General features: G+C 28.3%; 49 protein-coding genes (1 of these 49 running past the window's edge). 22 read left to right on the top strand and 27 right to left on the bottom strand.

The features are described 5' to 3' along the window. The 3 genes from I0K12_RS06155 to I0K12_RS06145 form a co-directional block, all read left to right on the top strand. On the top strand, nucleotides 1–1,951 hold the 3' portion of the coding sequence (locus I0K12_RS06155) for a DEAD/DEAH box helicase (RefSeq protein ID WP_196886222.1). It extends 848 nt beyond the left edge of the window; only the last 1,951 of its 2,799 coding nucleotides appear in the window; the start codon falls outside the window, past its left edge; the stop codon is at nucleotides 1,949–1,951. A gap of 126 nt (nucleotides 1,952–2,077) precedes the next feature. Then, nucleotides 2,078–3,388: an AAA family ATPase gene (locus I0K12_RS06150; protein WP_196886220.1), complete on the top strand. Its 1,311-nt coding sequence runs from the start codon at nucleotides 2,078–2,080 to the stop codon at nucleotides 3,386–3,388. Continuing rightward, entirely contained in the window at nucleotides 3,389–4,648 is a 1,260-nt protein-coding gene (locus tag I0K12_RS06145) for a tetratricopeptide repeat protein (RefSeq protein WP_196886218.1), read from the top strand. A gap of 221 nt (nucleotides 4,649–4,869) precedes the next feature. Here the strand turns inward: I0K12_RS06145 and I0K12_RS06140 are convergent, their stop codons facing one another. The 3 genes from I0K12_RS06140 to pepT form a co-directional block, all read right to left on the bottom strand. Further along, the gene (locus I0K12_RS06140) at nucleotides 4,870–5,766 is read right to left on the bottom strand and encodes an alpha/beta hydrolase (protein ID WP_196886216.1); all 897 of its coding nucleotides are present in this window, start codon (nucleotides 5,764–5,766) and stop codon (nucleotides 4,870–4,872) included. Between the two features lie 366 nt (nucleotides 5,767–6,132). Then, a complete protein-coding gene (gene lysA / locus I0K12_RS06135) occupies nucleotides 6,133–7,338 on the bottom strand; it encodes a diaminopimelate decarboxylase (protein WP_196886214.1) in 1,206 nt (401 codons plus the stop codon). 12 nt (nucleotides 7,339–7,350) lie between these two features. Next, nucleotides 7,351–8,586: a peptidase T gene (gene pepT / locus I0K12_RS06130; RefSeq protein WP_196886212.1), complete on the bottom strand. Its 1,236-nt coding sequence runs from the start codon at nucleotides 8,584–8,586 to the stop codon at nucleotides 7,351–7,353. Between the two features lie 498 nt (nucleotides 8,587–9,084). Between pepT and hisD the strand changes: the two genes are divergently transcribed. The 6 genes from hisD (at nucleotide 9,085) to I0K12_RS06100 (ending at nucleotide 15,739) form a co-directional block, all read left to right on the top strand. Then, on the top strand, nucleotides 9,085–10,374 hold the full coding sequence (gene hisD, locus I0K12_RS06125; protein WP_196886210.1) for a histidinol dehydrogenase: 1,290 nt from the start codon (nucleotides 9,085–9,087) through the stop codon (nucleotides 10,372–10,374). Nucleotides 10,375–10,438: 64 nt separating this feature from the next. Beyond that, nucleotides 10,439–11,005 carry a YceI family protein gene (locus I0K12_RS06120; RefSeq protein WP_196886208.1) on the top strand — a complete coding sequence of 189 codons (567 nt, stop codon included), beginning with the start codon at nucleotides 10,439–10,441 and terminating at the stop codon, nucleotides 11,003–11,005. Nucleotides 11,006–11,102: 97 nt separating this feature from the next. Further along, on the top strand, nucleotides 11,103–12,194 hold the full coding sequence (locus tag I0K12_RS06115; protein ID WP_196886206.1) for a M14 metallopeptidase family protein: 1,092 nt from the start codon (nucleotides 11,103–11,105) through the stop codon (nucleotides 12,192–12,194). 96 nt (nucleotides 12,195–12,290) lie between these two features. Further along, the gene (locus I0K12_RS06110) at nucleotides 12,291–12,770 is read left to right on the top strand and encodes an Lrp/AsnC family transcriptional regulator (RefSeq protein WP_196886204.1); all 480 of its coding nucleotides are present in this window, start codon (nucleotides 12,291–12,293) and stop codon (nucleotides 12,768–12,770) included. 156 nt (nucleotides 12,771–12,926) lie between these two features. Further along, the gene (locus I0K12_RS06105) at nucleotides 12,927–14,915 is read left to right on the top strand and encodes a thiamine pyrophosphate-dependent enzyme (RefSeq protein ID WP_196886201.1); all 1,989 of its coding nucleotides are present in this window, start codon (nucleotides 12,927–12,929) and stop codon (nucleotides 14,913–14,915) included. A gap of 266 nt (nucleotides 14,916–15,181) precedes the next feature. Then, nucleotides 15,182–15,739 (top strand): Crp/Fnr family transcriptional regulator, encoded by a 558-nt coding sequence (locus tag I0K12_RS06100; RefSeq protein WP_196886199.1) that lies wholly within the window; start codon nucleotides 15,182–15,184, stop codon nucleotides 15,737–15,739. 66 nt (nucleotides 15,740–15,805) lie between these two features. Here I0K12_RS06100 and I0K12_RS06095 read toward each other — a convergent pair whose 3' ends face one another. From I0K12_RS06095 to I0K12_RS06070, 6 genes are read right to left on the bottom strand one after another with little or no spacing between them, the layout of a single operon-like run. Then, complete coding sequence (locus I0K12_RS06095) at nucleotides 15,806–16,663, bottom strand: DUF5777 family beta-barrel protein (RefSeq protein WP_196886197.1); 858 nt, start codon at nucleotides 16,661–16,663, stop codon at nucleotides 15,806–15,808. A 6-nt stretch (nucleotides 16,664–16,669) separates the two neighbouring features. Continuing rightward, complete coding sequence (locus I0K12_RS06090) at nucleotides 16,670–17,050, bottom strand: hypothetical protein (protein WP_196886195.1); 381 nt, start codon at nucleotides 17,048–17,050, stop codon at nucleotides 16,670–16,672. Further along, nucleotides 17,028–17,558, bottom strand: a complete 531-nt coding sequence (locus tag I0K12_RS06085) for a YceI family protein (RefSeq protein WP_196886194.1) — start codon at nucleotides 17,556–17,558, stop codon at nucleotides 17,028–17,030. Before I0K12_RS06085 ends, I0K12_RS06090 begins: the two co-directional genes overlap by 23 nt. Beyond that, nucleotides 17,539–17,904 (bottom strand): hypothetical protein, encoded by a 366-nt coding sequence (locus I0K12_RS06080; RefSeq protein ID WP_196886193.1) that lies wholly within the window; start codon nucleotides 17,902–17,904, stop codon nucleotides 17,539–17,541. Before I0K12_RS06080 ends, I0K12_RS06085 begins: the two co-directional genes overlap by 20 nt. Nucleotides 17,905–17,906: 2 nt before the next feature. Continuing rightward, nucleotides 17,907–19,061, bottom strand: coding sequence for a hypothetical protein (locus I0K12_RS06075; protein WP_196886192.1), 1,155 nt, complete (start codon nucleotides 19,059–19,061; stop codon nucleotides 17,907–17,909). Next, complete coding sequence (locus tag I0K12_RS06070; RefSeq protein ID WP_196886191.1) at nucleotides 19,058–19,471, bottom strand: hypothetical protein; 414 nt, start codon at nucleotides 19,469–19,471, stop codon at nucleotides 19,058–19,060. The genes I0K12_RS06075 and I0K12_RS06070 overlap by 4 nt, the downstream gene beginning before the upstream one ends. A 316-nt stretch (nucleotides 19,472–19,787) precedes the next feature. Between I0K12_RS06070 and I0K12_RS06065 the strand changes: the two genes are divergently transcribed. Then, nucleotides 19,788–20,165, top strand: coding sequence for a hypothetical protein (locus I0K12_RS06065; protein ID WP_196886190.1), 378 nt, complete (start codon nucleotides 19,788–19,790; stop codon nucleotides 20,163–20,165). Nucleotides 20,166–20,181: 16 nt separating this feature from the next. Here the strand turns inward: I0K12_RS06065 and I0K12_RS06060 are convergent, their stop codons facing one another. After that, nucleotides 20,182–20,550: a DUF983 domain-containing protein gene (locus I0K12_RS06060; protein WP_196886189.1), complete on the bottom strand. Its 369-nt coding sequence runs from the start codon at nucleotides 20,548–20,550 to the stop codon at nucleotides 20,182–20,184. 91 nt (nucleotides 20,551–20,641) lie between these two features. On the opposite strand from I0K12_RS06060, the gene I0K12_RS06055 reads away from it, so the two are divergent. The 3 genes from I0K12_RS06055 to I0K12_RS06045 all read left to right on the top strand — a co-directional run bounded on the left by I0K12_RS06055 (nucleotide 20,642) and on the right by I0K12_RS06045 (nucleotide 22,785). Further along, a complete protein-coding gene (locus I0K12_RS06055) occupies nucleotides 20,642–21,514 on the top strand; it encodes an AraC family transcriptional regulator (RefSeq protein WP_196886188.1) in 873 nt (290 codons plus the stop codon). An 81-nt stretch (nucleotides 21,515–21,595) separates the two neighbouring features. Continuing rightward, nucleotides 21,596–22,261: a hypothetical protein gene (locus tag I0K12_RS06050; protein WP_196886187.1), complete on the top strand. Its 666-nt coding sequence runs from the start codon at nucleotides 21,596–21,598 to the stop codon at nucleotides 22,259–22,261. 221 nt (nucleotides 22,262–22,482) lie between these two features. After that, nucleotides 22,483–22,785, top strand: a complete 303-nt coding sequence (locus I0K12_RS06045; protein ID WP_196886185.1) for a DUF3817 domain-containing protein — start codon at nucleotides 22,483–22,485, stop codon at nucleotides 22,783–22,785. 54 nt (nucleotides 22,786–22,839) lie between these two features. Here the strand turns inward: I0K12_RS06045 and I0K12_RS06040 are convergent, their stop codons facing one another. From I0K12_RS06040 to I0K12_RS06030, 3 genes are all read right to left on the bottom strand, one after another. After that, nucleotides 22,840–25,299: a M1 family metallopeptidase gene (locus tag I0K12_RS06040; protein ID WP_196886183.1), complete on the bottom strand. Its 2,460-nt coding sequence runs from the start codon at nucleotides 25,297–25,299 to the stop codon at nucleotides 22,840–22,842. A 109-nt stretch (nucleotides 25,300–25,408) separates the two neighbouring features. After that, complete coding sequence (locus I0K12_RS06035; RefSeq protein ID WP_196886181.1) at nucleotides 25,409–26,122, bottom strand: SDR family oxidoreductase; 714 nt, start codon at nucleotides 26,120–26,122, stop codon at nucleotides 25,409–25,411. Nucleotides 26,123–26,135: 13 nt separating this feature from the next. Next, nucleotides 26,136–27,563, bottom strand: a complete 1,428-nt coding sequence (locus I0K12_RS06030) for an outer membrane protein transport protein (RefSeq protein ID WP_196886179.1) — start codon at nucleotides 27,561–27,563, stop codon at nucleotides 26,136–26,138. Between the two features lie 52 nt (nucleotides 27,564–27,615). On the opposite strand from I0K12_RS06030, the gene I0K12_RS06025 reads away from it, so the two are divergent. Then, nucleotides 27,616–28,695, top strand: coding sequence for a DUF3810 domain-containing protein (locus tag I0K12_RS06025; RefSeq protein WP_196886177.1), 1,080 nt, complete (start codon nucleotides 27,616–27,618; stop codon nucleotides 28,693–28,695). Between the two features lie 102 nt (nucleotides 28,696–28,797). Here the strand turns inward: I0K12_RS06025 and I0K12_RS06020 are convergent, their stop codons facing one another. The 13 genes from I0K12_RS06020 to sucD form a co-directional block, all read right to left on the bottom strand. Then, nucleotides 28,798–29,307 (bottom strand): hypothetical protein, encoded by a 510-nt coding sequence (locus I0K12_RS06020; protein WP_196886175.1) that lies wholly within the window; start codon nucleotides 29,305–29,307, stop codon nucleotides 28,798–28,800. Then, nucleotides 29,297–29,674, bottom strand: a complete 378-nt coding sequence (locus I0K12_RS06015; RefSeq protein WP_196886174.1) for a zinc ribbon domain-containing protein — start codon at nucleotides 29,672–29,674, stop codon at nucleotides 29,297–29,299. The genes I0K12_RS06020 and I0K12_RS06015 overlap by 11 nt, the downstream gene beginning before the upstream one ends. Before the next feature lie 11 nt (nucleotides 29,675–29,685). Next, complete coding sequence (locus I0K12_RS06010; protein ID WP_196886172.1) at nucleotides 29,686–30,477, bottom strand: RDD family protein; 792 nt, start codon at nucleotides 30,475–30,477, stop codon at nucleotides 29,686–29,688. Between the two features lie 590 nt (nucleotides 30,478–31,067). Beyond that, nucleotides 31,068–31,562, bottom strand: coding sequence for a hypothetical protein (locus tag I0K12_RS06005; RefSeq protein WP_196886170.1), 495 nt, complete (start codon nucleotides 31,560–31,562; stop codon nucleotides 31,068–31,070). A 36-nt stretch (nucleotides 31,563–31,598) separates the two neighbouring features. Next, nucleotides 31,599–32,054, bottom strand: coding sequence for a hypothetical protein (locus tag I0K12_RS06000; protein WP_196886169.1), 456 nt, complete (start codon nucleotides 32,052–32,054; stop codon nucleotides 31,599–31,601). A 627-nt stretch (nucleotides 32,055–32,681) separates the two neighbouring features. Next, nucleotides 32,682–33,353, bottom strand: a complete 672-nt coding sequence (locus I0K12_RS05995; RefSeq protein WP_196886167.1) for a DUF4240 domain-containing protein — start codon at nucleotides 33,351–33,353, stop codon at nucleotides 32,682–32,684. 128 nt (nucleotides 33,354–33,481) lie between these two features. Next, nucleotides 33,482–33,841, bottom strand: coding sequence for a hypothetical protein (locus I0K12_RS05990; protein WP_196886166.1), 360 nt, complete (start codon nucleotides 33,839–33,841; stop codon nucleotides 33,482–33,484). Nucleotides 33,842–34,034: 193 nt separating this feature from the next. Beyond that, on the bottom strand, nucleotides 34,035–34,319 hold the full coding sequence (locus I0K12_RS21950; RefSeq protein ID WP_231372713.1) for a hypothetical protein: 285 nt from the start codon (nucleotides 34,317–34,319) through the stop codon (nucleotides 34,035–34,037). Nucleotides 34,320–34,368: 49 nt separating this feature from the next. Then, nucleotides 34,369–35,448, bottom strand: a complete 1,080-nt coding sequence (locus I0K12_RS05985) for a P-loop NTPase fold protein (RefSeq protein ID WP_231372712.1) — start codon at nucleotides 35,446–35,448, stop codon at nucleotides 34,369–34,371. A gap of 221 nt (nucleotides 35,449–35,669) precedes the next feature. Further along, entirely contained in the window at nucleotides 35,670–35,984 is a 315-nt protein-coding gene (locus I0K12_RS05980; RefSeq protein WP_196886165.1) for a hypothetical protein, read from the bottom strand. Nucleotides 35,985–36,615: 631 nt separating this feature from the next. Next, nucleotides 36,616–37,878, bottom strand: a complete 1,263-nt coding sequence (locus I0K12_RS05975; RefSeq protein ID WP_196886164.1) for a hypothetical protein — start codon at nucleotides 37,876–37,878, stop codon at nucleotides 36,616–36,618. Between the two features lie 18 nt (nucleotides 37,879–37,896). Next, nucleotides 37,897–39,333: an aminopeptidase P family protein gene (locus I0K12_RS05970; RefSeq protein WP_196886163.1), complete on the bottom strand. Its 1,437-nt coding sequence runs from the start codon at nucleotides 39,331–39,333 to the stop codon at nucleotides 37,897–37,899. A 138-nt stretch (nucleotides 39,334–39,471) separates the two neighbouring features. Continuing rightward, the gene (gene sucD, locus I0K12_RS05965; RefSeq protein WP_196886162.1) at nucleotides 39,472–40,347 is read right to left on the bottom strand and encodes a succinate--CoA ligase subunit alpha; all 876 of its coding nucleotides are present in this window, start codon (nucleotides 40,345–40,347) and stop codon (nucleotides 39,472–39,474) included. 350 nt (nucleotides 40,348–40,697) lie between these two features. On the opposite strand from sucD, the gene I0K12_RS05960 reads away from it, so the two are divergent. The 8 genes from I0K12_RS05960 to I0K12_RS05925 all read left to right on the top strand — a co-directional run bounded on the left by I0K12_RS05960 (nucleotide 40,698) and on the right by I0K12_RS05925 (nucleotide 54,195). Further along, nucleotides 40,698–41,441, top strand: a complete 744-nt coding sequence (locus I0K12_RS05960; protein ID WP_231372711.1) for a DUF4290 domain-containing protein — start codon at nucleotides 40,698–40,700, stop codon at nucleotides 41,439–41,441. An 11-nt stretch (nucleotides 41,442–41,452) separates the two neighbouring features. Next, on the top strand, nucleotides 41,453–42,760 hold the full coding sequence (gene murA / locus I0K12_RS05955) for a UDP-N-acetylglucosamine 1-carboxyvinyltransferase (protein WP_196886161.1): 1,308 nt from the start codon (nucleotides 41,453–41,455) through the stop codon (nucleotides 42,758–42,760). A 135-nt stretch (nucleotides 42,761–42,895) separates the two neighbouring features. Then, a complete protein-coding gene (locus tag I0K12_RS05950) occupies nucleotides 42,896–43,450 on the top strand; it encodes a nucleotide exchange factor GrpE (protein ID WP_196886159.1) in 555 nt (184 codons plus the stop codon). Between the two features lie 18 nt (nucleotides 43,451–43,468). Further along, nucleotides 43,469–44,611 (top strand): molecular chaperone DnaJ, encoded by a 1,143-nt coding sequence (dnaJ, locus tag I0K12_RS05945; protein ID WP_196886157.1) that lies wholly within the window; start codon nucleotides 43,469–43,471, stop codon nucleotides 44,609–44,611. Nucleotides 44,612–45,089: 478 nt separating this feature from the next. Beyond that, on the top strand, nucleotides 45,090–47,603 hold the full coding sequence (locus I0K12_RS05940) for a T9SS type A sorting domain-containing protein (RefSeq protein WP_196886155.1): 2,514 nt from the start codon (nucleotides 45,090–45,092) through the stop codon (nucleotides 47,601–47,603). Between the two features lie 84 nt (nucleotides 47,604–47,687). After that, nucleotides 47,688–50,486 carry a T9SS type A sorting domain-containing protein gene (locus I0K12_RS05935; protein WP_196886153.1) on the top strand — a complete coding sequence of 933 codons (2,799 nt, stop codon included), beginning with the start codon at nucleotides 47,688–47,690 and terminating at the stop codon, nucleotides 50,484–50,486. Nucleotides 50,487–50,689: 203 nt separating this feature from the next. Continuing rightward, nucleotides 50,690–51,772: a glycine cleavage system aminomethyltransferase GcvT gene (gene gcvT, locus I0K12_RS05930; protein WP_196886151.1), complete on the top strand. Its 1,083-nt coding sequence runs from the start codon at nucleotides 50,690–50,692 to the stop codon at nucleotides 51,770–51,772. 122 nt (nucleotides 51,773–51,894) lie between these two features. Further along, nucleotides 51,895–54,195, top strand: a complete 2,301-nt coding sequence (locus tag I0K12_RS05925) for a T9SS type B sorting domain-containing protein (RefSeq protein ID WP_196886148.1) — start codon at nucleotides 51,895–51,897, stop codon at nucleotides 54,193–54,195. Between the two features lie 81 nt (nucleotides 54,196–54,276). Here the strand turns inward: I0K12_RS05925 and I0K12_RS05920 are convergent, their stop codons facing one another. After that, nucleotides 54,277–57,252 (bottom strand): M16 family metallopeptidase, encoded by a 2,976-nt coding sequence (locus I0K12_RS05920; RefSeq protein ID WP_196886146.1) that lies wholly within the window; start codon nucleotides 57,250–57,252, stop codon nucleotides 54,277–54,279. Nucleotides 57,253–57,671: the final 419 nt, after the last annotated feature.

The following is a 57,671-nucleotide window of genomic DNA, read 5'->3' as shown; positions in this document are numbered from 1 at the left end:
TCCTTTTAATGTAATTTATGGTCCTCCTGGAACAGGAAAGACATATACAATTGGAGCTTTAGCACTTGAACATGTAAGAAATGGAGAAAGCGTTTTAATTGCTTCTCGCACGGATGAAGCTGTAGATGTGGTTGTGGATAAAATTCGAACTCAAATTGGAATTGATCAAATCGTAGTTAGGGCTGGAAAGAAACGAAAATATAAAACTCCTTTTTCTAGATATATTAAGAGTTTATTATCAAGTAAGGATGTACTGTCTTATTTAATTAGACAGCTTAGAATTTCTATTTATAGTCCAGTCTCTTCAAGGATAGAAAAAGATATAGAAGAAAATGAGGAAATTTTAAATTATTACCTAAAAGAAGATTTTAAGTTAAAAGAACAATTTAAAGAACAAATTTCAACAGAATTAGTTAATGGTTTATTTCTAAGTGAAAATGAAAAAGGTATATTTTCTTATTTAAAGAAAAAATATCTTAATTATAAATTTAATAAAGAAGAAGAGCTACAAGGGATATTAGAAAAAATTAATAAGAATGAGTTTTTAATTATAGAAAAGTCTGATCTGATTATTCGATTAAAACTTGTATATCAAATTCATGAAGCTTTTAGAGATTATTGGAATGTATTAAAAGATTTTCGAGATGCCATGAATTTTGAAAATGATACTGGAAAAGCGAAAGTTTATAATGAATTAAATTTTGATGCTGTTTTAAAAGCTTTTCCTATTTGGGCTTTAAATATGTCTAATGTAAAAGAAGTACTTCCTCTAAAAAAAGAAATGTTTGATGTTGTTATTATAGATGAAGCTACGCAATGTGACATAGCAAGTTGTCTTCCATTATTTCAAAGAGCTAAAAGAGTCGTAATAGCTGGAGATACAAATCAACTTCGTCATATTTCTTTTCTATCTAAGAGTATGCAACAAATTCTTCAATCTAAATATAATGTGCATCATTTTCCTGATATATTTCTAAATTATCGTGAGAAGAGTATTTTAGATGTTGGAATTAAATCTATAAAATCTGAAAAGCAACTTACAATGCTTGATGAACATTTTCGTAGTCTTCCAACTATTATAGAATTTAGTAATGAAAAGTTTTATAATAATGATTTACGAATTATGACTAAAAAACCAGATTCTTATCAAAAATCTATTTTTCATATAGAAGCAAATGGAACTCGTGATGAGGTTGGTATTAATTCTGAAGAAATTAAAGAGCTTTTAGAAAATATTAAAGAGACTATAGAAAGAGAAGCTGATGAATATAAAGATTATTCTACTATTGGAGTTCTTTCACCTTTTAAAGATCAAGCAGAAGCATTACATCAGAAAATTCATGAGACATTTACCACGCATGAAATTGAAAAACATAAAATGCGTGTAGGAACTGCTTATTCTTTTCAGGGAGAAGAAAGAGATGAAATGCATCTATCTTTTGCTGTTGATGCTAATTCTCATCATTCTGCTTTTGTTCATCTAAATAAAGAAGCTGTTTTTAATGTTGCAATTACTAGAGCTAAATCTCGCCAGTATATTTATACTTCAATTTCAAAAAACGCATTAAAATCTGAATCTCTATTTTATTTTTATCTAGATTCTATTTCTAGAAATTCACAAACTAATAAAAATATTGGCGATGTTTATGATAATTTTCTAGATGAGGTTATTGAAACTTTGAAAGGTAAAAAAGTTGAACATTTTTGGAAAGGTATTGAAATTGCCGGAATTACTCTGGATTTACTAATTAAATATGATGGTAAATATTTTGGTATTGATTTAATTGGTTATCCTGGAGAATTTGCTCATGATCTTGGTCTGGAACAATATAAAATTTTAGAACGTGCTGAGGTTAAAACAACCATTCTTTCTTATTCTTCTTGGATTTTTGAAAAAGAAAGAACTATTTCTAGACTTCTACAATTTTTATATAAAAATAGTTATAGTTAAAATGGCCTTGAAACACTTAATTATATTATAAAATCTACTTAATAATATTACAAATATTTTATAGCTTCAAGTCCACTTAATACTAGAACAAATTAATATATTTGGCAAAGTTCAAAAAATACATTTATGAATAAAGCAATTGAATCTTTAAGAGAAGCACTTAAGTTTTCTCCAAATAATATTCCGCTTAAATTACATTTGGCTCAAACTCTTTATGATTTTAATTATCTGGATGATGCAGAAATTGAATTTCAGGAACTTATAAAACTTGAAAATAATGAGACACATACTTTAGGTTTGGCTAAAGTTTTTTATGCTAAAAAAGAATTTGGAAAATGTACTGTTATTTTAGAAGACATTTTTCAACCTGATACTAAAAATATTTCCATTTTAGAACTATATACCAAAACACTTATTCAAGAAAATAACCTTGATTACGCCGCTGAGGTTTATAAAATCATTTTAGGTATTGATCGAACTTACTCAGATGAATTTATAGATTCTCATTTACGAGTTAGGGCAGAAGGTCCAACAAATGAAGAAATTTCTGAAGATGTGAATCAAAATCTTTTTATGGAAAAACCTTCTATTAATTTTCATAATGTTGGAGGTTTAGAACATGTAAAAAAAGAGATTGATTTAAAAATTATCAAACCTCTTCAGCATGCTGAATTGTATAAACAATATGGTAAGAAAATCGGTGGAGGAATTTTACTTTATGGTCCTCCTGGTTGTGGAAAGACTTTTATGGCAAAAGCTACAGCTGGAGAAATTAATTCTAAATTCATCAGCGTTGGTCTAAATGATATTTTAGATATGTGGGTTGGTTCTAGCGAAAAAAATCTTCATGAAATATTTGAAACTGCTCGTGGAAATAATCCTTGTGTTTTATTTTTTGATGAAATCGATGCGCTAGGAGCAAGCAGAACAGATATGCGTCAATCTTCTTCTAGACTTTTGATTAATCAATTTTTACAAGAACTTGATGGTGTTGTGAGTAATAATGAAGGGATTTTAGTTGTTGGAGCTACAAACACGCCTTGGCATCTAGATGCTGCTTTTCGTCGTCCAGGAAGATTTGATAGAATCATTTTTATTCCACCACCAGATACGAAAGCTCGTGAAGCAATTTTTAAACTAAAACTTGCAGGAAAACCAATTGAAAATATCGATTATGAAATTTTAGCAAAAAACACCAAAGAATATTCTGGTGCAGATATCGAAGCAGTAATTGATATTGCAATTGAAGAAAAACTGACTCTGGCTATGGAAGAAGGAATTCCAAAACCTATGTCAACAAAAGATTTAAAAAAAGCAATTAAAAAACATAAACCTTCTACAAAAGAATGGTTTGTTACAGCAAGAAATCATGCTTTGTACGCAAATCAATCTGAATTATATGATGAAGTTTTATCTTATTTAAACATAAAAAAATAAATGATTGATACTAATTTAGAAAAAGTTCAAATATTAATTCAGCAGCAAAACTTTGAAAAAGCAAAAGAGATGCTTAGTTCAATTTTAAGTCAAGAACCAACAAATATTGATGCCTTGATTTTTTATGCTCATGTTTTAATGCAAATTGGTGAAACAGAAAAAGCAACACAAGTCATAAATAATTTGATTGAAACTGCTCCAGATTTACCAACTGCTTTTTATTTAAAATGTCAAGTAGAAGCGCAAAAATTAGAATTTGATCAAGCAGAAGCAAGTATTTCGGAAGCAATTAATCTAAATCCAGAAGAAGCGGATTATTTCGCTTATTGGGCAAGTATTAAATTGGTTCGAAAAAAATACGAAGAAGCTCTAAAATTGGCAGATCATGCTTTAAGTTTAGATGCGGAACATATTCTTGCTTTAAATGTTCGTTCGAATGCTTTAACGAAACTAAATCGAAATGTAGAATCTTTTGATACTATCAAAGAAGCTTTAAATGAAGATCCAAATAATTCTTATACGCATTCAAATTATGGATGGAATCTTCTAGAAGCTGGAAAACCAAAAAAAGCTTTAGAACATTTTCGTGAAGCTTTGCGTTTGGATCCTTCAAATGAACATGCAAAGAGTGGAACCATTGAAGCCATGAAAGCAAAATATTTCTTGTACAGAATGTTCTTGAAATATATTTTCGCAATGGGTAAATTGTCTGCTAATCTTCAATGGGTTGTAATTATCGGTTTTTTTATTTTACAAAAAGTAATCGCCAATGTTTCGGTTTCTAATCCAGAAATGGCTCCTTATTTAAATCCGATACTTTATATCATGATTTTCTTTGCAATTTCAACATGGATTTTGACTCCAATAAGCAATTTAGTTTTAAGACTTAATCCTTATGGAAGATATCTTTTAGACAAAGAAGAAATTATGAGTTCTAATTTGGTAGGAGGTAGTTTAATAGTTTTTCTTATTGGTTTGATAGGAAATTTTATAACACCTTTTCCAATTTCAGAAACATTTTTCGCTATCGCTTTTTTTGGATTTTCTATGATGTTACCAATGAGTTCATTTTTAAGCGAAGATAAAAAAGGAATTGTTTTTTATGCAACGATTGCGCTAGCAGCTCTTGGAATTTTCACGATTTACTTAATAAATGAAGTAGGAACGATAAATATTAAAATGTCAACTTACTATATTTATGCGTTTATCGGATATCAATTTTTAGCGAATGCTAGAGTTATAAGAAAAAATAATTATTAATTTTTTAATAAGGGCAAAACCCATTCTTCGATAAATCTCGAAATGGGTCGGGCTATTCGTTACAAGTTTTTATTTTTTGAAAAAGAATTTCTAAGAAATACGTGGGCTTCTAAGGTCGCCTCCGTTTTCAAAGAACTTCTAAATTTTCAAAAAAAGAAAAAGCTTTCCACTACTATCCCTTTTGCAAAAAAAATAAAAAAGGAGCAATATTGCTCCTTTTCTTATGCTGTGATTTTTTCAACTTCAGATTTCTGAGATACTTTATCCAAAAACTTCAAAACTTCATTTAGATAATTCTGTCCTCCAATTTCCCAAACATTTAAATGATTTGCTCCTTTGATTTCTAGAAACTCATTTTGTTCGTTTTTCAAAGTTTCAAAATTTGCTTTACCATATTTCATTTTTATTCTTTTATCTAAATCTCCATGAACAACTAAAATTGGTTTTTCAATTTTTTTACAAGAATCAATAGGCTTCGAAAAATCTGGATTAAAATCAGCAAACTTTCCATATCTCTTTATAAAATATTCTGTAATTGGGTAAACGTCAAAACCTAAATGGAATTCAAAATAATCATGAACAATTTGTCTGAAATTTGAAAAAGTACTTTCTATAACTCCAAATTGAATTCTTTCATCAATTTCCATAGTTTGCAAAGCAACAGCTGCTCCAAGCGATTTTCCCCAGATTCCGATATTTTCTTTGATATTATATTCTTTATCTATAAAATCTAAAAGAAACTGAATATCCTTTTTTTCTTTTACACCATATGTGGAATATTTCCCTTGACTTTCATTGTGCGCTCTTAAATCAAAAGCAATTGTGTTATATCCATTTTGATTTAAAAATTTAACGATGAAATCATAAATCATTCTTCCAGATCCAATTCCGTGTAAAAGAATAATGGTTCCTTTTGTTTCTTTGGAATTAGAATAAGAGATTTTTCCAGTCAGCATCAATCCATCAAAAGAAGTAAAATGAAATTTGTTTTTTTCTTTATTGTTTAAAATATCTTTTTCTGAAATATCAAACATTCGTTCTTGCCCGATAAATCTCGGCATAATGAAATGAAAAAATATTCCAACGAAAACTATGAATAGAATAATTATTTCCAGCATGAAAAAAGTGATTTTGTATTTACTATAATTTACGAAAAATAGAAATGAAATAATAATCTGTTTTCCGTGATTTTCTGGCTTAGGGATTGCAGCGGCATCCTTTTTTGCTTTTCTTCATGAAATTGGTCTAGCAAAAAAGATATAGCGGAAAGCCCGACCTTTTCATGAGTTTCTTAAAACGAAGGAAAAGGGAAGCCCCAAAGATAAAAAGAATTAGAAAATAAAAAATCCTTCTAGTGATAGAAGGATTTTGATGGTTTTATTTAGCTTCGACTTCGCTCAGCTACCTTATATTTTTTGTTGAAACCAAATTAAGAGCAATTTATTAATAAACACAACCCTTAATCCCCTCTCGAGAGGGGAAATTTAGATTTCAATTGAAATTTGATTTCTTAGAATATCTTCGATATTTTCTCTTTTACGAATTAGGTGATCTTTTCCTTTATAAATTAGAACTTCAGCAGGTCTGAATCTTGAATTATAATTCGAGGCCATAGAGAAACAATATGCTCCAGAATTATTGAAACATAAAATATCTCCTTCTCGAATTTCGTTAATTCTGCGATTAGAACCAAAAGTATCTGTTTCACAAATGTACCCAACAACCGAATAATATCTTTCTTTTCCGTTTGGATTTGAAATATTCGAAATATGGTGGTAAGCATCATACATCATCGGACGAATCAGATGATTGAATCCAGAATCAACTCCAGCAAAAACAGTGGAAGTTGTTTGTTTTACAACATTTACTTTTGCTAAGAAATATCCTGCTTCACTTACTAAAAACTTTCCAGGCTCGAACATCAATGTAACGTCTTTACCATATTCTTTACAGAAATTATTGAATTTCTTAGACAGCTCTTTTCCTAATTCTTCTATATCCGTAGAAATATCACCTTCTTTATAAGGAACTTTGAAACCAGAACCAAAATCGATAAATTCAATATCTGGGAATTGTTTTGCAACATCGAATAAAATCTCTGAAGCTTGTAAGAAAACACCGATATCTAAAATATCAGAACCAGTATGCATGTGCACACCGTTGATAATCATATCTGTGTTTTCAACAACTCTTTTGATATGTGGAACTTGGTAAATAGAAATTCCAAATTTTGAATCGATATGACCAACAGAAATTTTAGAATTTCCTCCAGCCATAATATGCGGATTTAGACGAATACAAACTGGAATTGTAGGGTAGTGGTGACCAAACTGTTCTAATACGGATAAATTATCAATATTAATTTGCACACCCATTTTTGCCACTAATTCGATTTCTTCAAGAGAAACTCCATTTGGTGTATAAATAATATCTTCTGGTTTAAATCCAGCTTCTAGTCCCAAAAGTACTTCTTGGTAAGAAACTGTATCTAAACCAGAATTTAAACTTTTGAAAACTTTTAATACACTAACATTTGATAATGCCTTGGTTGCATAATTAATCTTCAGCTTTTTTACACTTGAAAATGCCTTGGTTATGCGTTTATACTGTTTTATAATTTTTTCCGAATCATAAACATATAATGGACTATCGTATTTTTCTGCTAATGCTAGTAAAAGTTCTCTTTTCATTTTAATAAATTATTATTTGTTATATCTTTCAGCTGTAATTTGTGCGATTTCCACAATTACATCTGTTGCTTGTTGAATTGCCTCTGCTGCAACATATTCATATCTACCGTGGAAGTTGTGACCTCCAGCAAAAATATTTGGACAAGGTAAACCTTTGTAAGAAAGTTGCGATCCATCAGTACCACCACGAATTGCTTTAATTAATGGTTTGATATCTAATTTCTTCATTGCTTCTTCTGCGATATCTACGATATGCATTACTGGCTCGATTTTCTCACGCATGTTGAAATATTGATCTTTGATTTCAACTTCAATTAAATCTTTACCTAATTCTGCATTTAAATCGTCAGCGATTTTTTGGAATAAAGCTTTTCTTTCTTCGAAAAGTTTCATGTCGTGATCACGGATGATATATTTTAATTCCGTTTTCTCAACTTCTCCACTCATACCATGTAAATGGAAGAAACCTTCATATCCAGTAGTTTGCTCAGGAACTTCATTAGCTGGTAAAGCAGCGATGAATTTAGCAGCAATCGTCATAGAGTTGATTAATTTTCCTTTAGCGTATCCTGGGTGAACAATTTTACCGTTGATAGTAACTTTTGCTCCAGCAGCGTTAAAGTTTTCATACTCTAATTCTCCTACCTGAGATCCATCCATTGTATAAGCCCACTCTGCGTCGAATTTCTCCACATCAAACATGTGTGCTCCTTTTCCAACTTCTTCATCTGGTGTGAAACAAATTCTGATTTTTCCGTGTTTAATTTCTGGATTTTGGATTAAATATTCCATTGCAGAAACAATCTCTGTAACACCAGCTTTGTCATCAGCTCCTAATAAAGTTGTTCCGTCAGTCGTTATTAAAGTTTGACCTTTATATAATAATAAGTCTTCGAAATACTCTGGTGATAATACGATATTTTCCTCTTCGTTTAAAACGATATCTTTCCCATCATAATTTGGGTGTAATTGAGGTTTTACATTTGTTCCTGTAAAATCTGGACTTGTATCAATATGTGCTACAAAACCAATTGTTGGAACTTCATGATCTACATTTGAAGGAAGTGTTGCCATGATATAACAATTTTCATCAAGCGTTACATCTTCCATTCCAATTTCTTTTAACTCATCAACTAAAATATGAGCTAAATCAAATTGTTTTTGAGTACTTGGAAATTCTGGATTATTTGGGTCAGACTGCGTGTCTACCTTCACGTATTTTATAAATCTGTCAATTATATGTTGCATGTTCTTTTAATTTTGAGCAAAATTAATTAAACAGTGTGAAATAACAATAAACCTCATAAAAAAAAACAAATTGTTAGATATTGTAATTTTTTAATAAAACAGCATATTTGGTATTGTTTTGTATATGTTAAAAAAAACTTAAAAATTTTATTCACAAATAATATTATTGGGTGTTTATTCGATAATTTTCAGTCTTAATAAAAAAGTATATTATCTAACATTTTAACATAAGATACTGAATTTCAATTTAAAAAAACAATCAAAATTATTAAAACATAAGAAAACAGTTTTTTAACAAAAAATATAATAATTCGAGTTGTATTAACTTTTGGTTTTAATATAGAATCTAGAGGGGATAGAACCCTTTTTTCATTAACTATTTTTTAGTATGTTTGTACAAATCCTAAAAACACTTAGATAACTTTCTAAGAAACCCTAAATTTTAACTTATTGTAACGTTTTCAATAATTATTAACAATCACGTTAATCTATACAATTATGGTTACAATTAACAACCCAGCTTTTGATCAGTGGGACGAATTATCAAAAAGACCTCTATTAGATATTAAAAAAACTGAGAAATTAGTTTATCAAATTTTCTCTGATGTTCAAAAAGATGGTGATAGCGCATTAAGGAAATACACAAAATTATTTGATAAAGCTGATATTTCAGATTTAAAAGTAAGTGCAGAAGAAATTAACGATTCTATTGAATTAGTAAGCGATGAATTAAAATCGGCAATTTTATTTGCTAAAAATAATATTAGAAAGTTTCATGTAAACCAACTATTAGAAAAAGATGTCATTGAAACATCTAAAGGAATTCATTGTTGGCAAGAACCAAGAGCTATAGAAAAAGTAGGTTTTTATATTCCGAATCAAAAAGCACCTCTTTTTTCTACGATATTAATGTTAGGAATTCCTGCAATGGAAGCAGGTTGTGAAGACATTATTTTATGTACACCGCCTGATGAAAACGGAAATATTCATCCAGCTATTTTATTTACCGCACATATTGTTGGAATTACTAATATATATAAGGTAGGAGGAATCCAAGCAATTGCAGCCATGTCTTTTGGTACGGAATCAATTCAGAAAGTATTCAAAATATTTGGCCCAGGAAATCAATATGTAGCTGCTGCAAAACATTATGCTTCTTCTTTAGGAGTTGCGATAGATATGCCTACGGGACCCTCAGAGCTTCTTGTAGTAGCTGATGAAAAATCTAGAGCTAATTTTGTTGCTTCAGATTTATTATCTCAATTAGAACATGGCGAGGATAGTCAAGTTGTATGTATTTCTAATAATTTACAAAAACTTGAAGAAATCAAAGAGCAAATAAACATCCAAATTAAAAACATGGATAGAAAAGAGATTATCAAGAAATCTCTGAAACACTCAAAATTTATTTATTTTTCACAAATTAAAGACGAAATCAATTTTATAAACTATTACGCTCCAGAACATATAATATTAAACGTATCTAACGAAGATATTTATACAAGCCATATTACAAATGCAGGAACTGTATTTATAGGAGAATATACTCCAGAAAGCGCAGGTGATTATGCAACTGGTACTAATCATACTTTACCAACGAATGGTTATGCTAAAATGTACAGTGGAATTAGTGTAGACTCTTTTATTAAAAAGATAACGTTCCAAAAAATTAATAAAGAAGGTCTAAAAAACATTGGTCCAGTCATAGAAATTATGGCAGAGGCTGAAGGCTTAAAAGCTCACAAACACGCTGTAGCTATAAGATTGAACACTTTATTTGAAGATTAATAAAAAATATTTTCCATGGTAAATAAATTTGTATACATTTGTAGCAGATATAAATTAACATAACATGAAAAATATTTTTAAAACATTAGTTTTTACATTAGTTTTAATCATCTCTTTTAATGCAAGTGCGCAAAACAAAGAAGTAAGTACTTCAAAAAGTAGCTTACAGTGGGTTGGTCATAAATTAACAGGAAAACATGAAGGAAACATTAATTTAGAATCAGGAAATTTAGAGTTTGATAATTCTAAATTAGTAGGAGGAAGTTTCGTGATTAACATGGAGTCTATCACTTGTACTGATATGAATGGAGAATATGGAGATAAATTAGTAGGTCACTTAAAAAATGATGATTTCTTCTCAACTGATAAATTTAAAACTGCTTCATTTGAAATTACTGAAGTTCGTGAAATTAAAAATAACTCATACGAAGTAACTGGAAATTTAATCATTAAAGGAATTTCTAGACCAAATACTTTTACTATGAATGTTACTCCAACTTCTGCGATGGCTAACATTAAAGTGGATAGAACTAAATATGGAATCAAATATAAGTCTAAGAGCTTTTTCGATAATTTAGGAGATAAATTTATCTATGACGAATTTGATGTTATTGTAAACTTGAAGTTTTAATATTTAACAAAAAATACATTATTATACAAAAAGAGGATGTTTTTAACATCCTCTTTTTTTTATTTGTAAATTTGTAAAAAATTAATGTCATAGAATAATGAATTGGGATTTACAGAATTTAGAAAAGAATTATTTAAAAAAATATAAAGAAAATTCAATTGAAGGTTTATATATAAGACAAGAAGAAATCTTACCATTGATAAAAAATCTTTCAACAGAAATCTTCAAAATTGAAAATATTGGAAAGTCATTTGAAGAAAGAGATATTTATAAAGTATCATTTGGTACAGGTTCTAAAAAAGTATTGATTTGGTCTCAAATGCACGGAAATGAAAGTACAGGAACGAAAGCTCTTTTTGATTTTTATAATTTTATTTCTAATCCTGGAAATCTAGTAGAATTAAGAGATCAACTTCTTGAGAATTGTACATTTGAAACTATTCCAATGTTAAATCCTGATGGGGCTGAAGTATACACTAGAGTTAATGCTCAAAATATAGACCTAAATCGTGATGCAGTAAATTTAAAAGGTTCAGAAAGTAAAATACTAAGAACAGTTTTAGATAATTTTAATCCAAAGTTTTGTTTTAATCTTCATGATCAAAGAACAATTTTTAATGTAGAAGGAACAGAAAATCCTGCTACTATTTCCTTTTTAGCACCATCTATTGATGAGAGTCGAAAATTGACTGAAGGAAGAAAAGAAACAATGAGTGTTATTGTTTCGATGAATGAATTTTTACAAAAAATAATCCCTAATCATGTTGGTCGATATACAGATGAATTCTACCCAACAGCTACTGGAGATAACTTCCAAAAGTTAGGTCATAATACTATTTTAATCGAAGCTGGGCACTTCCCAGAGGATTATTCTAGAGAAAAAACACGTGAATTCAACTTTTATAGCCTTGTAATTGGGTGTATGGACATAGCAATTTCAGAAATATTCAATAATTTTGAAAAATATTTTACTATTCCAAATAATGATGATAAGTTTCTAGATGTAATTTATGAAAATGCAAAATTAAACACTGAAGATGAGATTATTCATAAAGAAATAGGTGTTTTATTTACGTATAATGTAAAAAAATCTAAATTAATTAAAAATCAAAAAATTATTGAATTATCAAATAATCATCAAAAAATGGCTCACAAAAGGATAAACTTACAAGGAAAAATTATTTTTTAACAAAAAAATGAATTATTTGTAATTTTTTTAGCGTTTATTCTCTAATTTTTTAATTAAATTTGTCGTGACATTATATTATAATATTAATAATTCATTATGAAGAAGTATATTTTAGATGAAATCGATCATCAAATTCTTGATATATTGATTGAGAATGCGAGAACTCCATTTACTGACATTGCAAAGAAGTTAGTTGTATCAGCAGGAACTATTCACGTTCGTGTGAAAAAAATGGAAGAGGAAGGAATTATTATGGGTTCTACATTAACTCTAGATTATGAGAAAATGGGATATTCATTTATCGCTCATATCGGTGTTTACATTGATAAAACATCAAAATCTAAAGAAGTTATTGCAGCTTTAAGAAAAATTCCTAATGTAACGATTGCTTATATTACTGCAGGTAAATACAATATTTTCTGTAAAATTAGAGCAAAAGATACAAATCACGCGAAAAATATCATTTTCCAAATTGATGATATCGATGGTGTGATCAGAACAGAAACAATGATTTCTTTAGAAGAAAGTATTAACGACAAGAAAAGATTAATGCACTCAATTTTTAGAGAAATTTAATCAATTTCTTATTGAAATCTTTTTTCTATTGAAGAATAAAAAAACCTTATCAAAAAATGATAAGGTTTTTTTATTTTATATAATAATTTGCATATTTTTGAAATTAGTTAAATATTTAAAATTATTATCAAATTAACCAAAAACGAACACAATTAAATGAAATATAATCGTCAAAATTTATCAGATGATTTATTAATATCACTATATAAATCTCTTCTTAAACCTAGATTAATTGAAGAAAAAATGCTAATTCTTCTACGTCAAGGTAAAATTTCTAAATGGTTTTCTGGAATAGGACAAGAAGCTATATCAGTAGGGATCACTTCTGTTTTACATAATGATGAATATATACTCCCAATGCACAGAAATCTTGGGGTATTTACCACTAGAAACATACCTTTACATAGACTTTTTTCTCAATGGCAAGGAAAAGCAAATGGGTTTACAAAAGGTAGAGATCGATCATTTCACTTTGGTACACAAGAATTTAATATTGTTGGAATGATTTCTCATCTTGGTCCACAACTTGGAGTTGCTGACGGAATTGCTCTTGGAAATTTATTAAAGAAAAATAAAAAAGTTACTGCTGTATTTTCTGGTGAAGGTGGAACTAGTGAAGGAGATTTTCATGAGGCACTTAATGTTGCTTCAGTTTGGAATCTACCAGTTTTATTTTGTATTGAAAATAATGGTTATGGACTTTCAACACCAACTTCTCAACAATTTAAATGTGAGAATATTGCAGATAAAGGAGTTGGTTATGGAATGGAAAGCCATATTATTGATGGAAATAATATTTTAGAAGTTTATTCAAAAATTTCTGAAATTGTTGAAGATGTTAGAGAAAACCCTAGACCAATTTTATTAGAATTCAAAACCTTCAGAATGCGTGGGCATGAAGAAGCGAGTGGAACAAAATATGTTCCTAAAGAATTAATGGAAGAATGGGGTAAAAAAGATCCAATCGATAATTTCTTAAAATTCTTATTAGATGAAAATATCTTGACTGAAGAACAAGATTCTACATTTAATAAAGAATTTAAAAAAGAAATCAATGAGAATTTAAACATCGCTTTTTCAGAAGAACCAATTGAAGCGTGCTTAGAAGAAGAGTTAAATGATGTTTTCAAATCTTTTGATTATAATTCTGTTGAAGTAAAACCTAATGATTCAAAAAAATCAAAAGTTCGTTTTGTAGATGCAATTTCAAATTCTTTGAATCAATCTATGGAAAAGCATGATGATTTAGTGATCATGGGACAAGATATTGCTGATTATGGAGGTGTGTTTAAAATTACCGATGGATTTTTAGAAAAATATGGTAAAGAAAGAGTTAGAAATACACCAATCTGTGAATCATCAATTGTTGAAGCTTCTTATGGTTTATCAGTAAATGGTATGAAAGCTGTAATGGAAATGCAATTTTCTGATTTTGTTACTTCAGGATTTAATCCAATAGTTAATTTATTAGCTAAATCAAATTATAGATGGGGACAAAATGCTGATGTAGTATTAAGAATGCCATGTGGAGCAGGAGTAGGAGCCGGTCCATTTCACAGTCAAACAAACGAAGCTTGGTTTACAAAAACTCCTGGTTTAAAAGTTGTTTATCCAGCATTTCCTTATGACGCAAAAGGACTTTTAGCAACTTCAATTGAAGATCCAAATCCAGTGTTATTCTTTGAACATAAAGCTTTATATCGTTCAGTTTATCAAGAAGTGCCTGAAGAATATTACACATTACCATTTGGTAAGGCTGCTAAAATTAAAGAAGGAACAGACATTACAATTATTTCATACGGTGCAGGAGTTCATTGGGCATTAGATTCAGATTCTATTAAACATAATAATATCTCTGTGGATTTAATAGATTTAAGAACTTTACAACCATTAGATGAAAATACAATTTATGAATCTGTTAAGAAAACAGGTAAAGTTATCATTTTACATGAAGATACTATGTTCGGAGGTATAGGTTCAGATCTTTCTGCTATGATAACTGAAAATTGTTTTGTATTTTTAGATGCACCTGTGAAAAGAGTTACAAGTATTGAAACACCAATTCCTTTTACAACGAATTTAGAAAATCAATATTTGCCTAAAAATAGATTAGAGGAAGAGATTGAGAAATTATTGAATTATTAAATATCTCAATATAAACTAAATTTATAATATAGTTTTTATTTATAGAAACTTATCAGAGTAGTTGAATTTGACCTAGAAATTATATAGCTTAGCTAGGTCAAATTCTTTAAATAGGTGATGAGAAGTAGAATTTATCAAAATAGCAGAAAGAAATAATTGACTATAAGCCATGAAATTCTATTTAACATAATATATATTATAGAACAATAATAATTTAAGGTATTTAACAGTAATTTTAATTAAACCAAAAACAAATCATATATCTAATGGATATTATTGAATGTATTAGTAATTACAGAAAAATTAGCGAGGAAGCTAAAAATGAAATAGAACGAAAAATTAAAATTCAGAAATTACAAAAAGGAACTGTTTTACATAAAGAAGGTTTAGTTGCTAACCGATTATTTTATTTAAGATCAGGTATGGCAAGAACTTTTTTTTATAAAAAAGGAAAAGATATTACCTATTGGATTTATCCAGAACATTCATTCTTGACAGCATGGTCAAGTTATATCAAGCAAATACCTTCAACTGAAAATATAGAAATAATCGAAGATGCTGAATTAGTTTCTTTAACGTATGATGAATGGCAAGAATTGTATACTAAATTTCCTGAATTAGAATCTTTTAGTAGAATTTTAATTGAAGAAATTTTTGCATCTCTTGATATCTTTTACCAAGGGTATTATATTTTAACTGCTAAAGAAAAATATGATTTACTTTTAGAATATTATCCAGATTTTGTATTGAAAACTAATTTAGGATATATTGCTTCTATGTTGGGTATTTCTCAAGAAACCTTAAGTAGAATTAGATCTAAATAAAAAAAGCCAGATTGTTAAAATCTGGCTTTTTCACTTATTCTATGAAATTTATATAATTCAAACAAATTAGAAAACTCTAACTATATTAAATCCGAAAAATATATCACCTTTTGTCCAATCACCTTCAGCATTTGAGATAAATCCTGGTTCGTTTGTAGATTGTGCATTGGTAAATAATAATTGAAAAATATGTCCACCTGTTTCAATATCAGCTCCAATAGTTAATGGATTTTTGAATATTGAATTTTTATGTCGATTAAAATTATAAACATAATCAACATTAATGGACATTCTTTTACTGATTCTAATTCTTCCTCCAGTTCCTAAAGCAAATTGATCATGCTGTTGAAATGGTTCATAAACTAGATTTTGTCTAACATAAGTTGGAGCTAATTCTAAAGAAATAAAATTATTTAATCTTCTTGATATTAAAACTTGAGAAGCATAACTCATTCTGTCTTTGAATTCCAACAATGGGTATCTTTCTTTTTTTAATTCTGTATTGATATTTGCTGTTCCATATAAAACAATATTTAATGGAAACTTATTTGTTTGCTCTAACATTCTTAATTTTAAAGATCCTGCATAAGTTTTTTTAACAGATTCTCTACTCACTCCAATTTGAACTCCATCAAATAATCCATAAACTAATTGAATTTTTGTGTTCGCATTATCAAATCCAAAAAATGTTTCAAATCCATCTTCTAAACTTCCAAATCTATGAGATACATATAAGTATAAATCTTTTTTTGCAGCAACTTTCGTAGATTGTAAATTTCCAATCTTCATTGCTTTGAATGCTGGATAATTAAAAGTTGATTCCGTATCTTTTGTTTCACTTTCCAATTCATCTAATAAATCAGATTGTGCATTTATATTTGTAATTATAAAAAATAATAATATTCCTAAATATTTATATTTCATCATTCGTTATTTCAAAAGTATTGCTTTATCTATTTTTGTTTCCTCCAAAATTTCATCAAAGCCCACTACTCTACCTTTTATTCGTAAGTTTTGATTCAATTTTAAATTTTCTGTTTTTTGCGTTGAATCTAATAACACAAAAATTTGTTCATTTAAAACCAAACTTGAATTTTCAATTTTGGTTAAAACTCCTTTTAGGTCTACTATTTTATCATTAAAAGTTTCTTGATCTTCTGAAAGAAAATCAGAACAATTACCTACATAATGAGATTCTAAATTTTCTATTTTATCATGATCTTTATATAAAACATGATTAAAAACTACTATAGAAGCAATTATTATGATTAATAGAAACCCAATTACTTTAATTTTTCGGTTTAAGAACATAATCAAAGTCTATTTTTATTTCTTTTGCTATTTTATTTCTAACTATTTCAGGTATTTTAATATCAAAATCTTGTGGTTTTACATTAAAAGCTCCTTTGATTGAAACATTATTACCTTTATTAAAATCAATTTTAGTTTTAACTTTTTGACTTTTTCCTTTAATAATTAAATCTCCAATTATAAACTGAGCATCATTTTCAGTTATAATTTTTCCTTTAAATTTAGCTTTAGGAAATTTATCGGAATCCATATAATTTTCATTGAAATGCTCTTCCATTAAGGCAATTTCAAAATGAAATGATTTTACAAAAATTAATGCTGCAATTTCATCAGTAGCTTCGTTATATAAAACAGTAGTATTTTTATTTTCAGCTTGAACTGGTTCAAATGCTTCTACAGAAGCTTTGAAATTTGTTACTCCATTTTTAGTAATGTATTTTTGTCCGAAAGTAATTGTAGTAATTAAACCAAAAACAATTACTGAAATTTTATTCTTTAATATATCCATCGTCTTTCCATTTTTGCATTAAATCTCTTTTTGATTGACTCATTAAGCCATCAGGTGGCATTGGGTTAGATAAATCATTAATTCTATCAATCATATTTCCATTTTCTGTAGAAAATCTAACATTTTCATAAGTTGATAAATCTAAACCTTGACTTGGTGCAGGCCCTCCATGACATGTGATACAATTATTAAACATGATATTTTGAATATCTTGGTTATACGTAACTTCTCTATCTATAGGAGGATTTGTTCCTGTTTCTTCTTCTTCAATAATTGCTTTACTACAACTTTGAAGAGTAAATAAAATTGTTAATATTGAAATATTAAGTATTAAGCTTTTTTTCATTTTTAGTTTGGAGTTGAAATATTATTAATTGTAACATCTACGACACTTTCCGGAGCAACTACAATTTCTTTACTAGGATTAACTAAATCACCTTGGCTAATAAAACCGTCATTATTCTTATCAAGAATAGCAGTTACATAATAAGTTCCTGGATGTAAATATGTAAATGAGAAAACATTTTCACCAATTGATAATTCTGGAAATTGTGTTATGGTGTTAAAATTTTCTTCACTTGAAAAATATCCGTTTTCATCTGTCAAAGGAGCATATGATAAATTCATAAACACAGTAGATTCAGCATATTGAGGTTCTCTTTCAATATTCACATTAAGAATACTCAAATATGAGTGATCTGAAATAATAAATGGATCACCAGATTCTTGAGCTAGTTGTACTAAATCATAATTTGTTTCTTCCGTATAAGAAAGAAAAGTTGAAGTTTTTACTGTTCCATCTTCTGAAGGTGCAAACCAATCTGGATTTACATTCTCTTCATAATTCCATTCAATAACATCTTGAGGAAATTGATTTTCTGAAGCAGCATAATCTGCTAGTTCATTAGTTGCTCTCTCTCCAACAAAAGTCATATGTCTTGTTGCCATTCGATCACCAAGTTTACTAGTGTATGCATTAAAGTTTAAATCATTTCCTTTGAATTTTAATTCAATAGACATAATTTTTTCACCACCTTTTGCATCAACAAACCTATAATAATTTCCATCAGAAGTATTAACAGAGTCCATTACAAAATAACTTGTTCTATAAATTCCACTCAAAACTCCACCATTTCTAGCCATCAAGGTTTTTTTACCTTTATACTTTGAAATAAAAAATGAAGTAAACAAATTCCCCATACTTCCACCTTCAAAAATACCATGTATATGAGATGGAGAAATTGGTCTATAATCGAATGCGAACCAATCATAATCATCACTAATTACTCTATTTTTTCCAATCCAATGTCCTTTCATTTGCTCTAGAAATTCTAGACCAATATTATTTCCCTCAATATCAACTGGTATAATTTCTTTGTCAACAACTTCTTCTTCCTTATCAGGATTTTCAACTTGTTGTAAAATATTTCTTACATCATCTTCACAACTACTAATTGCGAAAGGTAGAAATAACATTAAACCATATAATTTAATTTTCTTCATTTTACTGAATCTAGTCTCACCCATAATTCACTGTTTTTTTTATTAAAAATTAATTCCTCTACTAATAATGTATCATTGTGGATAAATGAAATTTTAATTTTTTCTTGGTTTGTCAATTTTGTTTCACCTGATGTTCCATCAATCAATACATCTTTTTTTGTTTTTACTAAGTCTTTAAATTTGTATTTTATTTGTCCATTTTTATTATTTATTTTAGTTGTACCATCATCATATTCAATAACTCGAACATTTATTTTGTCATCATTTTCTTCAATTTTGTATATTGCTTCATGGAAATAATCCTTTACTTTCCATGTTGTGTTTTGAAATTTATTTTCCTTTGCACAAGAAAGAAGTATTACTCCTAGTAATAAATGACAACAATTCTTTAAATGTTTCGTATTTTTCATATAGACAAAACTATCGTATGAAGGGCATCTTTTTTTTGACCTATATCAAAAAATGAGTATTTGTTAGAAAATCTGAGTTTTTTCGTTAAAAAATGAAGTAATATTATCAGTTTGACTCTTTGAAATGCATTTTAATACTAAAAACAGACACTACTTAACATAATAATCAATATTTTAGAGTGATTTTAAAGTGCCCTTTTATTATTTATATTGAAAATAAGATGAATTTTATTTATAAAATATTCAAAATAATAACGGTTAATTCTAAACCGTTTATTATTTTTGTACAATAAACAATAACCAAATTTTACTAATCGTGGAAAATTATAAATTTATTCAAATTGTTAAAAATTTAAGAAAAAAAATAGAATCGGGAAGTTTTGAAATTCCTACAATTATTGAAGAATTACAGAAAGCAAGAATATGTGCGATTGAGGAAAAGAATCCAAGATTAGTTAAAGTTATTCGATTAACATTTGAACATTTAGAAAATTATCAAGGATTTTTTATTAGTATTCCAGAAGATACTTTTGAGGAAGATGAAGAAAATGCAGAAGTAACTTATCCAACAGAAAATCAAGTTGAAAGTTTATTGTATTTACTTTCTCTAATGTTAGATCCTCTTCATAAAAGAAACGCATTAGAAATTAAAGATTATATTGACGCATTAAATGATTATGCAGAGAATAATTAAAATAAAAAAAGGATGTCTAAGCAGACATCCTTTTTTTAGGTTTAAAAATATAAGCCCAAATCACCCTTGATATTCTATAATTAAATACTGTCATAGATAATAAAACTACTGCAATAATTATCATGATTCTAAAATCTAGCTTTTCTTCGAAAAACATACTACTTATAACATAAGTTGCTATTCCTTCTGCAACCGAAACACCATAACTCACATACATAGCTCCATAAAAGAATCCTGGTTCTCTTTCGAATTTATGATTACAACTAGGACAAAAATCATGCATTTGAGGAAATTTAAATTTTAGTAAACTTCCCTTTACTTTGAACATTTTACCTTTCTGACAATTAGGACAAACTCCTTTTGCAATATTTACTATATCTGACATCGATTATTTTTTTTCAAAATTCATCATTTTTTTGAAAATATAGTTTACTTTTATACTCATATGTTAGGACAAAAAGGACATTAGAGTATAAATGGATAAATTACCAATATTTTCGATACAACAATTTAACTGTAGAAAGTTTAATAGTGATTTTTATATAAATGATTTGAATTCGCATCTTTCTGGTCATGATTTTATAAGTAAACCACATAAACATAATTTTTATCTGACAGTTATATTTACAAATGGTACTGGAGTTCATGAAATTGATTTTAAAAAATATGATGTAAAAAAAGGATCTATCTTTTTTTTAAGTCCAGGGCAAATTCATCATTGGAATCTTTCTCAGGATATTGATGGTTACATTTTTTTTCACACAAAAGATTTTTATAATTTATATTTCAATACTAAACGAATTGAAGATTACCCTTTTTATAATTCATTTTTAAATACTCCTTCCTACTCTATTAAAGAGGAAGATTTGGATCTTTTCTTAAATTATATTAATGAAATTAAAGAAGAGTATTTGAATAATTACAGTGAAGATAATTTAATATTGAATTTATTAGATGTTTTTTATGTTAAATTGAATCGTCTTTTAATCACAGAAATTGAAAATAATTTTCAGAATAATTCTTATGTCCATCAAATACAGAAATTAGAGAAGATAATTGATGAAAATTATGTTCATTCTAAAAATCCTAGCTTTTATGCTGATAAAATGCATACTTCTTTGAAACATTTAAACAGAATTTGTAAAGAAACAATTGGAATTACTTTGACAAATTTCATTATGGATCGTGTAATTTTAGAAGCAAAAAGACTACTAATTCATACAGATATACCAATTTCGGAAACAGCATTGAAATTAGGTTATGATGATTATTCATATTTTTCAAGAGTTTTTAAAAAATATGAAAATATGACACCTAAAACTTTTAAAAATAAATATTTTGAAACTTAATATTGGAATAAGTTTTGTAAGAATATTAAAAAATTGGTTCTCAATAAATATTTATTTAATTTTGATAAAATTTAAGATTACATGAAAAAATTACTATTACTTTTTTTCTTAATTATTTCAGCTAAAGGAATCTCTCAAGAATTTCCTTTAGTAGTGAAATCAATTGATTCTTTGGAGAATAAAACAAAATCTAAATTTGATAATGTTACATTTGATCTAAAAGATAACAAAACAACAAAACCTACTACTCCAACTTTTGAGTTACCAAAAATTGATAACAATATAAGTGAAAATGCTGTGGATGATTATAAGGTGGAAGAGTCTGATAAAAACTTCATGAATCAATATGAAAGAGATAATAGAGGTGTAAAAACTATTCAATATTTTAACGGTGGAGAATATGGTGTAAAAGAAACTACGCAATATTTAGGAAAAATTGATGTGAATACAAAAAGAATTTCCATCGTTTTTCGTGACTTTGGTTTAGTAGATAGTGATCAAGTTAAAATATTTTTGAATGATAGTCCGCAAGCACAACATATAAATTTAAAAGGATATTCTACATCATTGATTTTAGAATTAAAAGACGGATATAACAAAATAAATATTCAAGCTGTAAATCAAGGACGTGTTGGACCAAATACTGCAGAGCTTAGAGTTTATGATGAAAATGGAGTTTTAGTTTCTTCGAAGAATTGGGGATTATTGACAAGTCAAGTAGCAACTATGGTTGTAATAAAAAATTAGATACTTTATAAAACAAAAACACAGCTATCATTGATAGCTGTGTGTCTTTCTGTGATAAGAAAGAAATCAACCCCCGTTGATAATTATTTCTAAAACAAAAGTACAAATAGGAATTTACTTACTTGTTAATATTTTAATAAAATTGAATTCTAAAAATGTTAATGTTTTATTAACTCGTATATTTGCAGATTGAATTAGGAAACAAAAAAACACGATTTATCATGTTAAAAGAATTAAAACTATTTAGAAGTATAAGTATCATGGAAGGTCTTTCGGCAATAATATTATTTTTTATTGCGATGCCTATAAAATATACAATTGGTCATGAAGAACCTGTAAGATATGTAGGATCTATTCACGGATTCCTTTTTGTTATTTATGTAATCTTCGCTTTATATATAGGATACAAAGTAAAATGGGATTTCAAAACATTATTCTATGTAATGATCGCTTCTGTATTTCCTTTTGGAACATTTGTAATGGACAAAAAAATATTGATACCAATTATTCAAAAACATATGTAAAACAAAAAAGCCTTAGAAAAATCTAAGGCTTTTTTTATGATTCAAAATTTCGACTTATTCTACAAGTCTTTCAATTCCTTTATTGATAATAGCAACATTTTCTGCTTTGTTAGAATGGTTCTCTTTATTTTGGAAATCATTCATTTGTCTTAATAATTGAATTCCAATTTTATCTAAACCATATTGCTTATATCTCTTACCGATCTCTACTAATTTATTTACTAAATTAGTAATAGCTTCTGTATTGTTACTTGATCCTATCCAGTCAAAAGCATTTTTATATAAAGCTTGTGTTTGTTGATCTTGTGTATAGAACATTCCTTCTAATACATGATTAGCAATAAAAGGCATTTCTGTTTCTACTTTTTCTTTTACAAAAATATGTGCAATAGCATCTGCTAATAATTCCTTTTCATCTTTAGGATACGTTTTAGCTTTTTCAATTACATATGCTTTTGTTTTAGGATTTTGGTATAAGGCAGTAATAGAACTCTTACGAACAGAATTTGATTCACTAGTTAATCCTTTTTTGAAAATATTTTCATATTTATCTTCCATTAATTTACCTAACACCTCAATAGCTTCTGCTTGTACTAATGTTTTAGGATCAGATTTAGCTAACTTTTCAATAATCTTGATAGCATTTTTCTTTCTTCTATCTTTTTTATTACTTAAGTCAATATGCTCTAAAGCTAGGATACGTAAACCGTGATATTTATCGTTTAATGCTTTTACCAATGTTTCAAAAGCTGCTTTGTCATCTTGATGTTTTGCAATTTCAAGAATAGCTTCTCTCCTATCTAAGAATAAAGGTGCATTGTTATATTGGAAAATATAGTTTTGTAAAGTTTTACTATTATCATTGATTTGTGCTAATAAAACTCTTTTTGCTCCTACATTAATTAAATCTGGTTTTCTTGTATATTCAAATTTGAAAGATTGTGATTGTTTGTCAACCCAAACATCATGAGATTTTTTAATACCATTTTCGTAGATATCAATAGTTAATGGGAATTCAAAAATCTTATCTTTTTGATTAAGGTCTATAGTAACTACGCTACTTACTTCATCATAATCGTAGTTTACGTCCATTTTGATATTGTTGTTTCCAAAATACCATTGGTTAAAGAACCAGTTAAGATCTCTACCACTTACTTCTTCTAAAGCAATTCTTAATTGATGCGCTTCTCCAGTTCCAAATTTATTATCTTCTAAATATTTATTAAGACCCGCAAAGAAAGCATCATCTCCTAAATAACTTCTTAACATATGTAAGATAGCTCCACCTTTATTATAACTTACAGCATCAAACATATCTTCACGTTTTTTATAATAAAAGCGAACTAAATCTTTAAATTGGTTATTACCTAATAAGTAACCTTGTGTATCTGAATATAAATGCTCATCAGCTTTATCTCTTCCATATTTATATTCAAACCATAAATACTCACTATAATTTGCAAAAGATTCGTTAACTGTTAAATTACTCCAACTAGCACAAGTAACATAATCTCCAAACCAGTGGTGGAATAATTCGTGAGCAATTGTAGACTCCCAAGTATTCTCATCTACTAATTCACTATGTGTTTGATAAACTCCTTCTCCGTGAATAACTGCTGTAGTATTTTCCATTGCTCCACTTACATAATCTCTACCTACCATTTGGTGATACTTTACCCAAGGGTAACGAACTCCTGTAAGTTTAGAAAAGAAAGTCATCATCTCTGGAGTGTGACCAAAAATCTCTTGAGCATATGGCTCATACTTTTTCTCTACATAATAATCAACAGCTAAGTCTTCCCACTTATCTTTTACGATACTAAACTCACCAACCCCCATAAAGAATAAGTAAGGAGCATGTTTTTGATCCATTTTCCAATAATCCGTTCTAGTATTATTTCCATTATCTTTTTGTTCTAATAAAAGACCATTAGATAACGTAACATATTTACTAGGTACTGTCATATAAATTTCTTGTGTAGTCTTTTGGTTAGGAGCATCGATAGTTGGGAACCAACAGCTACTAGACTCCGTTTCACCTTGTGTCCAGATTTGTGTAGGTTTCTCAGGATCTTCATCTCTTGGGTCAATAAAGTAAAGACCTTTAGCATCCGTAATAGCAGCACTTCCTTCTTGTTTTACTTCTTCAGGACGCGCAGTATATTTAATATAAATTGAGTATTCTTCTCCTTTTTTATAAACCTTTCCTAAATCAATAGTTAAAATATCTTTTTCATAGTTATATCCTAATTTATTTCCATCCATAGATACTTCATGAATTAACATCGCCTTAGCATCTAATTCTAATTTTGAAATATCATAGAAATGTGGCGTTAAAGTCAACCAAGCTTCACCATTCATTTGACTTTTACTAAAATCGAAATCGACTTTTAACTTCGTATGAACTAAATCATTTACTTTAGTTCTTTCTACTTTGTAATTTTTAAAATCTGTTTGTTGTGCAGTAGCAAGCGAAAACACTGCTAGACACAACAATAACATAATTTTTCTCATAATTATACTCTTTATATTAATTGATTCAAATATATACTAACTTTTAACCTTTAAACAAAAAATTAAGTTTATTTTAACGAAAATCTTAAATTTTTATTTGTTGAGGTTTTTACTCTTGATTATCAAAAGGTCTTATCATTATTTCATTAATAGCTACATTCGAATCTTGATTAATCGCAAAATAAATCGCATCCGCAATCGTGTCCGGATTCAATCCATTTTCAAAGCTAGCTTTCATTTTATCAGAATATTCTTTATACTTCAAATGATTTTTAAACTCTGTATTTACATAACCTGGAGAAATTTTCGTAACTCGAACTTTACCTCGAAGCTCTTTTTCTAAACCAGTTGTAAATGCCTTAGCAGCGTGTTTCGAAGCGCAGTAAACTACCGAACCTGGAAAAACTTCATGTGCAGCTATCGAATCAATGGTAATAATGTGACCTTTATTTTGTATTAGTTGAGGCAAAAGCAAATTTGTTACATTCATAACACCTTTAACATTCACATCTATCATCGTATTCCAATCTTCAAGGCTATTTTCACCTACTGGACCTATAATACCGATACCTGCATTATTGATCAAAATATCAATTTTACCAAATTTATCTATACCCAACGAAATTGCTTCTTTTATACTATCGATATCTGTAACGTCTGCATAAACTCCTAAAAAATGATTAGAATAATGATTGTTCAGTTCCGCAAGTTTTTCAACTCGTCTTGCAACACCTACTACATTAAAACCTTTTCTAATCATTTTCATACATAGCGCAAAACCAATTCCTGAAGAAGCACCAGTAATAAAAATTGTTTTATTCATATTTTCACTTTTATTAGTTTTCAAAAAATATTTGATTTTTAAGAATTTCTTTGATGAATGGGAATGTCACCCCAACAAAAAATTGCACTCTTCTTTGCCTAAATTCTATAGATGAGGTATTTGCTGACCCAGGTAATGTTAAGTTTGAACCACTTGGTAAACTAAATGGATCTAAAATATTTTGGTTTGAAAAAGCATAATTTACACCAAAAGAAATATCTCCCCATTTTGGATTATAATCAAAACCACCACCAATTTTATATAAATTTGATTTGTAAAAAGAAACTGGAGTATTTTCATCATTAATCATTACAGAATCTCCTGAGGTTTGCGCAGAATAATCTGTAGAAAAACTTCCATAAGCTGTAAGCTTATCATTAAATTTATATTCATAACCAATACCAAAATTCACAATACTTCTTGCTCTTTCTTGATATCGTACTGCAATATTATTTTTAGAAGTTTGCCCTTCAAAATGGACAGTTTCTAAAACGGAATATTTTTTAATAGGCGCAAAATATTCCATGGAAACATGTATTTTGCTTTTATCTAAAAAGATTCCGGCTCCAGCACCAATAGACAAAGGAGAATGAACTTTAGATTTTGAATCGTTTTTCACAATATATTCAAATAAATCCTGATCTGTTATAGATCCAAAATCATCTGTGATTATATTTTCATAAAAAATATCCCCATCTCCTGAAACATTAATTCTTGGAATTGTAACTGTCAATCCTAATGCTAATGAATTGTTTTGAAAAGCAACACCTAGTTTTGGTATTAATGCGTAATTGGAATAAGAATAATTATTATTTCTTTCTAGTAATGCTACGTTTGTAGAATCCTCTAAAGAAATGATTTGATAACCTAAAGCGTTAGATTGACTTCTAGAACTAAAAAATACAGAAGCCCCAACACTTAGTTTTTTACTAATCGAATGTGACCAACTTAATCCATACCATCTTTCTTTTGCTAATTTTGAAAAAACTCTTTTTTCTACATATAAATCATTATCAACTTTTGTTTCCCTACGATTAAAAATATCAAAATCAGATTTTTGTCTTAAAAGAAAAGAATAAGCAAACGTATGATTTTTCAAACCTTTGATTTTGAAAAGACCTGCAACCAAATTTGGACTAGCACCAGTACTTCCATTTCGCACACGTAATTTACCAACTCCTGGTTCATTAATAAATGAATTATTAATTTCATATGCTTTTGTACTAATCGTTAAAGCTGTTTTTTTACTAAAAACAATTCTCGCCGGATTATAATATACAGCACCTAAATCTTCAACACTTCCTGTTACTACACCATTCAAAAGTACAGATTGACTACCAAAATTATCTGACCAATAATTTCCTGTTTGAGAAAATACTCCTACATTTGAAAATAAAAAGTACGTTAATAATAATATTTTAAACTCTTTAATTCCTTTCATAAATTCTTCCTTTTTATTTTGTAATTTAATATTAAACTTAGAAAACAAAACTATGAAATATAAAAAACGACATATTATTTTGAGCCTTTTTTTAATCGTTCAAATACTCATTATTAAGTTAATAAAAAACAAGACACTATTCATAGAAAATGACTACTCAAAATCAATTTATTTATACATTTCCAAAACTTTAAGATATATTTTTGGTTGGGTGCCATTTTCTGTTGGAGATATTTTATATACAATTTTATCTATTTACCTATTAACTTTAATTTTTAAGCTCTTTTATTGTCGTTTAAGATTCTTTAAATTAATTATTTTAAAACTTTTCGCTACATTTTCTGTAGTATTTTTTATATTTAATATTTTTTGGGGTTTAAATTATTATCGACTTCCATTAAACGAACAATTAGGTTTTTCCAATAACAATTACACCGAAGAACAGTTAATAACAATTACAAAAAAGTTGATTCTAAAAACAAATGCTTTACAAGAAGAAATAACAAATTCAAAACACCTTCCAGTAGTAATTCCGCATTCTACGAAGGACGTTTTTCTTAGAACAAAATCTGGTTTTGCAGCAATTCATGAAAAATATGATTTCCCTGAATACATCCCTCCTTCTGTGAAAACTTCTATTTATAGTACCGTTTTAAGTTATATGGGATTTTCTGGTTATTTGAATCCTTTTACGAATGAAGCACAAGTAAATTATAATATTCCAATTGTTTCAATGCCTTCTACTACTTCGCACGAAATTGCGCATCAATTGGGTTATGCTGCAGAAAACGAAGCTAATTTTATTAGTTTTTTAGCTTGTACACATAGCGAAGATATTTTCTTTCAATTCTCTGGATATTATATGGCAATGCGTTATTGTATTTCAAATTTATACAGAAACAATCCAGAAGCTTATGATGAAATTAAAAAACATTTAAATGTTGGAGTTATCGAAAACATGAAGATTCATCGAGAGATGAACAAAAAATATGATAATGATTTATTGGAGCCTTTTATTAAAGATATTTACAACGGATATTTAAAGGCTAATAATCAAAAAAATGGAATTAAAAGTTATTCCGTGATGGTAAAAACTTTGATTAATTATCATGAAAAGAATCCAAATTTTTAAGAAGCATATAAATCTTTTTGATAAAGATTTAAACAGGCTTTAAAACAAAAAATCCATTCGAGTGAATGGATTTTTTTAGTTATTATTTTATATTTTCAATTTTCAATTGGTGTCTTTTAAATTCTCTTCAAATAAAAAGGCTCTTAGTTTTTCAGTTGACAATTCAAACCAATCTTCTTTTGTAAAAGCTATATTTGTATTTTCTATTTTAACAACTACTCCTCCAGATTTCAAAATTGCATTTGCTGCTAAAGCTATTTCTTTTATATCTTCCTCCGTTTTAGTTTCAAATGATAAATATGCGACAAAATTAGTATTTTCTATTTCACATAAAATAGCATCTGAAATTCTATTATTCCCCTCTACTCTTTTGAATAATTCTTTTAGATTAGAATCAAATTCACAGATTTCGAGGGTAAACGCATTATTATTTTTAAGGTTTAACAAAACAAAACCAGCAAAAATATATTCGTTCAAATTATTTTCTGCGATAGCAGTAACAATTTCATTTCTTTCTTTCCAAATACCAGGAATACAAAACGTCGTGATTGGAGTTTCTAAAATTGGTTTCTTCTTCTTTTTAAAAAAATGGAACATAGTCTTAATATTCATGCAAAGGTTTAAACAATTCAAGAATATTATTATAACTCCAATATAAAGACATGATCAGCACCATAACCAAACCTACATATTTGAATACTTTATTTTTTATTGATAATGGAATTAAGATCATACTTAAACTAGAAAAAATCCATAAGGTATACATCACATAACGAGCTGAAGAATTATACCAAGATTCATTTAGCATTTGAACTACTTTTTGAATTAAAAACAACAGAAATTCAAAACATATATAAAATAAAAGGATAATATCCGATTGTTTAGGTTTTTGTGAAGGATTTAATTTTAAATCGATTCCACAGTTATGGCAAAATTTTGCCTCTTTTTCATTTTGAGTGTTACAACGAGAACAATTCATTTTTTTATATTTTAATAGTTTTTTAAATCAATTACTTGTGTGTTTACAGTTCTATCTCCTATCTTTCTTCCATCTTCAGAAGCTAAAACCAATACAGGTTCGATCAGCCAACCAATAATTGGAATTAGAGATAATAACCCTGAAGTGAAATTCCTTAGAAAAGATTGTCTTTTATTACAAGGCATGTACGTATTAAGATCTATAATCATAATATCAAGAGCTTTTTTACCAAAACTTTGCCCATGCCCTAGACTGTCTTTAAACAAACTATAGCTTAGAGGAAGCAAATAGAAAATTAAGGCAAAAACAAATAATGTATTACTAGAGCCAAAATCACGATAATCATATATTTTATTTAACCCTGAAACAAAGAAAAACAATGAAGGAATGGAAAGTGTGAAAACAATAAAGCTATCTATCAAAGCAGCTAAAAATCTGTTCGACAAAGTTGCTTTTGGTAATTTTTGATTCAAACCTTCTAACATATGAAGACTCTGACTATAAGTTGTTTGACTAAATTGTCGAATTATTTTAGTTTTTACGTCTCCTTCGTCTTTCTTACAATAACTAACATAAAAAGGATACTCTGTTTTACAAGAAACACATCTATGTAAAAAATTCTCTTTAGGTAGAAGTTTCGTTCCGTCTTTTATACAATAATTTGTTTGGGGCGGATAGGAAGATTTACAAGTCGGGCATGTCGGTTCTTCGACATATTGCATCTTCAAATCAAATCCACAGGAATTGCAAAATTTTGAATCTTTCACTAATTCATTTTCGCAGTTTGGACAAGAATAACTCATTTATTTGTTAAGTTTTATTTTGGTTGCAATAATTTTTTTTAATCATGAACTTAGTATTTCTCCAGGTTCATTAGCATTTTTATTTCTAGCAATATTTTATAACGGTAAGAGATATAGTTAAAAAACACTAATTCTTACGTAATTTATAAATACACAGCAATGATGTTTCAAATATAAATTATTTATATTAAAAACTATGATTAGTTTATACCTTTAATTAAAGAACACCAAGAACCCAATCAATAAATAATTGCCAATTTTTTAATTTTAAAACACTTTTCATCTAATTTTTATTTAACAAACTTTATCACGATTTATTTTGTAAAGAAGAATACAGATTGTCAAGTTCCCCTCTTGAGAACAGGGCTGTCAGGTTCTCCTATTTTTTTAATTAAAACCTGGCGCACTTTTGTAAAGTGTGCCCATTGTTTCTAACATTTATATGGTCACGTTTACAAACTCGCGCCAGCGATCATCAAAATTCGATAAATCAAACTAGAACTTGACAGCCCTGCCTATTGAAAGGGAATAGGGTTGTGTTTTAGATTAAATAAAATTTTAAACTTGATAATGTCTAAAATTTTCTTATTTCATTTTCGACTCAGTGCTATGTCATCTATAGTTATTTCTGGAATTACTTTAACACCTAATTTATCTTTTGGAGATTTTAATCTTTCATAAAGGGATATTAAAGTTTCAGTTATTCTATTATACAAATTTCTTTGTCCAAAATTGTTTATTTCGTAAACTTCACCACCAAATTCTAGATTATAAATTCTATTCCCTTTTTTCAAAAAGTTGATTTTTTGATCATTAAATTCTTTTTTCCAAGTTGCGTTTTCTATTGTATATTTTAATCTATCTTTTATTAATTTTTCTAAAAACAATAAACTTTCCTTATTTAATTTAATTCTAAACGTTTCTCCAGAATAAAATTCTTTTTCTAAATCTGGAAAAATTTTTAAAAAAAATACAAAACCATTATTTTCGCAATTCTTTAATTCAATAAGACCCGAACAACTCATAATTTCCTTTTCATCTATTATTTTATAACCTGTTATTTTCATTATTTTTTTAATCGTCATTTTTTCAATTTATATCCTCTGCTTTGAACCATTCAATTATAAGGTTTTGTTTAACTGGTAGTCCAAATCCACAACCTTTGTAATTATACTTTTTAAGAGTAGTAGAGACTTCAAAGTTATAACTTTGATATTCGTTAAAACTTCTACTTGTATTAAAAACTTATAAGATTCTTCAGGTATCCATTTACCATACATTTGAGAAGCACTAATTTCCCGAATATTTTGAGTGATTTTATCAATCTTATCAGCATATTGAGGGTATTCAGAAATAAAATTATTGGGTAAAACATCTCCAAGTCCATTTATTTCTATTTCGTTACAATTCTTATCCCATTCAGGAATGTCTTCAGCAGTTAATATGTTAAGCATACTAAAACAAAATTCATCAACTTCAGAATTATAAATATTATTCTTAACACAATATTTTTTTAATAAACACACACCGATATATGTCATTTCTCTAATAGAAAGTCCTTCTATTTCTTTTATCATATTTATTTTTTCTAATATTTAATTTCAAAAATCATAGCCTCTATATGATTTAAACAAACCCTTCCATATGTTACTTCTTAAATTTAAATTTTCCATATAAATATTTCAGTACTAGTAAAGAATTATTAATAATTATAATCGGCAAATAAAAATATACAAAAGCAGCAAATACTAAATCAGTAGTTCTAATAATAAGCTCTATAAAACTCTTTTGTTTTTGTTGATCAATTAATAAATATTCTAACCATTGATAAAGAAATAAAACTAAAATGATAGGTAAAACTATAATCAAACTTTTATTTATAGCTTTAAACAATAGAGTAAATGTAAAATTAGTAGTTAGTTTATTCCTCTTTATAAAATAATAAATAGGACCTAAATAAATTAAAATAGATATCAATATTGAAACAATCTTAATTAGAAAAACACTCTCTAGCATAATTATTTTTTTTCAAATATATGTAAATTAAACATAGCTAAAGAAGTTTGATGGTTTAATTCAAACAAAAAAGCATATCGAAATAAATTCTGATATGCTTGGATTAATATTGTATAAAATTTAAGATAGTTTTATTTGGTTTTTAATTCAGTTCTTTGTTAGCAATAATTTTGTTTTTTTTAATTGAGCTATTCTTTAAATTGTTTGGCAAAAATTGGATATAATCTTTCTATATCATCTTGATTATCCCAGTCAAATTCAATTTTAGGTATTTTAAATTTGAAAGTATCAGAATAGTACTTATCTGTCATTTCTTCAAATTCATCCAGTTTATCATAGTTGTCAGGAAATTTAAGTTCAATTGCTATTGAGCCTAGATCAATGAATTCCTCTAAACTTCCAAAGATTTCTTCTTTTTTTGAGTATTGATTTGAAATTTGATCGTTCCCACCACTGATAATTGTGTATTTCTTCTTGCCTTCACTTATTAACCATGCTCTAAAGTATGCAAATGAATCATCACTACAACCATCATTTATAAAATACGGAATAGCCCACATTTCTGATGTATAAATCTTATTATCCAAGAAAGAAAATATTGCAGAGAATTTAGAAATATCGGTTAATTCTTGTCGGCTTAAAATATTGATCAATAATTTAATCTGTTCGTCTTTTGTTTTTGTATTATTCCGGGAATAATCTATAATCTTCCAAAATTTATCTACGTCTATTTCTGTAAAAAGATTGTCCACAAATTGTAAATTATAATTTAAAATTACCTCGTTACTTTCTTCAGTTTTTTTTTGAGCAACAGAAGTTATACTACAAAACCCTAGAATTATCATTAACAAATTTCTCATATATGAAGATTAAGTTTATAATTGAGATTTTTAAATTATTTTTAATGATTTGTGTAAAAAAGAATCATATCGACCTAAAGAGTACTTTTAACACATTGTTATATAAAGTATTAATTTCATTATTTTTTTTAATCACATTTAGGTAAGTCTCCTCCATTATCTGAATGTAAAACTTCATACCATATTTCACCTGTTTTTTTTCTAACTAAAACATTCCAAATATTATGGGGAGTACAATCAGTAATAAATAAAAATTCTTTTTCTTCAATGTTTTCATGATTATTTTCAAACCATCTCAACTCAATTTCATCAATTAAAATAAGCTTATCTTTTATTGATTTTATAGGCTTCAATTTATTCTTAACTATAAATTCATTTATCGCTATTGAATCTAATTCAAACTTAAAGATTTTCCCATAATCAAAGTCTGGATTATACTCTATTCGTTTAATTTTTTCAGGAAACTCTAGCTTACTAATTGTATTCATCCACGTAAATATTTTAAGCTCATAATTATTCATTTTATAATAGGATTCCGAAAATTTATCATAAGTGCTATTTTTTGCAATAATTATTGATAAAAAAAATGGCAATAAATATGAAAAACAAAAATATAAGAATCCAACAATTCCAATATATTTTAGTGATTTTTTTATAATATTCTGTTTCAATTTTATTTTATTAATTTTTAATATTTTCCAACAAATCTATTTTATTAGTAAAAAAAGATAAATCTAATTCTTCTATATATTGCCCATAATTTAAACTTTCTAAAATTCCCATAACTTCCTCCTGTGAACTTTCTTTAAAAACAGAACTCAAAGTTGTTATATTTATATTTTTAGTACTATCCCATTCATATAATTTTTTTCGATGATATCTTTCTTGTAAATAGTTATTATAAATATTGATTAAAACTACTTCAATCCACATTAAATCTGTTAAAACATCATTATTTAATTTCAATTTAATTACATTTGATAGTTTATTTTGAACTTCTTCAATTGTATATGATTTACTTTTTTAATCCAATATAAAAATCATAATGTATTATTTTTATATAATTTAATAATAAAAAAACATAAGGAACTACATAATTATTATCGCTAAAACAACCTAATGCTAATCTTGAATTAGAAAAAATCTTTTCTTGCTGTCTTAACGATACTCTTGCATTTGTAAATAACAGTTTACATGTTTCTAAAAATTTTGTTTTATCTGATCTTAACTCTTGATGGCTCATTCTTCCTGTTGATTGAAAAAAATCATCAAATTGAAAATAATCATATAAATAATTATAAAATAAATCTGGTTCAGGCTCAGGAATTGAATATTCAATATCAATAAATCTTCTTAAATATTCATCTGCATCAATTTTGTCACTTCCATATACTCCTCTTATAGCATTTCCTAACTGTTCTTTATCAATTGATAACACAAAAATTACATTTGGAACGGAAAAAAAATGTTTAATTTGCTCTAGAATTGAAACTGCATAATTAGGTCTGCATCTATCTAATTCATCTACAATAAAAACTAAAGGTTTTCCTTCATTTGTATTTGCAATAAATTCAGATAAATTAATTTTAAATTCTTGTATACTTTTTTTCTTTTTTGCATACTCATTTACATCATTTTCAAAAACATCCGACAATCCTTTAGTTACACCAACTAAAGCATCTTTCACCACCTCAGTATCTATATATTTATCTGCAATTGCTTTTACAAGTATTGGAGCAACATTTTTTGTTAATATTGAAGCTTTCTTTAATGTACTTTTGAATTTCTCCTCGTTTTTTTCTGTTGTGAGTGTTTTTAATTCACCCATTAATGCTGTAAGTGGTTTGTTTTCAAAATCATTTTCCCATGAATTAAAATACAAAGTTTGAAACTGATTATTTTTTAAATCTTGTTCCCACATTTTTATAAATGTAGTTTTACCAGTTCCCCATTTATTATTAACTGCTAGTACAAATCCACTAAAATTTGAGTTAACAATATGTGTTAAAATATCTGAATATTTTTGCCTATTTAATTTACAATTTTTAAATGGATTATCTTTTTCAATTTCAATTTCATTGTGTTTAATTACCATACAATCTTTTTAATTAAATGTTGTAACGTTCTGTGTATGGACAGTAGGGCAGATTTAAAGCATTACACTTTCGGTTTACCACTAAGCCTAAACAAACGTTTTTACTTTTAATTTTCTTTTTGTTAAACGTCAAAACTTTGTTTTGGAGTTGCCTGCTCAAAGAACAGGCCTTTCAATTTATCTCTTAATGCCCTATTGGCTATACACCTTGTTGGCAACAGTTATTTTTTGTTTCGATCTATGTAATCAATTATCGTATCTGATTCGTATATCATCCATCCTGGCCCATTTTCTAGATGTAAAACGAATCCTGGAAAGTCCAATGGGTTTTCAAGATCCCAATCTCCTTCACCCACTTTTTGTCCGTCCTTTAAAATGTCATAAGTATGTCCTTTCTTCACTCTGAGAATACAGTTTTCACATAATTCACCATCTAATTTTAAGAGTTTATAATCCTTAATGAACTTCTGTTCGTTATCAGAAGAAGCACAACCAACGACAATGATTAGTAATGTTAATATGATTATGTTTTTCATTGTTTTTATTGTTGCCAACATATGCATAAACAGAATTCTGTTTATTCCTACTTTATTTTTATACTAAGGAGTTTATTAAAAAAAAGAATATCCATAGCACAAGACGCTCAAATGTAAATGATTTTGTATTGTAAAACAATAATTCTTATAGAATTTCAAATTTTCTTTTTTTCCATAGCTTAGGGATCGCAGCGGAAAGCTTTTTTCTTTTTCAAAATATAGAATTTCTTTAGCAACGGAGGCGACCTAAGAAGCCCACGTATGCTTTAGAAATTCTTTTTTTAAAAGGAAAAACTTGTAGCGAAGAGCCCGACCGGTTAGGGAAGCTCCAGAAATGATTTTAAAAATATTCTGATGAATTCGAATTTACGTTCTAATTTATAACCGATTTCTAGTTTCCTCAATCTCCGAAATTGCAGCTGATTGTTATAGCAGGAACGGTGACTGAGGTTCTCGAAGTCACTTATTTCAAACTGTTTATATAAAACGTAATTACGAACATAGATTAAAAAACACACCCCTAACCCCTCTCAAGAGGGGAAATAGATTTTCGGAAAAGAAAATTACGAATATCATAATTCGTTCTCGAAAGTCGTTAGATACAATATAATTTGAGAGTGTAATTTTTATATTAATCGAAAAAATCATCGATAATCTCCCAAAGTTCGTTGCCTTGTTCTTTAAGTTTCTTTTGCGCAAGCTTAAGTTGCTCAGAATCGGAATAATTTTCAATGTTTTTATAAAGAGTTTCTAATGTTTTTGGTTTAAAAAAAGAAACCTCAGCTGGTTTATCTAGAATAGCACCAAAATCTTTTTGAAGAAAATCACCTTGAAAATATTCACTGTTCAGATAATCTGTAAAAAGAAGATTAAATTCTTTTTGTGCTTTTTTAAGTTTTCCTCGTTCAAGATAATTTTGAACAACATTAAGTTTTTCACTAAAATCTGTTTCAGAATTATTTTTAAGAATTTTTGCTACATAATTTGAAGCATCTTCCCTCCTATCTTTCGCAAGATTTAAATAAGTTTGAATAAAATAATAAAGATCATTTTCAAGGTGCAGAGATTCAAAATTGGAAGCAAATTTTACAAAATCATCAGCAGCACTATTTTGTTCACCAATTAGCAAATAATTAAGTCCTCTATTCAGATAATGAAGCGACAGAAAAGCTTGACGAACCTCAGCATCAGAAAGACGATTCCAATGAAAAAGATTTTTATAACGAGTAAGACTAATTGGCGCATCAGATTCTAGTAAAGTAATGTTTTCATTTAAAGCTTCATTCGACAGATAATAAAGTTGATGTTCAAAATATTGAATAGATTTAAAAAATTGAACAAAAAGTTTTTCTTTAGAGGTTACGAGAGCTGGAGTATGAACTTTAGAAATTTCATATAGAGAAACTTCTTTTAGGCTAGAAATTGGATATAGACCAAGACTTAGAGATAAGTGTTCAGAATTTTGAGTTTGAATTTTCGCTACATTATTAGTAGTGTTTGATTTATTAGAAAGCAAAAAAAATTTAGTATCCGAAAGTGTTGGATAAATATCTTCATCAATTTGCTTAACGTTTTTAGAAAGCTTACGATATTCTAGATAAATAGAAACATAATCACTTAGAGATAAATCATTACGATGGAGCAAAGCATGTTTAAAAACTTTAGTATTAACTTCTTTAAGTTTTAGATGACGAACCTCAGCAGGAATAGAATCTTCTAGAGGTATAGAACGTGCACCAATCTTAAGTGCACGATAAAAAATAACTTTTGGAGAATTAAGTAGTTCTTGAAGCTTTTTATGATCTTTTTCAATACCCGTTTTAAAAGAAGAATTCTTATAAGAACTCATACTATAAAGTAAAGCTCCTATAAGAATCCAATAATATTTTTTCATAGAATGTTTTGTTTCAATTTATTTTGTAGGAAGCTCAGGAAGTTTAAAATCATCTAAAGGACTTTTTTCACTCATAAGTTTCTCTATGTCTTCAGACTTTCTAGGAGCCATTTCAGAAAGATTTATAGGTTCTCCGTCTGTAATAAGAATATCATCTTCAATACGAACAGCAATTCCCCACCATTTTTCATCACAAGGACTTCCTTCAGGAATATATATACCAGGCTCTACAGTAATAACCATATTTTTTTCTAAAGCTCCATAACCTCCTCTATCATGAACATCTAGTCCAAGATGATGCGAAGTACCATGCGGAAGATAATTATGATTTGCACTAGGAGAAGAAATAATTCCAAGTTTTGCTAAACCTTCATTAATCACTTTTCTTGCAGCCATATTTGGAGCCCAAAAACTATTTCCAGCTTTTGCTTCTGCAATTCCAGCAGTTTGTGCATCATAAACAATATCATAAATAGCTTTTTGTTCTTTCGTAAACTTACCATTTACAGGAATCGTTCTAGTAACATCTGCAGTATAACCATGATATTCTGCTCCAAGATCCATAAGAATTAGTTCTCCTTCAATTTTTGTCTTACTATTTTCTATATAATGAAGTACACAACCATTATTACCAGCTCCTACAATAGAAGGATAACCTTCATACTCAGAACCATATTTTTTATATACAAATTCATGAATTCCTTGCACTTCTCTTTCTGTCATACCAGGATGCATCGCTTTCATAACTTCTATTTGACCAATAGCTGAAATTTCTATAGCTTTTTTAAGTAAACGTAATTCTTCTTTTTGTTTAACTCCTCTTAGCTTATCCATAATACCAGTTAGAGAACTTGCATCAATTCCAGAATGAAATTTTACACCATCTGTAGGAAGATTTTCTGTGATAAGTTGTGTTTTAAAACTTTCTATAAGTTTATAAAGATCTGCAGGTTTATCTCTATGATTACGATAATCATCTTCAAAATTAAAGAAAAGTACTTTATCATATTTTTTAAAGTCTACAGCACCTTCCATAAATTGTGCCCCAGTTGTGGCATAATTAAATCCTAGCTTATTTTTAGCGCCTTCTACACCAAGCATAGGACCATTCCATTGTTCATGTCTAGGGTCTCTTTTTTCTACAAAAATAATTTCATCTTCACCATTTGCTTGTTTTTCAGAAAAAATCACAAGTACAGCATTTGGTTCTTGATGTCCTGTTAGATAATAAAAGTCCGGATTTTGATGATATACATAATCTACATCATTAGAACGATTTCGAATAGGATTAGTAAAGAAAACTGCAACACTATTTTCTGGTAGCATTTTTCTTACAGCTTCTCGTCTTTCTTTATGAAATTCATTACTTAGATAATCTTTGTCAAAATTTCTATTCTGAGCAAAAGAAAATGTATAAACAAGAATACATAGAGAAAGTGCATAAAAGATTTTCATAAAATTTATTTTTAAATTGAATTGTAAACAAATATAAGTATCTAATTGATTTGAATTAGATAGAAACAAAAAAGATGCCTCAAAATATTTAATTTCAAGACATCTTTTATTTATTTAAGTTTTAAATCTATTCCTAGATTATTTTTTTAAAACCTCTGCAACTTTTTCTCCAATTTTAGCAGGAGAACTTACAACGTGAATTCCGTTAGCAGCTAAGATTTCCATTTTAGCTTGTGCTGTATCATCTTTTCCTCCAACGATTGCACCAGCGTGTCCCATTGTTCTACCAGCAGGAGCAGTTTGTCCAGCGATAAATCCTACAACAGGCTTTCTGTTTCCATCAGCTTTGATCCACTCAGCAGCTTCTGCTTCTAATTGTCCACCGATTTCTCCGATCATTACGATACATTCTGTCTCATCGTCATTCATTAATAACTCAACAGCTTCTTTTGTAGTAGTACCGATAATTGGATCTCCTCCGATTCCAATTGCAGTAGTAACTCCATAACCTTGTTTTACAACTTGGTCAGCAGCTTCGTAAGTTAAAGTTCCAGACTTAGATACGATTCCTACGTTTCCTTTCTTGAAGATAAATCCTGGCATAATACCAACTTTAGCTTCATCTGGAGTAATAACTCCTGGACAGTTAGGACCAACTAATCTACAATCTTTATCAGCGATATATTCTTTTACCTTAGTCATATCTGCTACAGGAATTCCTTCTGTAATACAAATAATAACTTTGATTCCTGCATCTGCAGATTCCATAATAGCATCTGCTGCAAATGCTGGCGGTACAAAAATAATAGAAGTATCAGCTCCTACTTTAGTTACTGCATCTAGTACAGTATTAAATACTGGTCTGTCTAAGTGCGTTTGTCCTCCTTTTCCTGGAGTAACACCACCAACAACATTCGTTCCGTATTCTATCATTTGAGAAGCGTGGAAAGTTCCTTCGCTTCCTGTAAATCCTTGTACAATGATTTTTGAATCTTTATTTACTAAGACGCTCATTTATGTTATAATTATTTATTGTGTCAATATTTTGTTTTCGAACCTACGCAAAAGTAATTAGAAAATTTAAACTTTCTAAAATTTTTCGTAGTTTCTTTCTAATAAAGCAAAACTATATTTTTTGAAATTAAAAGTAAAATTTTTACATGAAAAATATAATGTAATTTAAAATTAACTTAACTTTTATACATAATCGTTTTAGGATAAAGACCTTATTTTTAGAAAATATTTAATGGTATATATACTTTCAAGAAATGTTTGTGGTCAAATAATGTATTACAAAATAAAAAATTGTAATTTGCAATTCTTGTCTAAAAGATAAGTATAACGCTTAAAACACTGAAATAGAAATGGAACTAGAATATAACTCTGAAAGAAAACCTTTGATTATTCCTGAATATGGACGACATATACAAAAATTAGTAAATCATTGTAAAACTCTTGAAGATAAAGATGAGAGAAATAAGATGGCAAAAGCGATCATAGATGTGATGGGAAATTTACAACCTCACCTTAGAGATGTTCCAGATTTCCAACACAAATTATGGGATCAATTATTTATCATGGCTAAATTTGATTTAGACGTTGATTCTCCATTTGAAAAGCCATCTAAAGAAGAATTAACTCAAAAACCTGAAAAACTTCCTTATCCAAAATCTGCTTCAAAATATAGATTCTACGGACATAACATTCAAACAATGATTGATGTTGCTCTAACTTGGGAGGAAGGTGAGCAAAAAGAAGCTTTGATTTTCGCTATTGCGAATCATATGAAGAAGTGTTTCTTAAATTGGAATAAAGATACTGTAAAAGATGATGTGATTTTTAATCATCTTTATGAGCTATCTGATGGAAAAATTGATTTAAGAGATTCTGAAGAAGTGCTTTCGGACTCTAAAAATCTTGTAAAAAAGAAGGTTATCAAAACTCCAAAGAAAAGCCCTAATAGTGTAGGTTTTTCTCAAAACAATAACCAAAGTAATTCTAACAATAGTAGCTATCGTACAAATAATCGTTCTAGCTACCAACAGAATAATAATCAAAGAAGAAATAATAATAACAATAAACCAAACTATCAAAGAACTAAAAAATAGAAATAAAATACATGGCTACATTTAAAATAGAAGGAGGACATAAATTAAGAGGAAGCATTACACCGCAAGGAGCAAAAAACGAAGCATTACAGATATTATGTGCCGTTTTACTTACGGATGAAAAAGTAATAATAGAAAATGTTCCTAATATTAGAGACGTAAATAAACTTATCTATATATTAGAACAACTAGGAGTTAAAAAAGAACAATTATCTCCAGACTCATATTGCTTCCAAGCAGATGATTTAAATTTAGCTTATTTAGAATCTGAACAATTCAAAAAAGACGGAAGTTCTTTAAGAGGTTCTATTATGATAGTAGGTCCTTTATTAGCACGTTTTGGTAAAGGTTATATTCCTAGACCAGGAGGTGATAAAATCGGAAGAAGAAGATTAGATACGCACTTTGAAGGATTTATTAAACTTGGTGCAAAATTTAGATATAATAGAGAAGAATATTTTTATGGTGTAGAAGCTGATGAATTACATGGAACTGACATGTTATTGGACGAAGCTTCTGTAACAGGAACTGCAAATATTGTAATGGCAGCTGTTCTTGCAAGAGGAACAACAACTATTTACAATGCAGCTTGTGAGCCATATTTACAACAACTTTGTAAGATGTTAAACAGAATGGGAGCAAAAATTTCAGGAATTGCTTCTAACCTATTAACAATTGAAGGAGTTGAAAAATTAGGAGGTTGTACACACAGAATTCTTCCAGATATGATTGAAATTGGAAGTTGGATTGGTATGGCTGCAATGACTAAATCTGAATTAACGATTAAGAATGTTAGTTGGAAGGATTTAGGAGTTATTCCTTCAGTATTTTCAAAGCTTGGAATTAAATTAGAGAAAGTAAATGATGATATTTACATTCCAGCTCAAGAATCTTATGAAGTACAAAACTACATGGATGGTTCTATCCTTACAGTTTCTGATGCTCCATGGCCAGGTTTCACACCGGATTTATTAAGTATCGTATTAGTCGTAGCTACGCAAGCAAAAGGAAGTGTTTTAATTCACCAAAAAATGTTTGAAAGTAGACTATTCTTCGTAGATAAATTAATTGATATGGGAGCGAAAGTAATTTTATGTGATCCACACAGAGCTACTGTAATTGGAATGAACCATGAATCTACTTTAAAAGCTACAACAATGACTTCCCCTGATATTAGAGCAGGAATTTCATTATTAATTGCTGCACTTTCTGCAAAAGGAACAAGTACAATTCATAATATCGAACAAATTGATAGAGGTTACCAATATATCGATGAAAGACTTCGCGCAATTGGAGCTAAAATTGAAAGAATTGATTAAATAGAAAGATACATTTTGTCAAATAATGTTAAAAACGCTCACAAATGTGGGCGTTTTTTCTGACAGGATGTCATAAAAACATTAATGGCAATGAATTTGTTTAGCAAAGTCAAAAATTATTATAATAAACATCTTATGAGCAAGAATAAAACAGACGATAAAGATTTAGAGAATAAAAACGTAAATAATGCAGAGGAGGCAACTCAAGAAAACTCAAAGCAAGAAAAGGCTGAGGATGTGAATCCTGTAGAAGAACTTGAGGGGCAAATAAAACAAGAAAAAGAAAAATTCTTACGTCTTTTTGCTGAGTTTGAAAATTATAAAAAAAGAACTGCAAAGGAAAGATTAGATTTATTTAAAACTGCCAACCAAGAATTAATGACAGTTTTACTGCCAATTTTAGATGATTTCGACAGAGGTTTGGCAGAAATCGAAAAATCTGAGGATGATACTTTATTCCAAGGAATGAAATTAATCTCTGACAAATTTAGAAACACACTTACTCAAAAAGGTCTTTTAGCTATTGAAGTAAAAGTTGGTGATGCATTTGATGCTGACGAACACGAAGCTATTACACAAATTCCTGCTCCATCAGAAGATTTAAAAGGAAAAATCATCGATGTAGTAGAACAAGGATATAAATTAGGAGACAAAACAATTCGTTTCCCTAAAGTAGTTATAGGACATTAATAATACCCCAAACAAGTCATGAAACAAGATTATTACGAAATACTTGGTGTTTCAAAGAGCGCTACAACAGTAGAGATTAAGAAAGCTTATAGAAAAATGGCTATCCAATATCACCCAGATAAAAATCCTGGTGATACGGAAGCTGAAGAAAAATTTAAAAAAGCTGCTGAAGCATATGAAATACTAAGTGACGAGAATAAGAAAGCTCGTTATGATCAGTTTGGACATGCTGCATTCGAAGGCGGTGCTGGAGGCGGAGGTTTCCACGGTGCTGGAGGAATGAACATGGATGATATCTTTAGTCAGTTTGGAGACATCTTCGGAAGCGCCTTTGGTGGCGGTGGTGGATTCGGAGGAGGTTTTGGTGGCGGTGGAAGCCGTGGGCCAAGAAGAGCTAAAGGTTCAAACCTAAGAATCCGAGTGAAACTTACTTTAGAAGATATCGCTAATGGTGTTGAGAAGAAAGTAAAAGTAAAAAGAAAAGTACAAGCAGATGGTGTAAGTTACGCTACTTGTTCTACATGTAATGGTGCTGGACAAGTAATGAAAGTTACAAATACTATTTTAGGTAGAATGCAAACTGCTGCTACTTGTCACACTTGTCAAGGAACTGGGCAAACTATTAGAAACAAACCAAGTGGAACAGATGCATTTGGAATGGTTACAAAAGAGGAAATGGTTTCAATTAAAATTCCTGCTGGAGTTACAGAAGGAATTCAACTAAAAGTAAGTGGAAAAGGAAATGATGCACCTGGTGATCATTCTATTCCTGGTGACTTATTAGTTGTAATTGAAGAATTAGCTCACGATACTTTAACGAGAGAAGGAAATAATTTACACTATGATTTATATATCAGTTTTTCAGATGCTGCTTTAGGAGCTTCTAAAGAAATTGAAACTGTTACTGGTAAAGTTAAAATTCCAATCAAACAAGGAACACAATCTGGAAAGATTTTACGTTTAAGAGGAAAAGGATTACCAAGTATCGAAGGATATGGAACTGGAGATTTATTAGTTCATGTAAACGTTTGGACTCCTCAGAGTTTAAATAAAGAACAAAAAGCATTTTTCGAAAAAATGTCTGAAGATTCTAATTTCACTCCAAAACCTTCAAAATCAGAGAAATCTTTCTTTGACAAGGTAAAAGACATGTTTTCATAACAAAAATATTTAAGAAAAGTCTTGCATATATTAAAGTCATCACATATATTTGCATTGTTATTAGACACATACTAATAATGACTTTTTCTTTTTCATAGCAATTTTTCCCACTCAATCTTAGAGTGGGTTTTGTTTTTTATAGAAGTATCTTTTTATTTTTTAAAACAAATCTCTTCTTCTTTTTATATAAATAATCAAATTGACTTTATTTAATTAAAAATAGACAATACTACACTCTATATAAAATCCCCCTACTCTTTTTTTAGATCTGTTTATATTATAGGTGTTTTAATTTTATTTAATGTCCTACCACAAACTCTTTTTTTTAGGAATTTTATTGATTTTAAAAAAATACTTATCTCACTTTACTTCATATATAACAACCTATAAATGAATATTTAAAAAAAACGTGTGTTTTTTACTACAAATTCCCATTAAGGCATAATTATTGTTAATTTTTCAAAAAAACTTTATTAAAATGAACAAAAAATTACTATTAAACACTTTATTTCTATTGCCTTTTGTAGGGTTTAATCAGAACATACAAACTCCTACAGGAAATAAAATCAAAACATCTGAAACTAATAATTTCAGAGAAAAAGTTGCTGAAATAGACAAGTACTGGAGAGAAAACGATGGAAACTATAAATCTAGTGGTATTAAGGTTTATGAAAGATGGAAACATGCATGGGAAAATAAAGTAAATCAAGATGGAAGTTTATTTTCTTCAGAACAAATTACAGAAGTTTGGGAGAATAATTTAAACAAAAGAGAAACCAATGACGAAATGAATTCTTGGATTCCTTTAGGTCCTTTTGATAATGGAACAGATGGACAATTAAATAGTTCTTCTGGACAAGGACGATTGAATATTTCACTTGTAGATCCTAATAATCCTGATGTAATTTATTGTGGAGCTCCTAATGGTGGTCTTTGGAAATCTATTGATCATGGAAACAACTGGGAGTCTTTAACTAGTTTTTCCGTTTTTCGTGGAGTATCTGGTATCGCTGTAGATTATAATAACTCTGATGTGATATATATTTCTACTGGTGATGAAGATGGATTAAAAAGTAGCTCACATGGAATTTTTAAATCTACAGATCAAGGTATCACATGGAATAAACTAGAAAATTTCCCAGATAATATAGTTACTGGAGAAATTTTAATCGACCCTAATAATTCTAATATTTTATGGGTTTGCTCATTTGAAGGGCTGTTCAAAAGTTCTGACGCGGGAGAAACTTGGGAAAATGTATTACCAGGAAAAGTTAGAGAGATTAGATTAAATCCTAGTAATTCATCTATTATTTATGCTGTAAAAGGAAATGATCAAGGATGGAGTCAATCTTCCTCTAAAATTTATAAATCTATAGATTCGGGTTTAAATTTCACACCATTAAATTCTATTCCTGGGAATAATGGACGAATAGCTATAGCTGTAACACCAGCAAACCCAGATGTTATTTATGCTTTAGTTTCAGATTCAGATGATGATTATCAAGGAGTGTACAAATCTTCTGATGGAGGGGAAACCTTTCAGCAAAGACATAGTATTTATACTTCTGATTTGTATAATAACAGTGGACAGGTTTATTATAATTTAGCAATTACTGTTTCGGATGTAGATGAAGATATTGTTTATACAGGTTGCCTTTATTTATATAAATCTCTTAATGGTGGACTTAGTTTTGAAGCTGCTGACTATTCAATTCATGTTGACATTCATGATTTAAAATTTTACAATAACAAACTTTACATCTGTTCAGATGGAGGTATTTATACTTCTGAAGATAATTTAATTTTTAGTAATAAATCAAAAGGATTAAATATAAGTGAGGTATATAATATTGCCAATTCATCGAATTCATCAGATAATATAATTAGTGGTCTACAAGATAATGGTGGATATTATTATGATGAAGATACTTGGCGTTTTTTTGCTAGTGGTGATGGTGTTTCCGTAGCTATTGATCCTTTGAACGTAAATATATATTACATAGCATTACAATATGGACATAGATTGGCAAAATATGATAATACTTCAGGTTATTCAGAAACCATGATCATTACTGATTATGGAAGAGGTAATTGGGTAACACCATTAGAAATTGGTAATCAAGGAACATTATATGTTGGGTACGAACAATTATTTAAAATTGAGAATAATGAACTAGTTTTAGCAACAGAAACAGAAATTAGCTTTGATGGAAAAATAAGAAATATAAAAATAGACCCTACAAACGATAAGCGTGTTTTGGTTTCAACAAGAAAGCGACTTTATCTTGCTTCTGAGACTACTAATGGTAAGCTAGAACTTGAAGAAATAATGTCTTTTACTGAAGAGGAATCTAATTCTATTTTAAAAATGGAATTTAATCAAAATAATCCTTCTTTAATTTATGTAACAACATATGAAGGAATTTATAAATCTTATGACAACGGACAAACATGGGAAAATATCACCCATAATTTACCGACAGAACTAGGAGCTGGAAATCTAATTGCACATCAAAAAAACTCCCCAAATAATACGGTTTATTTAACACAATCCAATTATATCTACTATACCGATGACACAATGGAAGAATGGGTTTTATATAATACGGATTTACCGAATGTAAGAATCTCTGATTTAGAAATCAACACAGTTGAAAATCATTTAATTATTTCTACTTATGGGCGTGGAGTTTGGAGAAATTCGGTTACAGAGACAAGTTTAAATGTAGAAAATCCTTCTATAGCTGATTCCAAACAAATACAAATAATTCCGAACCCGATAAACAGTACTGCTACAATTAACACTTCAATAAATGAAGAATCAACTGTTTACGTTTATGATTTAAATGGAAAATTAAGAACAAAAGAGAGTTTTGAGAAAATTACACCAAATACCGTCTTGAATTTTGAAACAATTCCGAATGGTGTATATCTTCTTAAGATTATTTCTGAAAAACATTTAATTTCTAAAAAAATATTGATTCAAAAATAAAACAATAAAGTCTATCCTAATATAACTAGATTTCAATTTTTGAGTAGGCTTTAAATCTATAAACACTTATTAAACATTTTTTTTATGAAAACAATTTACTTTACTTTATGGCTAGTACTATTTAGTACTTTCATCTATGCGCAAAATATTTCGTTTGAAGATGAAAATTTAAAAAATGCATTACTATCAACAAACTGCGTGGACTCAAATGAAGACGGAACACCTGATTCAAACGCAGATACAAATTCGGATGGTGAAATTTCTGTTGAAGAAGCCGAAGCAATCAAAAAACTTTATTTAAAAAATTTAGAAATTGAATCTTTTGATGAAATAACAAATTTTATAAACTTAGAGTTTCTAAATCTGTCTCAAAATCCTATTTCGAATCTAGATGTCTCGAATCTAGAAAATTTGGAATATTTAAACTTAGGAAATGTTACAGCCTTAGAAAATATTGATATTTCAAATAATCCAAATTTAAAAACATTATTTTTAAATAGCACAGCTATAGGGATTCTTGATTTATCAAATAATTTAAATTTAGAGACTTTAGGAATTGGAGATACAAATATTACTACTATAGACTTATCTGATTTAACCTCTTTAAAAAAATTATATACCAGTGGTGATACTCTATTAAATTTAGATTTATCAGGTAACACTAACTTAGAAGAACTGACTTGTTTTTTTGTAAATATCACTAGTCTAGATTTATCTAACAATTTAAATATTAAAAAATTATATTTATATGGAGTAGAAATCACTAGTCTAGATTTATCAAATAATACCAATTTAGAAGAACTAACTTGTTCCTTTATGGATATTCCTAACCTTGATCTATCAAATAATACCAATATAGAAGAACTAACTTGTTCTTTTATGGATATTCCTAACCTTGATCTATCGAATAATATAAATATAAAAAAATTATCTGTTTCGGATTTAGAAATTCCCAATCTTGATTTATCAAATAACATAAATTTAGAAGTATTTAACATGGATTATATGAGTATTACTCCAGATCTATCAAATAATCTTAATCTAGAAGAATTAACAGTTTCCTTTTCAGATATCTCTTATTTTGATATAACGGAAAACATAAAATTAAAATATATTCAATTTTATGATACTAATCTAGAAAACATAGAGGTCTCACATTTAGAAAACCTAGAAATATTAGCGTTGACAAACAGCAAAATACAAGAATTTGAATTAAAAGATATATCATCTTTAGAACAACTTTATATATTTGAAAATGAAAACCTTAAAAAACTTCATATTGAAAACACAAGTTTAAAAGGAATATACGCATCTGATTCTAACATCTCAGAACTTTACATTATTAATAACCTTCAACTGGAAGATTTAAATATTCAAAATAATCCACTTTATTTCGTAGAATTAAAAAACATCTCTCCTTTAAATTCTTTTCAGTTTCTACCTTCAAATATTCAAACTGTTTGTACAGATTCAGAAAGTTTAGAATACGTTACTACAGAAATAGAAAATGCTGTTTTTGGTGCAGAGATTAGCACAGATTGTGGGATCTCAGAATATGAAGTTTTTGGAAATATTTTTTATGATAATGATTTAGATGGTTGTCAAGATGAAAGTAAAATCAAATCTAAGGTTAAATTTAAAGTTGTAAAAGAATCAGGAAATTATTTCTATACTGCCATTCGTAAAAATGGAAAATTTGAAATTCCTTTAGAAGCGGGAACTTATACTATATATCCTCAATTAGAAAATGATTCTTTTTTCGAGATTAGCCCAGCTAGTTTTGATGTTACATTCTCTGAAGAAAGTGAAGAAAATAGAATAGAGCAAAATTTATGTATAACTCCTGTTGATGATATTACAGATGCTGAGATTAATATGGTTTATGTTTCTTCAAATAGCCCAGAGAAAATGCATTTTAAAGTAATCTATAAAAACAAGGGAAACCAGAATATTTCGGGTAAAATTAAATTAAATCTAGGTCAGCTTCCAGAATATATAAGTTCTTCATTAGAAGAATTTGCAATAAATGATGATGGAAAAGAAATTATTTGGGAATATGAAAATTTAGCACCGTTAGAAGAAAGAGTGATTATGGTTAAGATTCAAACAAATGTTGATAGTAGTGACCTTAATACACATATGTATTTAATTATGAGCCATCTAGAAGAAAATGAATCTATTGAATTAGATAATTTTAGATATAATTTCCATATGTCAGGTCCTAACAATTTAAAAAGGTGTCTACAAGGTGATGTTTTAACCATAGAAGAAGTAGGTGATTTCATTAACTACACTATTAATTTTCAACAATTTAAACCAGAACTTAAAGAGAATTTAATCATAACTGACATCTTAAATACTGCTAAATTTGATTTAGAAACTGTAGAATTAATAAGCGCTAGTCATTCTTGTACTATGAAGTTAACAAATAATCATTTAGAATTTATATTTGATAAAATATTTATGAATAATGAAATTGGAAAAAATAATGGTTATGTTAGTTTTAAAGTGAAAACTCTAGAAAGTTTAGGTTTAAATGATGAAATCAAAAATAAGGCGTCTATATATTTTGATGAAGATGCTGCTTTGGTTACTAATAATGAGATAACTACTGTAGGTGTTCTTTCGGTTGAGAATTCTAATATAGATTCTTCTATTCGTTTATTTCCAAATCCAACTTCAGAAATTTTAAATATCTCTTCGGATAATAATTTAGAAAAAATTGAAATCTATTCAATTCTTGGAAAACAAGTAAAAGAAGTTCTTTTAAAGAAAACATCTAATATTCATCAATTAGATGTTTCAAAATTAGACTCTGGAATTTATTTTATTGAAATCACTTCAGAAAAAGGAATATCTAGAGAGAAAATATATATCAAATAATTCATTAAATTTAATTTTGCAAAAAGACACATTTTCTTAAGTGTGTCTTTTTTTTAAAGCCATTCGTTCTAAAGTTCTTAGAAAAACTGAAGCTTTTAATCCCTAATAAACACGAGAGTTTGAACTAAAAAAAATAGTTATTACCTTCTAAATTATTTATTTTTTCAATACTTTAGCAAAAATTTATTTTAAACAAATAAGAAATGAAAAATACTGCATTATCACATATACATGAAGCACTTGGAGCAAAAATGGTTCCTTTTGCTGGTTATAATATGCCTGTTCAATACGAAGGTGTAAACATCGAACACGAAACAGTACGTGAAGGAGTTGGTGTATTTGATGTTTCTCACATGGGAGAGTTTTTCTTAAAAGGAGAGAATGCTTTAGCTTTAATTCAAAAAGTTACTACAAATGACGCTTCAAAATTAGTTGTAGGAAAAGCGCAGTATAGTTGTATGCCTAACAATGACGGAGGAATTGTAGATGATTTATTAATATATAAAATTGCTGAGGATGAGTACATGTTAGTTGTAAACGCTTCTAACATTGAAAAAGATTGGAATTGGATTTCACAACACAACGATTTAGGTGTGGAAATGGAAAACAAATCTGATGAATATTCATTATTAGCTGTACAAGGGCCAAAAGCTGCTGAGGCTTTACAATCTTTAACAGATGTTGATCTAATCAATATGAAATATTATACTTTCGATTCTGGAAAATTTGCTGGAATTGATAATGTAATCTTATCTGCTACTGGATATACTGGATCAGGAGGATTTGAAATTTATTTCAGAAATGAAGATGCGGAAGCTATTTGGAATGCTGTTTTTGAAGCTGGAAAAGATTTCGGAATCAAGCCAATTGGTTTAGCTGCTCGTGATACGCTACGTTTAGAAATGGGATTCTGTTTATATGGAAATGATATCGATGATACTACATCTCCTATCGAAGCAGGTTTAGGATGGATTACAAAATTCACAAAAGATTTCGTAAATGCTGAGGGAATTAAAGCTGATAAGGAAAACGGTGTTTCTCGTAAATTAGTTGCTTTCGAATTAAAAGACAAAGGAATTCCTCGTCAAGGATATGATATCGTAGATGCGGAAGGAAACAAAATCGGAAATGTAACTTCTGGTACAATGAGTCCTTCTATGAAAAAAGCAATCGGATTAGGATATGTTCCAAAAGAATTATCTAAAGCTGGTAGCGAGATTTTAATTCAAGTACGTAAAAAAGCATTAAAAGCAGAGGTTGTAAAATTACCTTTCTACAAAAAATAATTAGCTTTTTCATAAAATATAGAAAAGTCGGCAATAATTTATCATTATTACCGACTTTTTTTCGTTTTTAATCCATTTATTTTTAAAAATAATTATATTTAGAGAAAAAATTAACTCTAAAGATGTTTAAAAATAAATTTATATATATATTCTTATTAATTTTCTATTTCTCACATAGTCAAAATGAATCTAATATTTGGTATTTTGGAAAAAATGCTGGGTTAGATTTTTCTTCTGGAGAACCTATTCCTATTAGCGATAGCGCAATGATAACAAAAGAAGGTTGCTCTACAATTTGTGATACGGATGGAAATCTTTTATTTTACACTGATGGAATAACTGTATTTAATAAATCTCATGAAATAATGGAGAATGGTGAAGAACTCTTTGGAGATTCTTCTAGCACCTCTTCTTCTATCATCTTAAAACAACCTAATACTGAAAATATTTATTACATCATTACTTGTGATGCTTTAGAGAATGACGGTGAAAAAGGTTTGAATTATTCTACTGTAGACATAAATCTTAATGGTGGTTTGGGAAAAGTTATATTTAAAAATCAATTTATACATGGACCTTCTTCAGAAAAATTAACTGCAATCTATAATGAAGAACAAAATTTCTTTTGGATTGTTTCGCCTAGATTGAATACTGATGAAATTTATTCATACAAATTAACTTCTAGTGGAATTTATTCAAATCCAGTAATTTCAAATTTGGATGAGATAGTATTAGAAAAAGATGCTGTAGGTATGATTAAAATCAGTCCAAACGGAGAGAAAGTAGCTATGGCTTTTCATAGTAAAAAAGTTGTTCTTTTTGATTTTAATTTAGATACAGGTGTACTTTACAATCAAAGAAATTTACAAGAAGATGAAGAATATTTTTACGCATTAGAATTTTCTCCGAACAGCAAATTATTATATTCCACTGTTTATGATCCTGCTAAATTATATCAGTATGATATAAGCTTGGATAATTTAAATGACATTATAGATTCTAAAGTTGCAATACCAGTGCAAACAGAGAGAATTGGTTCTTTACAACTAGCAAAAGATCTTAAAATTTATTGTGTTAACCCTAGTTCTGAATTTATTTCAGTAATAAACAACCCTGACAAAAATGGCTTAGAATGTAATTTTGAACAAAATAAAATCATTTTAGAAGATGAAACAAGAAATCTAATTGGACTTCCTTCTTATGTTTCTACATATTTTAAAAATCCAGATATTCTAGCTGACACATACTGTATTAATACTGAAATAAATTTTACAATTCCTGAATATGATGGAAATATAAATTCTATAACATGGTATTTTGAAAACTCTGAAACTTCAAATGAATATCCTGGTAAATTCACCTTTGATCAAGAAGGTATTTATACTATTAAAGCAGATATAGAAACGCTTGAAGGTTTAGATTTTGAAGTTGAAATCGAAATCGAAATTTTTGAAACTCCTCATATTATTGATGTAGACAATTTTGCCTTATGTATCAATGAAGATTTTTTAACAATATATCCAGAAGGTATAGGAATTAACTTGATTGAGTATCAAGATATAAATGATTTTAATTGGGAATTTTATTACACAGAAAATGATGCTATTGATAAAATCAATAAAATAAACTATCCTTTTGAGATTTATGATTTAAATATTGAATTTCTTTATGTTAGAATTGAAAATAAAAAATATTACAAATGTCATTCAATATACAAAGCACCTGTTTATATCGGTTCAGACACATCTTTTACTTTGAATGATATTGTTATTTGCGACTCAAAAGATGAAATTGAAATTGAAGGCCCATATGGCTTTGATAATTATTTATGGTCAACTAACGAAACTACTAAAAATATCACGATAAAAAATCAAGGGATATATAGTTTAAGTGTTTGGAATAATGGTGAAGAACATTGTATGACTACAGATGATTTTATTTTAATTTATGAAACAAAAGTAGATATTGAAGAAATTGAAACAAAAGAGTGGTCCTATGAAAATAATTCTATAAATATTAAAGTTAAAACAGATGGAGATTTCGAATTCTCTTTGGATAATATTGAATTTCAAAAAGAAAGTTATTTTGAAAATTTAAAATATGGAAATCATACAGTTTACATCAGAAAAGAAAATGGATGTCTTACAATTAAAGAAGTTGTCATCTTAGACTATCCGAGATACTTCTCACCTAACAACGATGGAATTCATGATTACTGGAAGATTCATAATGTTGAAAACTCTAAAAAATCAAAGCTTTATATTTTTGATCGTTATGGTAAAATAATAACTGAAGTTTACACAAGAGGAAAAGGATGGGATGGTAAGAAAAATGGACTAGAATTACCTTCTTCTGATTATTGGTTTTTATTTGTGAAAGAAAATGGTGAAGAACATAGAGGTCATTTTACTTTGAAAAGATAAAAAACAGATACAAATATATATCAAAATAAAAAGAGCTTACTAAAATTAGTAAGCTCTTTTCGATTATTGTAGTGAAATTAATTATTGTTTAATTTCAGATTTCTCATAGTTAAATAACTCGTCAATATCCATTTCTTTGATAGTTCCAAGTTTACTTAAAGCTTCCATATCAACAGCTTCTTTATTTCCAACAACTAAAGTAGTAAAGTTTTTACCTTTGATGTTTTCATTAAAGAATTCTACTAAATCTTCCACAGTTAATTTCTGAACTTCTTCATACATTTCTTTACGGAAATCATGTTCGAATCCTAATTTTTGAATTCTCTCATAGTTCCAGAAAATGTCATCTTTAGTAATTCTTTCTGCTGCAATTTTCTTTAAAGTTGCATTTTTAGCAGCATTAAATTGAGATTCCGCAGTTGGAATATTATTCATTAAGTGCATCATTGCATCTACAGCTTCATTTAATTTATTAGCTTGTGTTCCAATGTATGCCATCACATAGTTAGACTCGTCAGCTTTTCTAGCTTGAGAATAAGAAGAGAATGCAGAATAAGCTAAAGATTTTGACTCACGAATTTCTTGGAAAACGATTGAAGATAATCCGCTTCCGAAATAAGTGTTGAATAATTTAGCTACAGCCATTGATTTTTTGTCAAACTTCTTATCTTTTGCTAAGAACAATAATTCAGCTTGTACCATATCGTACTCAGCAAATAATACTTCTGCTTTAGTCGATTGCTCTTGGTATTCTTTAGCAACTGGATAATCTTTTAATTCTCCTGCAACTTTGTGGTGTAATTGAATTGCTTTTGTAGTTGAAGCTAAATCATTTCCATAATAGAACATTCTTTGCTTGTAACCATTTAATTCTTTTACCATATCTACTAATTCTTGAGGATCAATAGACATCATTTCATTGTATGATAAGATATTTCTGAATCTAGAATCTTCACCGTATTTAGCGTAGTTCTGAAGACCTCCCCAAAGAATTGCACCTTTGTTCATCTTAGTATCTTGTCTTCCTTTCATAATTCTGTCAACATATTTAGCATATGCTTCTTTATCTGAAGTAACATTTGCCATAAGGTTTTCTAATAATTCTAAACCTTTATCCATGTTCTTTTGTAAACCAGAAATATAAATCACAGAACGCTCATTCCCTACTTGCACACCATATTTGATTCCTAATTTGTAGAATTCTTTCTTAATGTCTTCTGCAGAAATTTTGTCAGTTCCTAAATAATCAATAAATCCTACAGCGTGAGCTAATTTCTTATTATTATCTCTTCCCATGTCGAAAATAATATTTAAATCAAATAAATCATTTGTTTTATTTTCAACATAAGAAATTTCAATTCCGTTTTCTAATTTTTGAGATTTAATCTCTGATTTATAATCAACGAATTTTGGTTTTAAATCTGGAGATTTTGTATTCTCAAATTTTGCTAAGAAAGGAGATTTATCATTTCTGTTAACTTCTACTGGAGTAATTCCTGGATTCTTAACTTTTACGATATTTTTATCTTCACCTTTTCTCTTATAAACAATAACTTGGTTGTTATCTTTATAGAATTTATTAGCAAAATCTACGATATCTTTCTTTGTGATAGATCTTAATTCGTTGTTGAAGTTTACAACATCAGACCAATCTTGATTATGAATAAATGCATTATAATATGCAGAAGCTACAGCAGTACTATTCTCATAAGATCTCTTATCTGATAATTCCATATCATTGATAACAGCCTCTAATAACCAATCATCAAATTTTCCTTGTTTTACAAGCTCGATTTGAGATAAAAGTAAATCTTTAACTTCCTCTAAAGATTGTCCTCCTTTTGGCATTCCATTTAATACGTGGAATCCATAATCGTTTAAAGATTGTGTATAAGAAGTTCCGTATTGTAACTCTTGTTTTTGGTTTAAGTTTAAGTCGATAAGTCCAGCAGCACTATTTGCTAAAATCATATCAACCATCTTCACCATTTTTTCTTCTTTTGATCCAATTCCTTCTGCACGGTAAGCAATGTTTACAGTTTCAGCAGTTGGTCCGAAAACTTCTTTTACAACAGTTTTAGTAATTGGTTGCTCTGTTGGTAAAGTTGGATGCGTAACATCTTTATGTTTGAATCCTCCAAAATATTTATCAACTGTTTTAATAGTAGCATCAAAATCTAAATCTCCTACTAATACAACTGACATATTATTTGGCACATAATATTTATCAAAATATGCGTGAATCGCTTCTAAAGAAGGGCTTTTTAAATGTTCAGATGTTCCAATTGTATTTTGTTGTCCGTAAGGGTGGTTTGGGAATAACCCATCTAACATTGCAGCCCACATTTTACGACCATCATTATCTTGTCCTCTGTTGAATTCTTCATAAACAGCTTCTAATTCTGTATGGAATAAACGTAGTACTAATTGACTAAAACGCTCACTTTCTAATGAAGCCCATTTTTCTAATTCATTTGCAGGAATTTTATTTTTATATACAGTTTCTTCAACCCAAGTGTGTGCGTTAGTTCCTTCTGCACCAATTGAAGAAGTCATTTTATCATACTCATTTGCAATTGCATATGTAGAAGCAATGTTCGAAACAGAATCAATTTCTCTATAAATTGCTTCTTTCTTAGCTTCATCTTTTTCTGCAGCGTGCTTTTCGTATAAATCAGAAATTTGTTTTAAGTAACCTTTTTCTGTTTCCCAATCTTTAGTACCAATTTCATCTGTTCCTTTGAATACCATGTGCTCTAAGTAGTGAGCTAAACCAGTATTATCTTTTGGATCGTAATTCGAACCTGCTTTAACAGCAATATAAGTTTGAATTTTTGGCTCATCCGAATTTTTACTTAAATATACTTTTAAACCATTTTTTAAAGTATATAAACGTAATCCTGTAGGATCGTTTTCTACTGTTTCATACTCATATCCACTAGCATCTTTTTGTACGGCAGCTGCAGATGAGTTTTCAACATCTTTTGATGATTTTTGCTCACATGACCCAAGTACTAAGGCTAAAGATAGTAAGCTTACATAATGAAGATTTCTCATTTTTTTAGTTAGTGATTAATTATTGTTTAAATTAAATTTCGTTTGAAAATACTCGTATTTGTATTCAACGAACAGATATTGTTTCTTAATATTTTGTTAAAATTATTATTCTTTTCATAAAAACTAATTTTCCATAGCTTGATTTCAATATTACAATAAAAAATTTAAATAAAAATCAATTTAAATAACTTATTGTTAATTTATTATAAAAAAATAAGGTTAAAACAATGATTACCATTTGTTTTAACCTTATTAAAAATTAAAATACTAAACATTATCACGATTGATTTTGTAAGGGACTTCTGAGTGTAACTCTGAAATTATGTATTCCGACAGCAATTTTCATAATTTTCTCTCTTTTTTCAAAGTATTTTATTCGAATTTTCTCTTTGATTATTTTTAATCTTTTTACACCAGCA

This window comes from Aureivirga sp. CE67 (genome assembly GCF_015767245.1).
Lineage (GTDB): Bacteria > Bacteroidota > Bacteroidia > Flavobacteriales > Flavobacteriaceae > Aureivirga.
Note: the sequence above shows the minus strand (reverse complement) of the source record. Positions and strands in the feature narration are given on the sequence as shown.

Excerpts from the sequence above, each read along its gene's own strand:
- I0K12_RS06150 (WP_196886220.1), top strand. The coding sequence starts at position 2,078 with ATGAATAAAGCAATTGAATCTTTAAGAGAAGCACTTAAGTTTTCTCCA.
- I0K12_RS06145 (WP_196886218.1), top strand. The coding sequence starts at position 3,389 with ATGATTGATACTAATTTAGAAAAAGTTCAAATATTAATTCAGCAGCAA.
- I0K12_RS06140 (WP_196886216.1), bottom strand. The coding sequence starts at position 5,766 with ATGCTGGAAATAATTATTCTATTCATAGTTTTCGTTGGAATATTTTTT.
- lysA (WP_196886214.1), bottom strand. The coding sequence starts at position 7,338 with ATGAAAAGAGAACTTTTACTAGCATTAGCAGAAAAATACGATAGTCCA.
- pepT (WP_196886212.1), bottom strand. The coding sequence starts at position 8,586 with ATGCAACATATAATTGACAGATTTATAAAATACGTGAAGGTAGACACG.
- hisD (WP_196886210.1), top strand. The coding sequence starts at position 9,085 with ATGGTTACAATTAACAACCCAGCTTTTGATCAGTGGGACGAATTATCA.
- I0K12_RS06120 (WP_196886208.1), top strand. The coding sequence starts at position 10,439 with ATGAAAAATATTTTTAAAACATTAGTTTTTACATTAGTTTTAATCATC.
- I0K12_RS06115 (WP_196886206.1), top strand. The coding sequence starts at position 11,103 with ATGAATTGGGATTTACAGAATTTAGAAAAGAATTATTTAAAAAAATAT.
- I0K12_RS06110 (WP_196886204.1), top strand. The coding sequence starts at position 12,291 with ATGAAGAAGTATATTTTAGATGAAATCGATCATCAAATTCTTGATATA.
- I0K12_RS06105 (WP_196886201.1), top strand. The coding sequence starts at position 12,927 with ATGAAATATAATCGTCAAAATTTATCAGATGATTTATTAATATCACTA.
- I0K12_RS06100 (WP_196886199.1), top strand. The coding sequence starts at position 15,182 with ATGGATATTATTGAATGTATTAGTAATTACAGAAAAATTAGCGAGGAA.
- I0K12_RS06095 (WP_196886197.1), bottom strand. The coding sequence starts at position 16,663 with ATGAAATATAAATATTTAGGAATATTATTATTTTTTATAATTACAAAT.
- I0K12_RS06090 (WP_196886195.1), bottom strand. The coding sequence starts at position 17,050 with ATGTTCTTAAACCGAAAAATTAAAGTAATTGGGTTTCTATTAATCATA.
- I0K12_RS06085 (WP_196886194.1), bottom strand. The coding sequence starts at position 17,558 with ATGGATATATTAAAGAATAAAATTTCAGTAATTGTTTTTGGTTTAATT.
- I0K12_RS06080 (WP_196886193.1), bottom strand. The coding sequence starts at position 17,904 with ATGAAAAAAAGCTTAATACTTAATATTTCAATATTAACAATTTTATTT.
- I0K12_RS06075 (WP_196886192.1), bottom strand. The coding sequence starts at position 19,061 with ATGAAGAAAATTAAATTATATGGTTTAATGTTATTTCTACCTTTCGCA.
- I0K12_RS06070 (WP_196886191.1), bottom strand. The coding sequence starts at position 19,471 with ATGAAAAATACGAAACATTTAAAGAATTGTTGTCATTTATTACTAGGA.
- I0K12_RS06060 (WP_196886189.1), bottom strand. The coding sequence starts at position 20,550 with ATGTCAGATATAGTAAATATTGCAAAAGGAGTTTGTCCTAATTGTCAG.
- I0K12_RS06055 (WP_196886188.1), top strand. The coding sequence starts at position 20,642 with ATGGATAAATTACCAATATTTTCGATACAACAATTTAACTGTAGAAAG.
- I0K12_RS06050 (WP_196886187.1), top strand. The coding sequence starts at position 21,596 with ATGAAAAAATTACTATTACTTTTTTTCTTAATTATTTCAGCTAAAGGA.
- I0K12_RS06045 (WP_196886185.1), top strand. The coding sequence starts at position 22,483 with ATGTTAAAAGAATTAAAACTATTTAGAAGTATAAGTATCATGGAAGGT.
- I0K12_RS06040 (WP_196886183.1), bottom strand. The coding sequence starts at position 25,299 with ATGAGAAAAATTATGTTATTGTTGTGTCTAGCAGTGTTTTCGCTTGCT.
- I0K12_RS06035 (WP_196886181.1), bottom strand. The coding sequence starts at position 26,122 with ATGAATAAAACAATTTTTATTACTGGTGCTTCTTCAGGAATTGGTTTT.
- I0K12_RS06030 (WP_196886179.1), bottom strand. The coding sequence starts at position 27,563 with ATGAAAGGAATTAAAGAGTTTAAAATATTATTATTAACGTACTTTTTA.
- I0K12_RS06025 (WP_196886177.1), top strand. The coding sequence starts at position 27,616 with ATGAAATATAAAAAACGACATATTATTTTGAGCCTTTTTTTAATCGTT.
- I0K12_RS06020 (WP_196886175.1), bottom strand. The coding sequence starts at position 29,307 with ATGAATATTAAGACTATGTTCCATTTTTTTAAAAAGAAGAAGAAACCA.
- I0K12_RS06015 (WP_196886174.1), bottom strand. The coding sequence starts at position 29,674 with ATGAATTGTTCTCGTTGTAACACTCAAAATGAAAAAGAGGCAAAATTT.
- I0K12_RS06010 (WP_196886172.1), bottom strand. The coding sequence starts at position 30,477 with ATGAGTTATTCTTGTCCAAACTGCGAAAATGAATTAGTGAAAGATTCA.
- I0K12_RS06005 (WP_196886170.1), bottom strand. The coding sequence starts at position 31,562 with ATGACGATTAAAAAAATAATGAAAATAACAGGTTATAAAATAATAGAT.
- I0K12_RS06000 (WP_196886169.1), bottom strand. The coding sequence starts at position 32,054 with ATGATAAAAGAAATAGAAGGACTTTCTATTAGAGAAATGACATATATC.
- I0K12_RS05995 (WP_196886167.1), bottom strand. The coding sequence starts at position 33,353 with ATGAGAAATTTGTTAATGATAATTCTAGGGTTTTGTAGTATAACTTCT.
- I0K12_RS05990 (WP_196886166.1), bottom strand. The coding sequence starts at position 33,841 with ATGAATACAATTAGTAAGCTAGAGTTTCCTGAAAAAATTAAACGAATA.
- I0K12_RS05985 (WP_231372712.1), bottom strand. The coding sequence starts at position 35,448 with ATGGTAATTAAACACAATGAAATTGAAATTGAAAAAGATAATCCATTT.
- I0K12_RS05980 (WP_196886165.1), bottom strand. The coding sequence starts at position 35,984 with ATGAAAAACATAATCATATTAACATTACTAATCATTGTCGTTGGTTGT.
- I0K12_RS05975 (WP_196886164.1), bottom strand. The coding sequence starts at position 37,878 with ATGAAAAAATATTATTGGATTCTTATAGGAGCTTTACTTTATAGTATG.
- I0K12_RS05970 (WP_196886163.1), bottom strand. The coding sequence starts at position 39,333 with ATGAAAATCTTTTATGCACTTTCTCTATGTATTCTTGTTTATACATTT.
- sucD (WP_196886162.1), bottom strand. The coding sequence starts at position 40,347 with ATGAGCGTCTTAGTAAATAAAGATTCAAAAATCATTGTACAAGGATTT.
- I0K12_RS05960 (WP_231372711.1), top strand. The coding sequence starts at position 40,698 with ATGGAACTAGAATATAACTCTGAAAGAAAACCTTTGATTATTCCTGAA.
- murA (WP_196886161.1), top strand. The coding sequence starts at position 41,453 with ATGGCTACATTTAAAATAGAAGGAGGACATAAATTAAGAGGAAGCATT.
- I0K12_RS05950 (WP_196886159.1), top strand. The coding sequence starts at position 42,896 with ATGAGCAAGAATAAAACAGACGATAAAGATTTAGAGAATAAAAACGTA.
- dnaJ (WP_196886157.1), top strand. The coding sequence starts at position 43,469 with ATGAAACAAGATTATTACGAAATACTTGGTGTTTCAAAGAGCGCTACA.
- I0K12_RS05940 (WP_196886155.1), top strand. The coding sequence starts at position 45,090 with ATGAACAAAAAATTACTATTAAACACTTTATTTCTATTGCCTTTTGTA.
- I0K12_RS05935 (WP_196886153.1), top strand. The coding sequence starts at position 47,688 with ATGAAAACAATTTACTTTACTTTATGGCTAGTACTATTTAGTACTTTC.
- gcvT (WP_196886151.1), top strand. The coding sequence starts at position 50,690 with ATGAAAAATACTGCATTATCACATATACATGAAGCACTTGGAGCAAAA.
- I0K12_RS05925 (WP_196886148.1), top strand. The coding sequence starts at position 51,895 with ATGTTTAAAAATAAATTTATATATATATTCTTATTAATTTTCTATTTC.
- I0K12_RS05920 (WP_196886146.1), bottom strand. The coding sequence starts at position 57,252 with ATGAGAAATCTTCATTATGTAAGCTTACTATCTTTAGCCTTAGTACTT.